Below are 54713 nucleotides of genomic sequence, written 5' to 3' on the forward strand. Positions count from 1 at the left end.
CCGCCACGGCGGGTTAATGCAGCGTTTCTATAAACGGCATTGAGCCTGGAGGCCGGGGAGACGATCTCGGCATCCGAACGGGGCGCGGCGTCGTAGCTGCGCTCGAACAACGAACAGGTGCGTCATGCGCAAGGTCATCAAGAGCGGCTTCTTCTGGCAATTCGTCGGCGGCTTCGCCATCGGCGCGGTCGGCGTCGTCACGCTTCAGCCGGCGAGCGCGCAACCGCCACAGCCGCTGCCCGCCGCCTCGCCGATCGTCCAGGTGCGCTGATCGTGGCGCCCGCACACCTTGGTGGAACGCGGGCGGCTCCCCATCTCGGTACCATGCTGAAAATCCTGATTCCCGTCGCCGGCATCGCCGCCGCCACCCTCGCCTCCACCGGCTTTGCCGCGGCCGAACGCGCCGTGCCCATCCCTGCGGCGCGCAGCGACGTGCCCGCGACCGGCCGCGCCCAGACGGCTGTGTTCGCCGGGGGCTGCTTCTGGGGCATGGAGGCGGTGTTCGAACATGTGAAGGGTGTCCGGTCCGTCACCGCGGGCTATGCCGGCGGCAGCGCCACGTCGGCGAGCTACGAGCAGGTCTCGACCGAGACGACGCGTCATGCCGAGGCGGTGCGGGTTGTCTTCGACCCCGCGCAGGTCAGCTATGCGACGCTGCTGCGCGTCTATTTCTCGATCGCGCACGATCCGACCCAGCTCAACCGGCAGGGGCCCGACAGCGGCACCAGCTATCGCTCGGCGATCTTCCCGCAGGACGCCCGGCAGGCTGCGGTCGCGCGCGCCTATATCGCACAGCTCGGCGCGGCCAGGGCGTTCCCGCGCCCGATCGTGACCCGGATCGAACAGGGCGGCTTCTATCCCGCCGAGGCCTATCACCAGAATTTCTACGACCGGAACCCGACGCACCCCTATATCGTCCATTGGGACAAGCCAAAGGTCGCGGCGTTCAGGGCCGGTTTCCCGACGCTGTATCGCTGATCCGCGATCGACCCCCTCGATCGTGACGGACCCGAACCGGCCCTGATCGGTTATGCGACCCGAACGCATCGATGCGCAGGGGGATTATCGTGATCGACAGACGACGGCTCGAATCGGGCGGGCTGATCGCCTTTCTGGTGCTGGCGACGCTGGGGCTGATGCTGGTGGTGTCGTCCTTCGCCGGCGCGCTGCTGTGGGCGGTGCTCGCGGCGATCCTGTTCCAGTCGCTGTTCCGCTGGCTGCTCGCGCGCTGGCCCGGGCATCGCAACCGGGCCGCGGCGACGACGCTGCTCATCATCCTCGTCGCGGTCATCATCCCGGCGCTGGCGATCGCCGCCATGGTGATCGACCAGACCGCCGGCGTCTATGCCCGCGTGCAAAGCGGCCAGATCGATTTCGCCACCTATTTCCAGCAGATGCACGACGCGTTGCCGCAATGGGTGCAGCGTCCGCTCGACCGCTCCGGGCTCGGCAGCTTCGATCGCGCGCAGGCGCGGATCGCCGAGGGGCTGCGCAACAGCTTCCGCTCGATCGCATCCCAGGCGCTGTCGATCGGGCGCAATGCCGCGGCCTTCCTGCTCGCCTTCGGCGTCGGGCTGTACGTCACCTATTTCCTGCTGCGCGACGGCGAGACGCTGGCGCCGGCGATCCGCGACGCGCTGCCGCTCGAACGCTCGGTCGCCGACCGGCTGCTCGGCAAGTTCGTCGCGGTGGTGCGTGCGACGGTGAAGGGGTCGGTGGTCGTCGGGCTGGTGCAGGGCGCACTGGGCGCGGTCACCTTCTGGATCGTCGGCCTGCCCGCGGCCTTGCTGTGGGGCCTGCTGATGGCGCTGATGTCGCTGCTGCCCGCGGTCGGGCCGGCGATCGTCTGGGTGCCGGTCGCCGCCTATCTGCTGGCGACGGGCGCGGTGTGGCAGGCGATCGTGGTGGTGGTGTCGGGCGTCGCGGTGATCGGCCTTGCCGACAACATCCTGCGGCCGATCCTGGTCGGGCGCGACACCGGCATCCCCGACTGGCTGGTGCTGGTGACGACGCTGGGCGGGATCGAGGTGGCGGGGCTGAGCGGCATCGTCGTCGGCCCGCTGGTCGCCGCGCTGTTCATCGCCGGCTGGCAGATCCTGACCGAACAGCGCCGCGGCCATGCCATCGCCAATCCCGACGCGGCCGACGCGCCGCGCGACGACGGCGGCTGACCGTCACCGCCCCTCCAGCTTCGCCTTCAGGTCCTTCAGCGCGCCGAACGGACCGGCTTCCTCTTCACTGATGACACCCGCCTCGCGCAGCGCGGTGGCGGCGTCCGGGCTGCGCGGAAACGGATCGAGCGCCAGCGCCATCGTCTCCGCCGCCGCCTCGCCCAGGTCGACCGCGCCGCCCTCGATCTCCACGGTGTCGAGTGCGCCGGCGTCGAGCTCGACCTCCTCCTGCTCGTCGAGTCGTTCGACGAACAGCAGGGCGACCGGCTCGTCGATCGTCGCGTCGAGCGGCACGCCGGTGACCGAGCACGCCTGCACCACCGCGCCGGATACGTGACCGCGCACCGCGATGCCGGCCGATTCGCGCCGGACCGCCAGCACCGCCTCCAGCCGATCGACCGCGAGCACGCCGAACCGCGTCGCCAGCGCCGCGCGCTCGGCGGGGTCGGCGGCGATCCGCACCTCGCGCTCGCCCGCGCCGATCGCATCGAGCCGTTCGGGGCGGCTGAATTCGGGGGTCATGCGATCTCTCCCGCGGTCAGCCGGTCGAGTGGCATGCCGGCAAGCCCGGCGTGCAGCGCGGTCAGGGCGGCGGCGACGTGCGCGACCGCCGCCGCGTCGGGCGCGGTGCCGCGATACAGGTTGCGGACCAGAGCCGGGCCGAGGTCGCCCGCGGCGATGCCGTCGCGATAGGCGCCGATCCGGCCGCCCAGCATGCTCATCATCTTGCCGATATGCTTGCCGACGACGATGTCGCCGATCCCCATCTGGCGCAGCTGGCCGTCCATGTCGTCGACGAAGCGCTCGGTCAGGTGCGCCGACAGCGCCGCCGCCGCGGGCTCCGCCTCCAGCCGGATCAGGACCATCGCCAGCACCGCGGCGATCATGTCGAAGCGGCCGTCGACGGTGTCGGGCACCGCGCCGTCGAGGTACCAATGCTCCGCCCGCCCGCGCGTCACCACCGCATTGTAGAGCGGCAGCGCGTCCTCGCGCCGCTCCCCGAACAACCGTCCCCACCAGTCCACGTCGCGTCCTTCACCTGTGCGCGGCGACAGCCGGCGCTTGATGCCCATCCGTCCTTCGCATATCGAGGCGATCGGCGGGCGATGCAATCGACCATGCACGCGGCCGCCGCTGGAGATAGTGATGAGCGTATCCTTTGCCCGTGGCGGCCTGATCCTCGGCCTCGGGCTGACCGTCGCGGCGGGCGCCTGCGCGCCGCTTCGCTCGCACCAGGGCTATATCGTCGACGTCGACCTCGTCAATTCGGTGCAGCCGGGCGTCGATACGCGTCAGTCGGTCGCCGCGGTGCTGGGCCGCCCGACGATCGCGAGCCAGTTCGGTGCCGAGGACTGGTATTATGTCGCGCGCGACAGTCGCAACCTGAACTTCCAGAAGCCCAGGGCCAAGGACCAGATCACGCTGAAGATCAGCTTCGATCCCGCCGGCACGGTCCGGACGATCACGCGCACCGGCGTCGACCAGATCGCCAGCGTCGATCCCTATGGCAAGACGACGCCGACCCTGGGCAAGAAGCGCGGCTTCTTCGAGGACCTGTTCGGCAACATCGGCACGGTCGGTGCCGCGGGTGCCGGTGGACCGGGCGGTGGTGGCGGCGGCGGCGGTCGCGACCAGCCGTAACCCGTACCCGACACTCTGGACTTCCCGTCGCCTGGCGTTGGCCGCGCCGCCTGCTACGCATCGGCGCGGCCGTGCCGTGCTTGGACCGGCACTGATCCCGAAAGGGGAAAGGGATCAGTGACGGCAAACGCGCCGGTCGCCGATTGGTTCGCGGCGTTGCACGGCTGCGCAATATTATTTGCTTCGCCATAACGCCCGGGTGCGGTGCTAGTCGCGCGTGGTTCGTGAACCGCCCTACGTCGGCCCGCAGGCGTTTCCATCATTCCCCTCCAAGCCGTCCTACTGTTCGCATTCCGCGTCCGGGATGACGGGGGGCGTTTGCGTCCGATCCCGGGATCCGATCGCACCGAATCGGACCATGCCATGTCCCCGACGCGACGCGCCCTTTCGATTCGGCAGTCGATCGTGCTGTCATGCGGCGCGGACCGCCGCGGATTGCTGGCGCGCATAGGGACTTGAGCGAAACCCCTTGCGCCAATCGTATCCGAAATGGTCATATCGGTGCGAAGGGGCGGGGGCTCGATGGATGTTCTGACGGGCGCGCTCGATGTGATGGCGCGCGAAACGATGCTGTTCGCCGCCGCCGGGCTGCTGATCGGCGGGCTGGACGATCTGGCGGTCGACCTGTGCTTCCTCGTCCACCGGCTGTTCCACTGGCGTACACCGCCGTTGCGGCTGGAGTCGCTCGCCGCCCCCGTCGTGCCGCGCCCGTTCGCGGTCTTCGTCGCGGCGTGGGACGAACAGGCGGTGATCGGGGCGATGCTGTCGGCAGCGGTCGCGCGGTTCGATCATCCCGACTACCGGCTGTACGTCGGCGTCTATCCCAACGATCCCGGCACGATCGCCGCCGCCGGCGCGGTCGCGGCGACCGACCGGCGCATCCGGATCGTCGTCGGCGAGCGCGACGGGCCGACGACCAAGGCGGATTGCCTGAACACGCTGTGGCACGCGCTGGTCCGTGACGATGCGGCCGACGCTCGGGCGACGGCGGCGGTCGTGCTGCACGATGCCGAGGACATGGTGCATCCCGCCGAACTGACCGTGTTCGACGCGCTGGTCGACGCACGGGCGGTGGTGCAACTGCCGGTGCTGCCGCTGATCCGCCGCGGATCGCTGGTGTCGGGCCATTATGCCGACGAATTCGCCTATGCGCACAGCGTCCAGCAGCCCGTCCGCGCGCTGCTCGGCGCGGCGATGCCGCTCGCCGGCACGGGCTGCGCGATCGCGACGGGACTGCTCGCGGGGATCGCCGAGGAACGCGGCGGCGCGCCGTTCGACGACAGCAGCCTGACCGAGGATTACGAGCTGGGCCTGCACGTCGCCGCGCGTGGCGGCATCGGCCGCTTCGTGCGCGTGCGCGATCCGCGCGACGGCAGCCTCGTGGCGGTGCGTGCCTATTTCCCCGAAACCCTGGTCGCGGCGACGCGGCAAAAGGCGCGATGGATGACCGGGATCGCGCTCGCGGGCTGGGATCGCACGGGGTGGGCGCGGCCGCGCGCCTTCGCCGACCATTGGATGCGGATGCGCGACCGGCGCGCGCCGCTGTCGGTGCTGGTGCTCGCGGTCGCCTATGTCGCGGTGATGCTGTGGCCGCTGGCGCTGGCGGCGCACTGGCTCGGGGGGCGCGCCGACGGGGGCGACCGGCTGGCCGACTGGCTGCTCGCCACGACCACCGCGCTGCTCGGCTGGCGGCTGGCGATGCGGATCGCCTGTACCGGCCACGCCTATGGCTGGCGCGAGGCGGGCTGGTCGCTGCCGCGCTTCTTCGTAGGCAATCTCGTCTCGCTGGTCGCGGCGCCGCGGGCGTTGCATCGCTACTGGCGGCTGCTGCGCGGCGCGCCGCTGGTCTGGGACAAGACGACGCACGTGTTTCCGGACGATGCCATGCCGGCCCCTGCGGCGCCGTTGCCGGCGTGACCGGCGGCCGGCCGCTGCGGTTTCTCGCGCTCCTGCTGTGCGGCTGGGCGGGGGCGCGCGGCGTGGACATCTATCGTCGTGGGATCGCGGTGCCGGCGGCGGTCATGCAGGTGGCGGAGAAACTGGCGTCGGCGATCGGCGTGCCCAGGGCGATGGCGGCCCCGCTGGGCCTGCCGCCACGGTACGCGATCCGCACGGCGGCGACGCGGCCGCGCGTCCGGACGCCCATGCCACCGGCCCCGGTGACCGCCGCGGCGACGGACCAGCGGCCACCGGGCCGCGCGGCGTCGATCGCCGGACCGCCCCCTGTGGACGGGCAGGTCCCGGCACTCGCGCCGGCGGTCCTGCCGCCGCCCCGCACCCCCGCCGGTTCGCGGTGGAGCGGCAGCGCGTGGCTGATCGCGCGCGACGGCAGCACGTTGGGCGCGCCGGGTGGCCAGCTCGGCGCGTCGCAGGCGGGCGTGCGGGTGCTGCATGCGCTCGGCGGCAGCCGGCGGCTGGCCCTCGCGGCACGGCTGTCGGCGCCCCTGTCCGGACGCGGGCGCGAAGCCGCGATCGGCGTCGACTGGCAGCCGACGCGCGCGCCCGTCCACCTCGTCGCCGAACACCGCCTCGCGCTCGACGGGGGGGCGAGCGGACCGATGGTGGGGATCGTCGCGGGCTTTGGCCCGGCGGCGGTGGTGCGCGGGGTGACGATCGAGGCCTATGGCCAGGCCGGGGTGGTCGCCCGCACCGGCGGCGGCGGCTTTGCAGACGGAGCGATGCGCGTCGCGCATCCGCTCGCCACCGTCGGCGGGCTGGCGATCGACATCGGTGCGGGCCTGTGGGGCGGCGCGCAACGCGGCGCGGCGCGGCTCGACGCGGGGCCGTCGCTGGGCGCGGTCGTGTCGCTGGGCGGGCGGCGTGTCCGGCTGGCGGCCGATTGGCGCCAGCGCATCGCGGGCGACGCCCGGCCCGGATCGGGGCCGGCGCTGTCGATCGGCACCGACTTCTGATCGCTTTGGGGGGGGCGGCAGATGGCGTCTCGCGGACGACACGGACGCGTGGCGCGCCGGGCGCCGGCGCGCTCCGATCCATGGCGATCGCCGGCAGGCCCACGCTGTTTCGAGGTCACGCCGCACGCGGGCAGGGTGCGGCTGCGTCGATGGGCAATCCGGCCGCGTCAATCGGATCGGGGCCTGCGCCGACGCGCGAGCCCTGCCGCCCGCATGTCGATCCCGCCTAGTGCGATGCGGACGGCGGGCTATAACGCGGCGTGGACGTCTACCTTCCCATCGCCAACCTGTCGGTCAACGCGCTCGTCATCGTCCTGCTGGGCGGCGGCGTCGGGCTGCTGTCGGGGATGTTCGGGGTCGGCGGCGGCTTCCTGACGACGCCGCTGCTCATCATCTACGGCATCCCGCCGACCGTCGCGGCGGCATCGTCCGCGAGCCAGGTGACGGGTGCCAGCGTGTCGGGGGTGGTCGCGCATTTCGCCCGCAACGGCGTCGATACCAAGATGGGCGGCGTGCTGGTGGCGGGCGGTATCCTCGGCAGTTTCGCGGGCGCCTGGATCTTTCGCCTGCTCCAGGCGAGCGGCCAGATCGATACGGTGATCGGCATCGTCTACGTCGTCATGCTGGGGTCGATCGGCACGCTGATGGCGCGCGAATCGATCGGCGCGATCGGGGTCGCGCGCGGGCGGCGGGCCCCCCGGCCACGCAAGCGCCGCCATCATCCGCTGGTCGCGGCGCTGCCGCTGCGCACGCGCTTCTACGCCTCGGGGCTCTACATCTCGCCGCTGGCGCCGCTGTTGCTGGGCTTCGGCACCGGCATCCTCACGATCCTGCTCGGCATCGGCGGCGGCTTCATCCTCGTGCCGGCGATGATCTACCTGCTCGGCATGGCGACCAGCGTCGTCGTCGGTACCTCGCTGTTCCAGACGCTGTTCGTCACCGCGATCGCGACGATGGTGCATGCGACCACGACCAAGGCGGTGGACATCGTCCTCGCCGGCCTGCTCCTCGTTGGATCGGTGATCGGCGCGCAACTCGGCGCGCGCTTCGCCACCAAGGTGAAGCCCGAATATCTGCGCCTGGCGCTCGCGGTCATGGTGCTGCTGGTCGGGCTGCGCATCCTGCTCGGGCTCGTCTGGCGGCCGGAAGACATCTTTACGGTCGAACTGACGTGAGGCGCACGCTGCCGCTGCTGCTGGCGCCGCTGCTGATGGGGCAGGCGCCCAAGCCCGTGCTGGTCCCCGACGTGTCGCAGCGCAATATCGAGATCGCCTACAGCTTCACCGGCGCCGAACTGCTGCTGTTCGGCGCGATCCTCTACCCCGGCGGGCGGCTGCCGCGCGGCGAGGCACCGACCGACATCGTCGTGGTGGTGAAGGGGCCGACGCAGCCCGTACTGGTGCGCGAAAAGCAGAAGGTCGCCGGCATCTGGATCAACGCCGAGCACCAGCGCTACAGCTCGGCACCCAGCTTCTACGCGCTGGCCTCGTCGCGGCCGATCGATCGGATCGTCGACGAGCGGACGCGCGCGATCTACGAACTGGGTCTCGGCAGCCTGCAACTCTCGCCCGGATCGAGCGCGACCAGTTCGGTCGAGCATCGCTTCCAGCAGGGCCTCGTCGCGCTGCGCCGCCGTGCCGGCCTGTACCTGGAGGCGCCGCGTGCGGTCGAGATCACCGACGGCGTCCTCTACCGCGCGCGGCTGACGATCCCCGCGCGCGTCCCCGTCGGCCGGTTCACCGCCGAAACCTTCCTGATCCGCGACGGCCGCGTGCTCGCGGCGGCGGTGCGCGACATCGACATCCGCAAGTCGGGGTTCGAACGCTTCGTGGCGCGCGCCGCGGACCGCGAATCGGTCGCCTACGGATTGGTTGCGGTCGCGCTGTCGATCGGGCTGGGCCTGTCGGCGGGCTGGATCGCGCGGCGTATCTGACTCACCCTATCTTAACCGCTCGACCGTACGTCCTGAAGCCGAATGGACGAGGATAGACCGTGATGACCGAGATGCCGGGGCCGGGCGCGTTCGCAGGTGCCGTGCCGCTCGCCATGGCCGCGATGGGCGGTCCGGGCGGTGGAGCGACGCCGATCGGTTGCGTCCTCGCCGTCGCGGGCGGCAGCAGCCGCGTGCTGTTCGATCGCAATGCCCTGGACCTCGTCGCGCAGGATGCCGATCCCGTGATCGCCAGCGCCGGCCAGGTCGGCGGACAGATCAAGATGCGCGTCGGCGGATCGTGGCTGGTCGCCAATATCCGCAGCCTGACGCTCCAGGACAACGGCGGCGACTGGGTCGCGGCGGAGATCGACTTCCTGGGCGAGGGCGACGAGGAGCGGCTGACCGGCAAGCTCTACAACTTCCGGCGCGGCGTCACCCGGTATCCGATCCCCGGCTGCGACGTCTTTCCGGTGGCGACGATCGACCTGAAGCAGATCTACTCCGCCGCCGACCAGCCGCATATCCAGATCGGCACGGTGTATCCGACGCGCGACGTGCGCGCGTCGCTGTACGTCGATGCGATGCTGGGCAAGCATTTCGCGCTGGTCGGGTCGACCGGCACCGGCAAGTCGACGTCCGCGGCGCTGATCCTGCACCGGATCTGCGAACTGGCGCCGCAGGGCCATATCGTCATGATCGATCCGCACGGCGAATATGCCGCCGCATTTCGCGGCAACGGCGCGATCTACGACGTCAACAACCTCCAGATGCCCTACTGGCTGATGAACTTCGAGGAGCATTGCGAGGTCTTCGTGACCAGCAGCGGCTCCGATCGCCAGATGGACGCCGACATCCTCGCCAAATGCCTGTTGATGGCGCGCGCCAAGAACCGGCTGGGGCAGGAGATCGCGAAGCTGACGGTCGATGCGCCGATCCCCTATCTGCTCAGCGACCTCACCAACCTCATCAGCCTCGAAATGGGCAAGATGGATCGCGCCGGCGACACCGCGCCCTATCTGCGCCTCAAGACCAAAATCGACGAGATCAAGGCCGATCCGCGCTACGGCTTCATGTTCTCGGGCATGCTCGTCGCCGACACGATGGCGGATTTCCTCGCGCGCGTGTTCCGCATGCCGGGCGACGGGCGACCGATCTCGATCGTCGACGTCTCGGGCGTGCCGTCGGAGATCACCTCGGTCGTCGTCGCAGTGCTGAGCCGGATGACGTTCGACTTCGCAATCTGGTCGCGCAACGAACCACAGCGGCCGATCCTGCTCGTCTGCGAGGAAGCGCATCGCTACATCCCGAGCAGTGCGAAGGGCGAAGGGCGCAGCGCGTCGGTGGGGCGGATTCTCAGCCGGATCGCCAAGGAAGGCCGCAAATACGGCGTCAGCCTGGGCCTCATCACGCAGCGGCCGTCCGATCTCGAGGAAGGCGTGCTGTCGCAGTGCGGCACGATCATCGCGATGCGACTCAACAACGAACGCGACCAGGCGTTCGTCCGAGCGGCGATGCCGGAAGGCGCGCGCGGGTTCCTCGATTCGATCCCCGCTTTGCGCAACCGCGAATGCATCATCTGCGGCGAAGGCGTCGCTGTGCCGATCCGCGTGAGCTTCGACGGGCTCGACGAAAACAAGCGCCCGGCGTCGGGCGATCCGCTGTTCTCGCAATTGTGGCGCGACGCCGGCGGCGAGGATTCGATCATCCAGCGTACGATCATGCGCTGGCGCGCGCAGGGGCGCTGAGCAGGACGGCGGGCCGGAACGCAGGCTGGCGTCGACCCCGATGGCGGGGCGGCGGCGGGGTCAGCCGCCTTGGCCGACCTTCACCGCCAGCAGGCCGGCGACGCGTGCCCTGAACCGGCGCAGCGCCTCGCCGGACAGCGCCTGCATGCTCGCGAAGCTGATCGCGCGCGGGTTGATCGTCTGGCCGTTGCGCCACACCTCCCAATGCAGATGCGGTCCGGTCGACAGGCCGGTCGACCCGACATAGCCGATCACCTGTCCTTGACGGACATGCTCGCCGCGCGCGACCGCGATGCGACTCATGTGGCCGTAACCGCTGGCGAGGCCGCCGCCGTGAACCAGCTTGACGAAATTGCCATAGCCGCCCGAACGCCCGGCGCCCTGCACCACGCCGTCGAGCGCGGCGTAGATCGGCGAGCCATAGGGGGCGCCGATGTCCAGCCCCTTGTGCATCTTGAGATAGCCGAGCAGCGGGTGCATCCGGTAGCCGAAGGACGAGGTGATCCGTCCCGCGACGGGCATGCCCATGAAGCCGCGCCGTTCGCTCTGCCCCTTGGCGTCGAACCAGGCCGGTTTGCCTTCGTCCTGCCAGCGAACCAGTTGAACCTTGCGTCGCCCCTGGTCGATGCCCGCGAACAGCAGGTCGCCGAGCCGCGTCTCGCCGGTCGCGGCGCGTTGCTGTTCGACGATCAGGTCGAAGCTGTCGGCGGCGCCGACGTCACGCCCGATCGACAGCCGGGTGGCGAGTGCCTTGATATAGCTTTCGACGACGCGCGCAGGCGCGCCCGCGGCCCGCGCCGAGCGGTAGAGGCTGGAGCCGACGAGGCCCTGGATGCGCAGCGGCGTCGCATCGATCGCGATTGGCCGGCGCGTCATGACGAGGCCGGCGCCGGCGCGGTCGAGGCTGACCGCGAGGTCGAAGCGCGCGCGCAGCGCCAGTTTCTCGAGCGGCCGCGCCACCGTCCTGGCCGGGCGGCGGCCGAGCGTCAGCGCGATGCGCGTGCCCGGCTGGATATCGCCCAGCGGCACGGTCTGCGCGATCAGCGCGGCGGCGGCCCGGGCATCGCCGCGGCCGACGCCGGCGCGCATCAGCACATGGTCGAGGTCGTCGCCCTCGCCCAGCGTCGCCGCAAGATCGACGATCGGGCGTTCGGGCGCTTCGGCGAGCGGCGCGACGAGGTCGTTCGCCGCCATGCGGCGGCCGGTGTCGCCGCCCCAGGCGAGCGGCGCGATACCCTGGCCGCGCACCTCCTCGAAGGCGGCGCCGGAAAGGGGCGAGGGGGTGGCGCCGACGAGCGGACGCATCGTCGGGCCGAGTGCCCAGGCGGTGCCGCACAGCGCGGTGAAGGTGGCGAGGCCGCGCCACCAGTCGCGGCTGCCGATCTGCGCGCCGAGGTCGGGCGCCCAGTCGATGCCCGCGGCGGCACTGCGCAGCCAGTCGAGGCGGCCGGGGTCGGGTGTCGCGACCGACACGCGGCCGAACGCGCGGTTGCCGACGCTGCGGGCGGCGCCGCCGCCGGCCAGTTCCAGTCCATGATCGTTGCGCAGGAACACGCGGGCGGCGCCTCATCGGTTGCTCGCCGTCTTCCCCCCGGCGCTGGTCGAAGCGTTGTGGGGGCGAAAGTCTAAAGTCAAATTAACCGCAGCGGCTGGCAGGCCGGGCTGCGACGGATCGTTTCGCAGGCGCGGCGGTCGGGGCATTCCTCGCGAAGGCGCGACGAAAAGAAGGATCGGGTTCACGCGGAGGCGCGGAGAGCCGCGCTCCGGGCCGCAGGCCCTTTCCCGGCCGGACGTCGGTGACGGGCAAGCGGCTGGGCCGTTCGCAGTTCCTCCGCGCCTCCGCGCCTCCGCGTGAACCCAATCACCTTGGCATCTGCGTGAACCAGCCCGACCGCCCTGCCGCAACGTTGATTCACCTCATTGCGCGCAAGGCCGCCAGCCCCGATGTTGGCGGGATGAAACCGGCGGTCACCGCGGTCCTCGGGCCCACCAACACCGGCAAGACGCATCTGGCGGTCGAGCGGATGTGCGCGCATTCCAGCGGCGTCATGGGGTTTCCGCTGCGGCTGCTCGCGCGCGAGGTCTACGACCGCGTCGTCAGGCTGAAGGGGGCGGATCAGGTCGCGCTGGTCACGGGCGAGGAAAAGATCGTTCCCCCCAACGCCCGCTGGCACCTGTGCACGGTCGAATCGATGCCCGAGCACGACACCGCGTTCGTCGCGCTGGACGAGGCGCAGCTGGGCACCGATGCGGAGCGCGGGCACGTCTTCACCGACCGGCTGCTGCGGCGGCGCGGGCGCGAGGAGACGATGATCCTGGGCTCCGAAGCGCTGCGGCCGATGATCCGCGACCTGGTGCCGGAGGCCGAGATCATCGGCCGCCCGCGCTTTTCCAGGCTGACTTACGCCGGCGCGAAGAAGATCAGCCGGCTGCCCAAGCGGTCCGCGATCGTCGCGTTCAGCGCCGAGGAGGTCTATGCGGTCGCCGAGATGCTGCGGCGGCTGCGCGGCGGCGCGGCGGTGGTGATGGGTGCGCTGTCGCCGCGCACCCGCAACGCGCAGGTCGCGATGTTCCAGGCGGGCGAGGTCGATTATCTCGTCGCGACCGATGCGATCGGCATGGGCCTCAACATGGACGTCGCGCACGTCGCCTTCGCCGGGCTGCACAAGTTCGACGGTCGCCGCACCCGGCGCCTGACGGTGGCGGAGATGGCGCAGATCGCCGGGCGGGCCGGGCGGCACCAGCGCGACGGCACGTTCGGCGGCATCGTCGAGGAAGGGCCGGGGGCGTTCACCCCCGAAGAGGTGTTCGCGATCGAGGAGCATCGCTTTCCGCGGATCGAGCACCTCTATTGGCGCAACGGCGAACCCGACATGGCGGGCGTCGACGCGCTGATCGCCAGCCTGGAGCGGCGACCCGAGCCCGGCGTGCTGCTGCCGGCGCCGCAATCGACCGACCTCGCCGTGCTGAAGCGGCTGGCGGAGGAACCCTGGGTCCGCGACCGCGTCCGCACGCCCGCGATGGTCAGGCGGCTGTGGGCGGCGTGCGGCCTGCCCGATTTCCGCAAGCTGGGCCTCGATCCGCACACCCGCTTCGTCTCGCGCGTCTTCGGCTATCTGTCCGAAGGGCGCGGGGTGGTGCCCAACCAGTGGTTCGCGGACGAGGTGGCGCGGCTCGATACGGTCGCGGGCGATGTCGAGACGATCGCGGGACGCATCGCCGCGATCCGCAGCTGGGCCTATATCGCGCAGCGGCCCGACTGGCTCGCCGATCCGGCGGCGGGGGCGGAGCGGACCCGGGGCATCGAGGAACGCCTGTCGGACGGACTGCACGCCAGCCTGACGCAGCGCTTCGTCGACAAGCGGACGACCGCGCTCATCCGCCAGATCGGCGCCGATTCGTCGCTGTTGCCGGTCGTGATCGGCGCGGAGGGCGAAGTGCTGGTCGAGGATCACCCGATCGGGCGGCTCGACGGGTTTCGCTTCACCGTCGATCCGGCGGCGCGTGCGGGCGACCGCCGGCTGCTGCTCGCCGCGGCCGAGAAGCGGCTGGCCGGCGAACGCTCGCGCCGCGCCGACGCGCTGGTCGCGGCGGAGGATGCCGGCGTCTCGCTCGACGGTGCGGCGATCGTCTGGGCCGGGCATCCGGTGGCACATCTGACGCCGGGCCCGTCGCTGGCGCGCCCGCAGATCCGGCTCGACCGCGCGCTCGACTGTCTGACCCGGCCGCAAAGGGATGCGGTGCAGGCGCGGCTGGTGCGCTGGCTGGCGGCGGCGATGGCGCGGCACCTGCCCGCGATCGCCGCGCTGGCGGAGGCGGCGCGCGATCCGCAGGCGACGCCCGCGCTGCGCGTGGTCGCGGGCGAGCTGGAGGCGGCGGGCGGCCTGATCGCGCGGCTGGCGGTCCGTGAACCGCTCGACGCGCTCGATCCGGACGAACGCAAGCGGCTGCGGCGGATGGGCATCGTCATCGGCGCGCTCGACCTGTTCGACCCGCGCCTGCTCAAACCCGGCGCGGCACGGTGGCGGCGGGCGCTGCTGGCGGTACGCGGGGACGCGCCCGACCTGCCGCGCGAGGGGGCGAGCGTGCTGCCGCGCGGCGCGGCGGGGGCGCGGCTCGCCACCGGTTTCCGGCCGCTGGGTGCGCAGGCGGTGCGCGTCGATCTGGTGGAACGGATCGCGCGCGCGGCGCATGACGCGCGACAGGGGCGCAAGCCGTTCGCGCCCGACCCGGCGCTGGCGACATCGATGGGGGTCGAGCCGGCGACGTTCGAACGGCTGATGGCCGAACTGGGGTTCCGCACCGTCCGCCACGCCCCGCCCGGCGATGCGCCGGCGACGCCCGCCTGGGTCTGGCACGGCCGCCGCCCGCCGCGGCGCGAGGAGCGGCCGGTACCGCCGCCGACGGGTGCCTTCGCGGCGCTGGCGGGCTGGAACCGCCATGGCTGAAGCGGGCGCGAGCATGCGGCTCGACCGCTTCCTGTGGTTCGCCCGGCTGGCGAAGACGCGGACGCTGGCACAGGCGCTGGCCTGCGACGGGCGGCTGCGCATCGACGGGCGTGCCGTCGATCGCAGCGCGGCACCGGTGCGGATCGGCAACATCCTGACCTTTGCGGTGCACGATCGCGTCCGCGTGCTGCGGATCGAGACGCTGCCGGTGCGTCGCGGCCCCGCCCCGGAGGCGCAGGCCTGCTACCAGGAACTGACTGCAAACGTATCGCAACCGTCCGCGATCGATTGACGCGGGCGGGAACGCGGCATAGCAGCCTCGCGTTCAGGCCCGGATCCGGTCGGAGCCGACGCCAACGATCAAGGCCGCTAAGGAACCCCAATGACCTACGTCGTCACCGATGCCTGCATCCGCTGCAAGTATATGGACTGCGTAGAGGTGTGTCCGGTCGACTGTTTCTACGAGGGCGAGAACATGCTCGTCATCAACCCCAGCGAGTGCATCGATTGCGGCGTGTGCGAGCCCGAATGCCCGGCCGAGGCGATCCTGCCCGATACCGAGAGCGGGCTGGAACAGTGGCTGGAACTCAACACCACCTTCTCCGCGCAATGGCCGAACGTGACGCGCAAGCTGGACCAGACGCCGCCGGACGCGGATGCTATGAAGGGTGTCGAGGGCAAGTACGACCAGTTCTTCTCGCCCGAACCCGGGGCCGGCGACTGACCGTGCGATAACGGACCAAAGCGCAAGTGAGCCAGCATAGCTGTCTCATGTGGGCTGGTAATTTTGTTACGAGTGTGTTAAAAGGGTCCATGACGGGCATGATGACTCATGCCTGCTCAGGAGACGCTCGTACCAACCATCCTCGCACGGCCCGATCGGCGGTCTTCCGTCACGGCCCGCCCCCATGCGAGCGATGCGACCTTAGAAAGGCCCGTTCATGGCTGCCAAGGCATTGTCCTTCGATGTCGGTGATTACGTTGTTTACCCGAAGCATGGCGTCGGCCGTGTGATCGAACTGCAGAAGCAGGAGATCGCCGGTACCAGCCTGGAGCTGTACGTGCTGCGTTTCGAGAAGGAGCGCATGACGCTCCGTGTCCCCACGAACAAGGCCGAATCGGTCGGCATGCGCAAGCTGTCGTCGGACAAGACGATGCGCGAGGCGATGGAGACGCTGAAGGGCAAGCCCAAGGTCAAGCGCACCATGTGGTCGCGCCGTGCGCAGGAATATGAGGCGAAGATCAATTCGGGCGACCTGGCGTCGATCGCCGAGGTGGTCCGCGACCTGTTCCGCGCCGACGACCAGCCCGAGCAGAGCTATTCGGAGCGCCAGATCTTCGAGGCGGCGTGCAGCCGCCTGGCGCGCGAGCTCGCCGCGATGGAAGAGGTCGACGAGCCCAAGGCGCAGGAAAAGATCCTCGACATCCTCCGCGCCGCCGCGGCGATCTACAACAAGGAAAAGGTGCCGGTATAAGTTCGGCACCGGCATCCGGCGATGCGAAAGGGCGGTCCCGCAGGGGGCCGCCTTTTTTGCGTTTACAAGTGTAGGCGTCGCGACGTAGCATCCGGCTGACACAGCCAAGGATGTTCCGCATGAAGCCCGTCGCCCTCGTCCTCCTTCCCCTCGTCGCCGCGGCCGCGCTGGCGAGCGCCGCCACCGCCGGCGAGCGCGATCGCGGTCCCGGCCTGCCGGGCCAGCGGCAGGGCAATGCGCTGGTCTATGCCGTCCGCGGCTTCGACGCGGTCAGCCTTGGCGGCAGCGCCCGGATGATCGTGCGCGCCGGCCCGCAATTCGCGGTCAGCGCCGAAGGGCCGGCGGAGGCGTTCGCCAATTTTCGCGTCGTGCAGGAAGGGCGGACGCTCAAGGTCGGCCAGCGCTATGAGGGGCGCCGGTGGATTCCGGCGGACGCCAAGCTGATCGTCCGCGTAACGCTGCCTGCGCTGGCGGCCGCGAGCGTCGGCGGATCGGGCAGCATCGATATCGACCGTGCGGGCGGCGAACGCTTCGCGGGTTCGGTCGGAGGGTCCGGCGACCTCCGGATCGCGCGCCTCGACGTGCGCGCTGCGGACCTCAGCATCGGCGGCTCGGGCGGGATCGCCGCCACGGGCCGTGTCGGCGCGCTCGACGCGAAGGTCGGCGGCTCGGGCAGCATCGACGCGGCGGGGCTGCGCGCGGACCGTGCGTCGGTCGCCATCGGTGGATCCGGCAGCGTCCGCGCCGCGGTCGCCGGCCCCGCCGACGTATCGGTGGCGGGCAGCGGGAACGTCGACCTGGGGCCGCAGGCCCGCTGCCGCGTCAGCAAGGCCGGCAGCGGCCGGGTTCGCTGCGGCGGCTGACCGACCGGCTTGCCATGCCCCTCGGTTGTGTATTATATAGGCAATACACAACCGAGGGGTGAATGCCATGCGCACTGTCGCGATCATGATGCTGGGGGCGGCGAGCCTGTCCGCCTGTTCGATCGGCCATGACGACGGGCCGGGCGTGACGCCGACGGGCACCGGCACGGCGCGCACCTATGCGATCGACGGTTTTTCGAAGATCGACCTCGGCGGCAGCGAAGACGTCGACGTGCGCGCCGGCACCGGCTTTTCGGTTCGTGCAGAGGGGCCCTCCGACGAACTTGACCGCCTGCGGATCGCCAGGGACGGCGACACGCTGGAGATCGGGCGCAAGCGCGCGTTCCTGGCGTGGGGCAGGAGCGCGAAGGTCAAGATCTTCGTCACGCTGCCGCAGCTGACCGAGGCCAACATCGCCGGATCGGGAACGATGGCGGTCGATCGCGTCGAGGGCGGCCGGTTCGACGGCAATATCGCCGGGTCGGGCGACCTCAACATCGCCGCGCTCGCCACCGACACGGCCGAGGTGTCGATCGCGGGGTCGGGCAGCGTGCGCGCCGGCGGCGCGGTGAAACGGCTGGAGGTCAGCATCGCCGGATCCGGCAGCCTCGATGCGGCCGGCCTGCGCGTGGAGCAGGCCGCCGTGTCGGTGGCGGGGTCCGGGGACGTGCGCGCGGCGGTGAGCGGCCAGGCGAAGGTCGACCTGATGGGGTCGGGCGACGTCGATCTGGGCGCCCAGGCGGTGTGCAAGGTATCGAAGATGGGGTCGGGATCGGTCCGCTGCGGCCGCTAGCGGGGCCGACGGCGCCGCTTGCCCCCCGGCCGTGCCGGTGCGAATGTCCGGCGCCATGCTCCGCCCCCTGATCGCGCTCCTCCTGTTCGTCCCCGCTGCGGCGGCCGCCGACGAACGCCACGTCACCCTCGGCAGCTTCGACGCGCTGCGCGTCAACGGTGCGTTCGAGGTGACGGTGACCACTGGCGGATCGCCCGGTGCGCAGGTGATCGCCGACCGCGACGCGATCGGCGACATCGACCTGCATGCGGAGGGAACGACGCTGACCGTGCGCCGTAGCGTGGCCGGCCGCTGGGGCGAGCGACCGCGGACGGCGGCAGCGACGCCGGTGCGCATCGTGCTGACCACGCCCCGCCTCGGCAGCGTGACGGTGATCGGCGGCAGCCGCGTCGCGGTGTCGCGGCTGACGGGGGCCCGGATCGACCTGTCGGCGACGGGGACCGGCTCGATCGTGGCGGGGGCGGTGCAGGGCGACCGGGTCAACGTCCAGCTGATCGGCGAGGGCCGGGTCGCGCTCGCCGGCCGGGTGCCGACCGCGCGCCTGCTGGCCAACGGCGCCGGCACGATCGACGCGGCGCAGCTCGACGCCGGCGACCTGACCGTGCATCTCGACGGGCAGGGGACGATTTCCGCGCGCGCCCGCTTCACCGCGCAGGTGTCGAGCACCGGCCTGGGGACGGTCACGGTGGCGGGCCGGCCGAAATGCCGCGTCACCGCCGCCGCGGGCGCACCGGTGACGTGCGGGACCGGCGACTAGGGATTGGCGAGGCGGACCGAGTCCGGACGCGCCGGCGCCCGGCGGACGGCAAGCGATCCGACCCCGCGACCCTGTCCGCCGTCAGATCAGCGCCAGTTCCGCCAGCCGGCCGACGAGAGCGGGCGGCATCGCCGCCAGTCCGTCCGCCGCGCCGCCGAGGTCCGGGGGCGCGTCCGCCGCCTCCAGATAGCGCCAGCCCTGATGCGCGCGCTTGGGGCGCGCCTGGACCAGCACGAGCGCGGGGTCGATATGGATCGCCACCCGGCCGCCCTCCGCCTCGCCGAAGCCGAGGATCGGCGAGCGGGCGATCAGCTGATGTTTCAGGATCCAGAACAGCGACCCGCCGCCATCGGCCACCGCGGCGCCGGCGATCTCCTCGTGCCGCTTGGGCAGATAGCGCGTGGTCAGGAACACCGGGCCGTCCGCGATGCGCGCCGCCAGCCGCTCGGCGAGATGGTCTACGCTCGTCGCGCCGAACGCCACTTTGGTCAGGTGAAGCATGGACCTGGCATGTGGGTCGCGCCGCCGCGTGCCGCAAGGTTCGGCTAGGTGCCGAGCCCCCAGAGGGTCGCGAGGCCGAGGAATGAAAAGAAGCCCATCACGTCGGTCATCGTCGTCACGAACACCGCGGAGGATACCGCGGGGTCGATGTTGAGCCGGTCGAGCGTCACCGGCACCAGTACGCCGCCGAGGCCGGCGACGAGGTTGTTGGTCACCATCGCCAGCGCGATGACCAGCGACAGGTCGGCATTGTGGTAGAAGACCCAGGTGCCGAGCCCGATCAGCACCGCGAGGCTGAGGCCGTTCGCCAGCGCGATGCGGAATTCGCGCAGGATCATCCGCGCGGTGTTCGAACTGGTCAGCTGGTTGGTGGCGAGCGCGCGCACGACGACGGCGAGCGTCTGCGTGCCGGCGTTGCCGCCCATGCCCGACACGATCGGCATCAGGACCGCGAGCAGCGCGAACCGCGCGATCGTCCCCTCGAACGCGCCGACCACCGATGCGGCGAGCATCGCGGTGCCGAGGTTGACGACCAGCCACGACAGGCGCGTGCGCACCGTCAGCCGGATCGGTTCGTTGATGTCGCCTTCGCCCGCGCCCGACAGGCGCAGCACGTCCTCGCCCGCCTCCTGCTGGATGATGTGGACGATGTCGTCGACCGTAATCATGCCGACGAGGCGGTTGGCGGCATCGACCACCGCGGCGCTGATGAGCGCGTATTTCTGAAAGCGCAGCGCGACCTCTTCCTGGTCCATATCGACCGGGATCAGCGTCTGTTCGCGCTGCATCACGTCGGCGATCGCGATGTTGCCGGGGGTGCGCAGGATCCACGACAACTGGCAGGTGCCGACCGGATGATGGCCGGCATCGACGACGAAGATCTCCCAGAAGTCGGTCGTCAGTTCCTCGTGGTGGCGCAGGAAGTCGATCGCATCGCCGACGGTCCAATGCTCGGGCACCGCGATCAGCTCGCGCTGCATCAGGCGGCCGGCGGATTCCTCGGGATAGGACAGCGCCTCCTCGATCGCGGCGCGATCGTCGGGGTCGAGCGCGCGCAGCACCGCGCGCTGCTCCGCCTCGTCCATGTCCTCGATGATCGCGACCGCGTCGTCGGTGTCGAGTTCGGAGGCGAGGTCGGCGACCTCGGTCGGGGTCAGCGCGTCGATCAGGTCCTCGCGGACGTAATCGTTCATCTCCGCGAAGACGTCGGCGTCGAGCAGGTCCTTCAGCGCCTTCGCCAGCGCGCCGCGATCCTCGTGCGGGGTCAGTTCGAACAGGTCGGCGATGTCGGCGGGATGCAGCGGCTCGACCAGCGCGCGGGCGGCCTCGTCGTCGCCGTCGCGGACCGCGTCGCGGACGGCGTCGACGAATTCGGGACGCAGCCGGTCGTCCTCGTCCAGCTCGTCCTGCTCGGGTGCGGGGGCTTCGTGAAGCTCGGTCTCGCTCACTTGCTGCCTCCTGCCATGCCGGGTGTGGGGTGGTGTGGGCGGGCTCTACCGCGCTGCGGCACGAATGGCCACCCTCGTGCATTTGCCCTTCGGCCCGACCGACACTAACTGCGGATCAACCATCAAAGGACAAATCAATGGCGGATACCTTCAACACCCTGACGCTGACGCTGGACGACGGCGACGTCACCATCAAGCTGCGTCCCGACCTGGCGCCCGAGCATGTCGCCCGCATCGGGGAGCTCGCCAACGAGGGCTTCTACGACGGCGTGCCCTTCCACCGCGTGATCCCGGGCTTCATGGCGCAGGGCGGCGACGGCGGCCGGGGCGATGGCACCGGCGGGTCGAGCAAGCCCAACCTGAAGCAGGAATTTTCCAAGGAGCCGCACGTGCGCGGCGTGTGTTCGATGGCACGGACCAGCGATCCCAACTCGGCGAACAGCCAGTTCTTCATCGTCTTCGACGACGCGCGCTTCCTCGACAACCAATATACGGTGTGGGGCGAGGTGACGTCGGGCATGGAGCTGATCGATGCGCTGCCCAAGGGCGAGCCGCCGCGCGCGCCGGGCAAGATCGTCAAGGCGAAGGCGGAGTAAGACCGCCACGACCGGGTGGGCGCCGCCTCTGTCGAGGCGACGCCCGTCGGGTCGACTGACGATCGCGGATACGCGGGATGGTGCCCCGCGGACCGGTCGGCGACGATCAGCTGGCCGTCATGTTCGACGAAACGTTGTTGAACGTTTGCGACAGCTTGGTACCCAGCCCTTGCATGGCGGCAATGGCAGCGACCGAAATGAGCGCGGCGATCAGTCCGTATTCGATCGCGGTCGCGCCGCGGATGTTCTTTGCGATGGTGCGGATGTGCATCAGCATGTTATGTCCTCCCGTGTGACAACTGCGATCTACGGGACGGATCCCTGCCAATGTCTTAAACAGGTCCATAACAGACTAACTTTGTGGCGCGGATGGGCGCGACCGATTGATTCGACGGCTAAAGAATCTCGATCGTCCGGATCAGCCAGTCGTGGAACATACGCACCGGACGCTGTTGCAGCGCGCGGGGACGGCAGACGAACCAATAGCTGTAGGGGCTCTCGACCTCGATATCGAAGAGCCGGACGAGCCGTGGGTCGCGTGCATCCTGGAAATGGCTTTCGTGCATGAAGGCGACGCCCAGTCCCTGCGCCGCCGCCTCCAGCATCAGCGCGCCCGAATCGAAATAGTCGATCGCCAGCGGCTCGACGTCGTCCACCCCGGCCGATTCGCGCCACGCGGTGAAGGTGTCGGGCATCTCGCGGTGGATCAGCGCCGTCAGTTCCGCCAGCTGTGCGGGGCGCGTCACCGGATCGGGCCCGTCGAGCAGCGTTTTCGCGCCGATGACATAGACCGAATTGCGATCGAGCCGCTTGGCGTACAGCGTCGGATCGATCTCGCGCGACAGCGCGATGACCGCGTCGAGGCCTTCACCCAGCCGCGCGACGCCATGGCCCGCGGTGTCGATGTCGAGGTGCAGTTCGGGATGCGCCGCGCGCAACTCGCCCAGCCGGGGAAACAGCCGCTGCGAGGCGAACAGCGGCAGGATGCCGAGCCGCAGCCGCAGCACCTCGACGGTGCCGGTCATCGCCTCCACCGCATCGGACAGGCTGTCGAGCACCGGCGCGATCTGCGCGAGCAGCCGTTCGCCGTCCGAGTTGAGTACCATCGCCTGATGCCGCCGCTCGAACAGCGGCCGGTCGATGAAGCGTTCCAGCGATTGCACACGGCGGCTGAGCGCGGGCGCGGACAGCGCGAGCTCGGTTGCGGCGGCCTTGACCGATCCCAGCCGCGCGACCTGCACGAAGGCCTCGATCGCGCCGAGCGGCGGCAGTCTGCGCATGACGATCCTCCTCCCTCTGCCCGGTCAGGCGATTGCAACTTCTGCAATCGTATCGCATCTTTTCGCACTTGCAACATAAAGCTGCCGGCGACAAAAAGGGCGTGCCTTTCAGGCATCCTCTCCTAAAACTTTCACGGGCCGGCGCTTTTGCGCTGGCCCTTTTTTTGTCTCCCGGCGCTTCTGCGCCGGCCCTTTTTCCATCTCCCGGCGCTGCTCCGCCGGCCCGTTTTTTGTCCCGGCTCCGATGGCGACCACTCTCGCACAGCTGGAACCGGCTTCCTATCTCGCGCGCTTCGAAGGTTCTTCGAGGAACGGATTTTGATGGCCGACAGCGATACCCCCACCCGCAAGATCCAGGTGGCGAACAGCCGTCCGGAGGATTCCGGCCGCGGCCTCGCGCACCTGCCGCGCAGCCTGATGGCGGCGCTGGGCGTGGGCGAGGGCGACGTGATCGAGATCGTCGGCAAACAGTCGACCCCCGCCCGCTGCGTCGGTCCCTATCCCGAGGACGAGGGGATCGAGGTGCTGCGCATCGACGGCCTGCAACGCGCCAACGCCGGCGTCGGCGCGGGCGATTTCGTCGAGGTCCGCGCGGTCGAATCGAAGCCCGCGACGCGCGTCGTCTTCGCGCCGGCGCAGGCGAACCTGCGGCTGCAGGGGCAACCGCAGGCGTTGAAGCGCACCTTCTTCGGGCGGCCGCTCTGCCAGGGCGACGTCGTCGCGACCGCCGGGCACCAGCGCGTCGGCAATATGCCGCCGGGCATCCAGCAGTTCATGAACGCCCCCGCCTATGCGTTGCAGGAGATCCGGCTGGTCGTCGTCTCGGCGAGCCCCAAGGGCATCGTCCATATCGACGAGAATACCGAGATCGAGCTGCGCCCCGAATATGAGGAGCCGACGCAGCGCCGCGCCGACGTAACCTATGACGACATCGGCGGCATGGGCCAGACGATCGACCAGCTGCGCGAGATGGTCGAATTGCCGCTGCGCTACCCCGAACTGTTCCAGCGGCTGGGCGTCGATCCGCCCAAGGGGCTGCTGCTCTACGGCCCGCCGGGCACCGGCAAGACCCGGCTGGCGCGCGCGGTCGCCAACGAATCCGACGCGTCCTTCTTCCTCATCAACGGTCCCGAGATCATGGGATCGGCCTATGGCGAATCGGAAGGCCGCCTGCGCGAGATCTTCGAGGAGGCGGCGAAGTCGGCGCCCTCGATCGTTTTCATCGACGAGATCGATTCGATCGCCCCCAAGCGCGGCAACGTGCAGGGCGAGGCGGAAAAGCGCGTCGTCGCGCAGCTGCTGACGCTGATGGACGGGCTCGAATCGCGCGCCAACCTGGTCGTGATCGCCGCGACCAACCGGCCGGAGGCGATCGACGAGGCGCTGCGCCGGCCGGGCCGCTTCGATCGCGAGATCGTCGTCGGCGTGCCCGACGAGCGCGGGCGGCGCGAAATCCTGGGCATCCACACCCGCGGGATGCCGCTGGGCGACCATGTCGACCTCGCCGAGCTGGCGCGCACGACCTATGGGTTCGTCGGCGCCGACCTCGCCGCGCTGACCCGCGAGGCGGCGATCGAGGCGGTGCGGCGGATCATGCCGCAGCTCAATCTCGAGGAGCGGACGGTACCGCCCGAGGTGCTCGACACGCTGTCGGTGACGCGCGAGGATTTCCTGGGTGCGCTAAAGCGCGTCCAGCCGAGCGCGATGCGCGAGGTGATGGTCGAGGCGCCCCGCGTCCGCTGGGAGGATGTCGGCGGGCTCGACGCGGCGCAGACCCGGCTCAAGGAAGGCGTCGAGCTGCCGCTGAAGGATCCGGACGCCTTCCGCCGGCTGGGGATTCGCCCGGCGAAGGGGTTCCTGCTCTACGGACCGCCCGGCACCGGCAAGACGCTGCTGGCGAAGGCGGTGGCGCGCGAGGCGGAGGCGAATTTCATCGCGACCAAATCGTCCGACCTGCTGAGCAAATGGTATGGCGAGAGCGAGCAGCAGATCACGCGGCTGTTCCAGCGGGCGCGGCAGGTCGCGCCCTGCGTGATCTTCATCGACGAACTCGACAGCCTGGTGCCCGCGCGCGGATCGGGCGCCGGCGAGCCGCAAGTGACCGAGCGCGTGGTCAACACGATCCTGGCGGAGATGGACGGGCTGGAAGAATTGCAGTCGGTCGTCGTGATCGGCGCGACCAACCGCCCGAACCTGATCGACCCGGCGCTGCTGCGGCCGGGCCGGTTCGACGAACTGGTCTATGTCGGCGTGCCCGACGAGGCCGGTCGGCGGCGCATCCTCGCGATCCAGACGCAGAAGATGCCGCTGGACGCGGACGTCGACCTCGACGTGGTCGCGCGGCGCACCGACCGGTTCACCGGGGCGGACCTGGAGGACGTGGTGCGGCGGGCGGGCCTCACCGCGCTGCGCCGGTCGTTGCAGTCCGCGGTGGTGACGATGGCGGATTTCGAGACGGCGCTCACCGAATCGCGTGCGAGCGTGACGCCGGAGATGGAGAAGGATTACGAGCAGATCGCCGCGCGGCTGAAGCAGGACGCGGCGGCGATCCAGCCGATCGGCTTCATCTCGCCTGGACAGTTGCAGAGCCGCGGCGGCAAGGCGGACGTATAGGCGCGGTCGGAGAGCGGCGGCGCTTGCCGGCGCAATCCGTCAGCGCTCCCGTTCCGGGCGGGATCCGGGCGTCCGCCGGTCGTGGCGGGGCGCGTCCGGCATTCCTCCCGGACGCGGATAGGGAAGGCCGCGCTTCAGGCGTGGCGGACGCGGTGTTGCGGGACCGCATCGCTCGCCAAGCCCGCTCCGGATCGCGTTACCCCCGCTCGCGCAGGGCGATCCAGGCATAGGCGAACAAGATCGTCAGCGCCGCGGCGGCGGCCAGATAGGGGAGCGGCCTGGCGATTTCGTACAGGCCGACGCCGATCGAGGGGCCGAGCACGAAGCTGGCGCCGTTGACGCTGGTGACCTTGCCCGCCACCGACCCCTGCGCCGCGGCGCCGACCGCGAGGCTGGATCCCGCGGTGAACCCCGGCCGGGTAAAGCCGAAGCCGAGGTTGGCCAGCGCATAGGCGGTGGCGATGCCGTACAGCGACGTCGCGAGCCCGGTCAGCGCCACGCCCGCCGCCGCGAGGACGAGCCCGACCAGCACCAGCCGGCGCGGGCTTAGGCCGAGCAGCGGGATCACGCCCCATTGCACCAGCAGCGCAGCGCCTGCGCCCATCATCAGCACGATCCCGGTCGGTTCCAGCGCCAGCGCGGGCGCGATGGCCAGCCGGTCGATGACGAGGAACCCGATCGCCTGGCTCGTCATCGCCTGCGCATGGCCCATCACCAGCCCGGCGATCATCCAGGCGCGGACGCGCGGGTCGAGATACCCGACATGCTCGACGTGCGGCTGCGTCGCGGCGGTGACGCTGGCACCGGTCGGGGCGCCGCCGATCGACGGATAGGCGGACGAGGCGCCGTGTTCGGGATGCGGCGCGGTCCGGTCGTCGGGCAGCATCAGCCGCACCGTGGTCCACACCGCCACGCCGAACAGCGCGAAGACGAAGGCGGGTCCGGCAAGACCGATCTCGATTCCGCGCACGCTGCCGAGCAGCAGGTAGGGCGCCACCGCCGGGCCGAGGATGGTCCCGAGCCCGAATGCGCTCGCCAGCAGGGTCAGCGCCCGGGTGCGATCCTCGCGGCTCGTTTCGCCGGCAACGAGCGCCTGCACGGCGGGCGGTGCGGCGGACCCGAAGGCGCCGTAGATCAGTCGCCCGGCGATGAAGAGGCCGAACGCCGCGGTGCCGCCGATCCAGCCGTTGATGCCGGCGGCCAGGAACACGCCGCACAGCCCGAGCGACACCGCGAACCCGCCCAGGCCGAGCAGGATCATCGAACGGCGCCCGCGCGTGTCGGACCGGCTGGCCCAGACGGGGGCTGCGATCACCCACAGCAGCGCCGACACCGAAAAGGCCGCCGCCACCGCCCGGTCCGCCACCCCGAGCGATCGGCCGAGCGCCGGCAGGATCGATTGCAGCGCGGTGTTGCCCGCGGCGATCGTCAGCATCACGAGGAACATCAGCGCGAAGCGGCGGTCGATGCCGGCGCCGGGACGGGGGCGGGGGCCCCGTCGCGTGGCGGCATCCCGATCGGCGGCGATGCCGCTCACGCGGCGGTCCAGTCGTAGGCGCGGGTGACGGTGCAGACGATCGCGCGATAGCCGTCGTACCACCGGCCGCGGCCCGCATCGCGGATCGCGCGATGCTCGGGATCGTCGCGCCAGGCGGTGGCTGCGGCCTCGTCCGCCCAATAGCTGACGGTGATGCCCAGCCCGTCTTCGCCCCGCGCGCCGTCGACGCCGCGATAGCCCGGCTGGCGCGCGGCGCGCGCATCCATCGCCGCGGCGGCGGCGGCATAGCCCGCCTCGTCGCGGCCGTTGCGCTGCGATACGAAGATCACCGCGACCTCGCCGACCCGTCGCTCGTGCATCCCATCGTCTCCCTCCGCCGCCCTTCCTAGGCGTGCCGTTCCGCAGGGCAAGCGGGCCGTGCCGCGACGAACCGTCTTGCTTTACGCAACCGCACGTCTTGAAAGACGTTCGGGAAACGTGGCACGGGGAAGTCACCCGCGTGTTCGCGCGGAACGATCACGCGAGAACGACAGGATTCCGATGCCCAGTTCGACCACCGCCGCCCGGCGCCGTACCCGTCCCGCCGGCGTGCCGAGTCCGGTCGCGATGTTCTTCCAGGGGTTCCTGAAGCATCCGGTGATGGTGGGATCGATCATTCCCTCGTCCGACAAGCTGATCCGCAAGATGCTGAGCCCGGTCGACTGGGGCGCGTGCAAGCTGTTCGTCGAATACGGGCCCGGCGTCGGCACCTTCTGCCGCCCGATCCTCGAACGGATGGCGCCCGACGCGACGCTGATCGCGATCGACACCAACGGCGATTTCATCCGCTATCTCGACCATACGATCACCGATTCGCGCTTCGTCGCGGTCGAGGGGTCGGCGGCCGACGTCGAGCGGATCGTGCGCGAACACGGCCACGACCATGCCGATTATGTCCTGTCGGGCCTGCCCTTCTCCACCCTGCCCGCCGGCGTGGGGCCGGCGATCGCATCGGCGACGCATCGCGTCATCCGTCCGGGCGGCGCTTTTCTCGTCTACCAGTTCTCGCCGAAGGTGAAGGACTTCCTGACCCCGCACTTCCAGACGATCGACCACGACATGGAATGGTGGAACGTGCCGCCGGCGCAATTGTACTGGGCCTGGAAGGACTGAGGACCCAAGATCAGAACGGGACAGTTTCTGTCGGTCGCCCTGCGATCCGGTCTTTCAATCGATCGCATACTAGGGTAGCGCGTCCGTTATGGACGCACCGAAGCTCTCGTCGGCCTTGTTTCTGCATGATGCAGCGATTCGGCGCGGCATGGAGCTGATGATCTTCGCGCAGTCCCGCTTCGTGCGCAGTGCCGACGAAAAGCTGGCGGAGATCGGGCTGGGGCGCGCCCATCATCGCGCGATGTATTTCATCGGTCGCAAGCCCGACATCACGGTCGGCGAATTGCTGACGCTGCTCGGCGTCACCAAACAATCGCTCGGCCGGGTGATGAAGGATCTGGTCGACCGCGAACTGGTGCAGATGCGCCACGGCGATCTCGACCGCCGCCATCGCCTGCTGCGGCTGACCGATGCCGGCGTGGTGCTGGAAACGTCGTTGTACGAAGAGCAGCGCGAGAAGATGGCGAAGGCCTATTCGTGCGCGGGGCAGGATGCGGTCGCGGGCTATTGGACCGTATTGGAGGCGCTGATCCCCGAAGCGGCGCGCGTCCACGTCGATGCGCTGGGGCGATAGCGCGCCGCGTTAACCGCTTGCCGGCGCGGCCGGTGCCGCTAGCATAGGTCATCCTTCCTGCCGGAGACACCCATGCGCCATTCCGTCCTGCTCCTGACCACCATCGCCATGCTGTCGGGAGGCGTGCAGGCGCAGGAACGGCAAAAGGCGCCGGCCCGGCCGTCGGGCGGCGATGCCGCGGGCCAGACGACGCCGACGGGCGACATCCCCGCGCAGTTCAGGCTGGTCGATACCGCCAACGATTATATCAAGCGCGAGGTCATGGTCCCGATGCGCGACGGGACGAAGCTGTACACCGTCATCGTCATCCCCAAGGGCGCGACCAACGCCCCGATCGTGCTGACCCGCACGCCCTACAACGCCAAGGCGCGCGCCAGCCGCAGTACCAGCGCGTCGATGCTCGCGACGCTGCCGCTCGCCGACGAGGCGTTCGTGCGCGGCGGCTACATCCGCGTCTATCAGGACGTGCGCGGCAAATACGGGTCGGAGGGCGATTATGTCGTGACCCGGCCGGTGATCGGGCCGCTCAATCCGACGAAGGTCGACCACGTCACCGACGCCTATGACACGATCGACTGGCTGGTGAACAAGGCGAACCTGCCCCAGTCGAACGGCCGCGTCGGCATGATCGGATCGTCCTACGAAGGGTTCACGGTCGTCATGGCGCTGCTCGCGCCGCATCCCGCGCTGAAGGTCGCGGCGCCCGAATCGCCGATGATCGACGGCTGGATGGGCGACGACTGGTTCCATTATGGCGCCTTCCGCCTCGCCAATATCGCATGGCTGGGGGGACAGACCGGTTACAAGGGCGGCGGCACCGTGCCGCCGACCGGCGGCTGGGACGATTACGACAATTTCCGCGAGGTCGGATCGGCGGGCGACTGGGCGAAGAAGTCGGGCTACGACCAACTGCCCTATTGGACGCGGATGTCGCAGCACCCGGCCTATGATGCGTTCTGGCAGGGGCAGGCGCTCGACACGATGCTCGCCGCCAATCCCTCCAACGTGCCGACGATCTGGGAACAGGGATTGTGGGACCAGGAGGATATGTACGGCGCGATCACCAGCTGGGAAGCGCTCAAGGCGAAGGGCAAGATCGGCAACAATTTCCTGGTGATGGGGCCGTGGCGGCACAGCCAGGTCAACCGCGAGGGGCGCAGCCTGGGGCCGTTCCAGTGGAACGGCGACACCGCCGCCCAATTCCGCGAACAGATGGTGCTGCCGCTGTTCGACCAGTATCTGAAGGACGGGCCGGCCGCGAACCTGCCCGCCGCGGCGATCTACAACACCGGCGAGAACCATTGGGATCGCCTCGCCAACTGGCCGCTCGCCTGCGAGACCGGCTGCGCGGCGTCGTTGAAGCCGATCTACCTCCAGGCGGACGGCGGGCTCGGCTTCGCCAAGGGTGCGGCGGGCGGCGACAGCTACGTCTCGGATCCCGCCAAGCCGGTGCCGCACCTGCCGCGGCCGGTCAATTTCAACGACGGCCGCTGGGGCGACTGGCTGGTCAGCGACCAGCGCCACGCCGACGGCCGGCCCGACGTGATGACCTATACGACGCCGGTGCTCACCGCGCCGATGCGCGTGTCGGGCGCGCCGATCGCCGATATCTATGCCGCGACGACCGGCACCGACGGCGATTTCGTGGTGAAGGTGATCGATGTCTTCCCGGCCGAGAATGCGACCGATCCCAAGATGGGCGGATACCAGCTGCCGATCAGCCTCGACATCTTCCGCGGCCGCTATCGCGACAGCTTCGCGAAGCCGTCCGCGATCCCCGCCGGCAAGGTGCAGCATTACAAATTCCGCCTGCCGACGGTGAACCACGTCTTCCAGCCGGGGCACCGGGTGATGGTGCAGGTGCAGTCGAGCCTGTTCCCGCTCTATGACCGCAATCCGCAAACCTATGTGCCCAACATCTTCTTCGCCAGGCCGGGGGATTATCGCAAGGCGACGGTAACGCTGCGCCGCGGCGGCGCGACGCCCAGCGCGGTGCTGCTGCCGGTGGTGCCGGTGGCGCAGCCGCAGGCCCGGTAACCGTCCCGGTAACCGGCCCGGTGACCGTCCCGGTGACCGGCGCCGTCAGTCCGCGGCGCGGGGCAGGGTGACGACGAAGGTCGTGGCCGGTGCCGCGACCCGGTCGATCGTGCCGCCCCCCGCCTCCAGCAGCGATCGCGCGATCGACAGGCCGAGGCCCGTGCCGCCCTCGGCGCGGCGGGTGGTGAAGAAGGGTTCGAACAGGCGGGCGGCGTCGGCGGGCGCGATGCCGGGGCCGTCGTCGGCAACGTGGAGGACGACCGCGGCGCCGATCGTGCCGGTGACCTGCACCCGGCCGGCCCCGGCCTGGCGCGCATTGTCGAACAGCGTCGCCAGCGCGGTCTCGATCGTCGCGGCGGGCAAAGCGACCGGCGGCGGCGTCGCGGCCCACGTCACGGCGATCGCCAGCCCTTCGCCGCGCCATGCGTCGGCGGTGCGGGCGACGACCGGCGCCGGATCGGTCGCATCGTCGGCGGGCGCCGCCATGTCCGCCCGCGCCAGCTCGAGCAGCCGCGTGACGAGCAGCGCCAGCCGGCCGGCGTCGGCGTCGGCATTGGCGAGGAAGCGGCGGCGGTCCGCCGCGGCCATGTCGGGATGGTCCTGCATCAGCTCGATCGCGCCGCGGATGCCGGCCAGCGGCGTCTTGAATTCGTGGCTGACCGCATAAGCGAAATCGCGCAGGTAGCGGGACCGGTGGTCGATCGCGGCGGTCATCGCCGCGAAATCGGCGTAGAGGCCCTGGATCTCGACCGCGGCGGTCGGCGGCACCTCGGGGACGCTGCCGCGGCCGCTCGCGACCGCCCGCGTTGCCTGGCCCAGCCGTTCGATCGGCCGCGTCACCCCGCGCGAGATCACGCCGCTCAGCACGACGAGCAACGCGAAGATCGCGGCGATGCCAATCGCGATCTTGCCGCGATCCTCGTACAATCCGCGGAACAGGGCGCGCGCGGATCGCGACAGCAGCAGCACGCCGACGACGCGCCCGCCGACGACGATCGGCCGGGCGTGGTGGACGCGGATCGCGGCGGCGCGCGACAGCCATTCGAAGCGATAGACCGCCCGATAGGCGCCGTTGCGGCGCAGCACCGTCTGCGGTCGGCCGTGCAACGCCGCCGCGACCTCGGGCAGGGCGGCATAGCTGCCACCGGTCGCGCCCGTCCCGACGATCGTGCCGCGCGCATCGAGCAGCCGGATCCCCGCCAGCGTCGTCATCCGCGTCGCGCGCAGGATCGGCGCCAGCCGCGGCGCGGCGGCGACGGCATCGGGTGCCACGGCCTGCGCCCGCGCCGGCGCCGGCCGCTCGGGCAGGATCGGCGTCAGGCTGAGGTCGACGCCGTCGTCCGGCGGCACCGGCTGCCGTGGATAAAGCGCGCCGCCGGTCGCGCCCGGCCATTGCGCCGCGGTTGCGGCAGCGAGCGCGGCCCCTTGCGCGACCAGCTCCGCCTCGGTCTGGCGGACGAGCGTGTTTTCATAGACGCGCAGGAACACCGCGCCGAACCCCGGCAGCGCCGCGACGAGGAACAGCGTCGCGAACAGGATCGTGCGTAACCGCAGCCGCGGCCAGTGCCGCCGCACCCAGGGTCGCAGGGCGGCGATCATCCCTCGCCGCAGGCGCCCAGGCGATAGCCGATGCCGGGTCGCGTCTCGATCAGGTCGCCGCCGCCGGCAGCGGCGAACTTGTGGCGCAGGTTGCGGATGTGGCTGTCGATCGTCCGGTCGGTGATCGCGAAACCGGGACCGTGCAGCCGGTCGATGATCGCGTCCCGGCTGAACACCTTGGCCGGCATCGACGCGAGCAGCCGCAGGATCGAGAATTCGGTGACGGTCAGCCCCACCTCCGCCCCGCCCCACAGCGCGCGCCAGCCGTCGAGGTCGAGCCGCAGCCGGCCGTGCTCGAGCCCGCGGCCATCCTCGATCGCGGGCGGGCGCGCGGCGGTGCGGCGCAGGATCGCCATCACCCGCGCCACCACCTCGCGCGGGGAAAACGGCTTTGTGACGTAATCGTCCGCGCCCAGCTCGATGCCGAGCACGCGATCGATCTCGTCGTCCCGGCTCGACAGGAACAGGATCGGCACGTCGCCGTCCGCGCGCAGCCGGCGGCAGACCTCCAGCCCGTCCATCCGCGGCATGTTGATGTCGAGGATGACGAGACTGGGGCGATGCGCGCCGGCGAGCGCCAGCCCCGCCTCGCCATCGCCCGCCTCGATCGTGTCGAGTCCGGCCTTTTGCAGCGCGAAGACGAGCAGCTGGCGGATATGGGGGTCGTCGTCGACGATCAGGACGGTGCGCGGCATCGGACACAGGATCATCGTTGCGCTCCGTTCGTCAACCGCGTTGCGGGCGGGGGGACGATGCGGCCGTCGCAGCCGCGACCATCGGGCGCCGGGCGCAGCCGCTGCGGCTCGGCGCCGACCATCGCGCCCGCCTGGCCGAGGCGGCGGGCATCGCGCGCCGTCCAGCCGCGCCAGTCGCGCTGCGTTTCGAGCATGCCCGCCTGCGTCTGCCAGCGCAGGAAGGCGATGCGGTCGCGAACTGTCGCGTCCTTCGCATGGCGTTCGAGCCGCGCCAGTGCCACCAGCCCCTGCGGCCCGAGTCGGGCCAGATAGCACAGGTCGAGCGGCGGCCCCGCCCGGCCCTGCGCCAGCGCGACGTGCACATTCCATGCCGCGGCGCTCGCGCCGAGGTCGACGATGCTCGCCCCGCCGAGCACCAGCGCGGCGCTAAGCGCGTTGGCGTTGACGAGCCACGCCGCCGATCGCGCGCGCAGCAGACGCCAGAGGATCAGTGCGAGGCCGATCCCCACCAGCGCCATCCACGCCATCGCCGCGAGGCGCAGCGTCGTCAGCGAATAGGCCGCGACGTAATCGACCAGCCGCAGCGCGCTGGAGGCGACGAGCAGCAGGTTCTGCGCGATCCAGACGGTGACCAGCCGGCGGATCGCGGGGCTCGCCGCGGCGGCGCTGCCGGGGCGCAGCGTCGCGAGCACGAACACGCCGGCGAGCAGCGCGGTGACGATCAGCGCATAGGCGCCGCGATGCGCATAGTCCGCCATCGTGACCCCGGCGGGCAGCCCCGCGCCGCTCCACAGGAAAGCGAGGTCGAGCACGTTCTGCACCGCGAAGATCGCGTTGAACGTCGCCAGCGACAGCACCAGCGTCGTCGTCCCCGGCATGATGCGTATGACCGGATCGAGCGCGTCACCCGGCGTGGCGACGGGCAGGCGCGGGCGCAGCGTCGCCCAGATGGCGGTGAACACGATCCCGCCGATCGCGACCCGCCAGATCGTCGTGCCGAGATCGGGCAGCACCATCGTCGCAAGCGCGCGATCGATCAGCGGGTTGGCACTGGCGAACAGCGTCAGGAACAGGCCGCCGCCGACCACCGGCAGCACCAGCATCGCGGCGATCGCGCGCGGCCCCGCGGTTTCGCCATGCTTCCGGCGCCGCGCGGCGCCGGCCCAGGCAAGGTCGCGCCACAGCCGCGGCACCGCGGACAGCGCATGCCGGACCAGCCGCGGCACCCAGCGCAGCGCATGGTCGAAACTGCGGTGCGGCAGCAGCGTCGCCAGCGAGAGCGCGATCGCGAACAGCAGCAGCGCAAGCGGGTTGGGATCGTCGACCAGCACCATGGCATAGCCCGCCGCCGCCAGCGCCGCGATCCGCGACGGCCCGTGCCGCAGCACGACCGGCCGGGTCGATACCAGCGCCACGATCGCGGCCAGCGCCAGCAGCCCGAGCACGCTGCCGATCGCGCTGTCGGGATCAAAGATCGTTTCCGCGATCCCCACCACCCCTGCCGCCGCCGCGACCTTTGCGGCGAGCGGCATCGCCGTGCCCGTTCGTGTCATGTCCCTGCCTCCATGTCCGGAAGCGTCGGTGATGACGTGGCGTGATCGAGTGGTGGCGGCATCCCCCGCCCGGACGTGGCGGGTATTCGGTGCAGATCCGGTGCAGCCTATCCCTCGCGCGCAGCGCGGCGGGCCGATCCGTCGCGCAGCGCCCAGCGGAGCACCGATCCGATGCCGGCCATCCCCGCCCGCACCGCCGGCCGGGCGACCGCGGGCCGGTCGAGCCCGTGCATGCGCGCCGCCCACGCCGGCAGCAGGTCGATCCCGCCCTCCATCAGCACCGTCTGCGCCGGCGCCATCGCACGGCTCGACGGCGGCTGGCGCAGCAGCGCGCGCGCGACCTCGCGGGTGCGGTGATCGGCGCGCAGGCGCGGCCGGATCGCGGCCAGATAGGCGTCGACCGCTGCGACCGATTTCGGCACCGCGGTGGCGCCGAGCCGTTCGGCCACCACCGCATATTCGGCGAGGTAGCGGTCCTGTTCCGCCACCGGATAGGCGGGGTCGCGATAGCGGCGATGCGCGGCGAGGAAGCTCGCGACCTCGGCGACATGGACCCAGGTCAGCAGCTCGGGATCGTTGGCACTGTATGGCGTGCCGTCGGGCAGCGTGCCGGCGACGCGATCGTGGATCGTGCGCACCCGGTCGATCAGCGATTCGGCGGTGGCGGTCGCGCCATAGGTCGTGCCCGAGATGAATTGCGCCGTCCGCCGCAGCCGGCCGAGCATGTCGCGGTGGAAGCTGGAATGGTCCCACACGCCGGCAAGCGCGCCGGGGTGCAGCATCTGGAGCAGCAGCGCCGCGACTCCGCCCGCCATCATCGCGGTGAAATCGCCGTGAACGACCCAAGCGGCCGATCCCGGCCCGAACAGCCCGTCGTCGCCCGGCGGCCGCGTGAGGTCGACCGTGCCGTCGCCGAATCCGACCAGCCGATGCACCTGTCCCTGGATCGTGTCGCGAAGATCGCCCATGCTGCCAATCTCGTATAGGTCGGTATGGAACCACCGAGGGGAGACGAAGGATGCGCCTGGCAGTATCGATGATCGCGGCAGCGGCGATGACCACCGCGGTGCTGGCGCAGGACAGGGCGGCGCCGGCGGGCCCGGCGATCACCCGGGCGCTCGCCGATCCCGACCGCGCCGACCAGGCCGGCGACGACACCCGGCGCGCGGCGGCGGCCGTGCTCGCCTTTTCGGGGGTGAAGCCGGGCGACACGGTGGTCGATTACCTGCCGGGCAGCGGCTATTGGACGCGCATCTTCACCGGCATCGTCGGCGCGAAGGGCAAGGTCTATGCGCTGTGGCCCGCCGCGGGCGCGAAATACGCCGAAAAGAGCCTGCCGGCGTTGCAGGCGCGGGGCCTCGCCAACGTGACGGCACAGGTGCAACCGACCAACCTGCCGACCGCGCCTGCGCCGGTCGACCTGTTCTGGACGGTGCAGAACTATCACGACATTCCCAACAAGGGCGCGGGCGAACCGGCGCTGCGCGCGTTCGACGCGGCGGTGTTCAAGCTGCTGAAGAAGGGCGGGACGTATGTCGTGATCGACCATGCGGATGCGCCCGGCACCGGCCTGACGGGCACCGAGACGCGGCACCGCATCGATCCGGCGGCGGTGCGCAGCCAGGTCGAGGCGGCGGGGTTCCGGTTCGCCGGTGCCAGCAAGGTGCTCGCCAATCCGGCGGACGATCACGGCAAGAACGTCTTCGACCCGGCGATCCGTGGCAGGACCGACCAGTTCGTGCTCAAGTTCCGCAAGCCCTAGGCGGCGGGCGCTCCCGAACCGGACCCGCATCCGCGCGCGCGCGTTGGGGCGGGAGATTCGGGAGAAATGCCAATGCCGTCCGTGACCCAGACCCTCGCCGCCGGTGTAGCCGGCGGGTTGATCGCCAGCCTGGCGATGGACCTGTTCCAGAAAGCGGCGGCGCCGGCGTTCGGCCAGGGCGGTAGCAACGACGATCCCGCCACGGTGAAGGCGGCGGACAGCGCCAAGGCGCTGGTCGGTGCGACCCCGGTGACCCAGAAGCATCGCGAAAAGGCGGGCGTGCTGGTCCATTACGCCACCGGCGCGGCGCTCGGCGCGGGCTATGCGCTGGCGGTGCGGCGCTGGCCGGCGGTGGGCACCGGGTTCGGGCTGGCGTTCGGGCTGGCCACCGCGACGGTGCTTGACGATGCGGTGGTGCCCGCGATGGGCTGGGGTCCGTCACCCGTCGACACGCCGCCGGCGACGCATGCCTATGGCCTCGCCAGCCACGCGGTATTCGGTCTGGCACTCGAGGGCACGCGCCGCGCGGCGGCGGCGCTGTAAAGGCCGGCCGTCGCGCGAGCCGTCATCGCGGGCGGCGACCGGCCGGCGCCGCGAAACGCGGTCAGATCGCCGCGCGCAGCGTCGCGCGGACGCCGTGGTCGCGCGGCTCGTATTCGACGATTGTCTGGAGGCTCTGCGCCATCGCCCGAATGAGCTTGGTGCCGAGGCCGGTGCCCTTCGGCGCCGCGGCTTCCGGCATGCCGCAGCCGTCGTCCTCGACCGCGAGCAGGAACAGGTCGGTGCCTTCCAGCGCCAGCATCACCCGGATCTCGCCGCCGGTGCCGGTCGGATAGGCGTATTTGCAGGCATTGGTGACGAGTTCGGTCACGATCACGCCCAGCGACACCGCCTTGTCGGTCGACAGGCGGATCGGTTCGGCGGCGAGGCGCAGCGCGTGCGGTGCGGCGTCGGACGACAGCGTCGCGGCCAGTTCCTCGATCAGCGACCCCAGGTAATCGCGCATGTCGACGCTCTCGACGTCGCTCGCCGAATAGAGGCGGCGATGAACCTGTGCGATCGCGCCGATCCGCCGTTGCGTGTCGTCGAGCGCAGCGCGCGCGGCCGGATCGGCGAGCGCGCCGGCCTGCAACCGCACCATCGCCGACACCAGTTGCAGCGAATTGGCGACGCGGTGGTTCACTTCGCCCAGCAGCGCCTCGAGCCGCGCGTTGCTGGCGCGCAGATCCTCTTCGGCGCGCGCCTTCTCCTGCGCCAGCCGGCTGCGGTCGAGCACCTGACCGAAGCTTGCCGCGAGCAGGTCGAAGAAGTCCTCGCCCACCGTCTTGACGACATAGTCCGCGGCGCCCGCCTTCAGCGCGGCGACCGCGATGCGGCCCTCGTCCGATCCGGTGACATAGACGACCGGCGGCGGCGAGGGCAGCGCGCTCAGCCGTTCCAGCGTCTCCAGCCCGTCCATGCCCGGCATGTAATGGTCGACCGCGACCAGATCGAACGGCTGCGACGCCGCGAGCACGACGCCCTCCGCACCGCTTTCCGCCATCGTCACGCGATAGCCGCGGCGGGTCAGCGCGCGCGCGGCGAGCCGGCGGATGCCGTCGTCGTCGTCGATGTACAGAACGCTCGGTGGGGCGGGGGCGTCGGTCAGGATCAGTGCTCCTCGACCTCGGGCACCTGGATCACCGACAGGAACAGGCCGAGCTGGCGGATCGCCTGTGCGAAGCTTTCGTAATTGACCGGCTTGGTGATGTAGACGTTGCAACCGAGGTCGTAGCAGCGCTGGATCTCGATCTTGTCGTCCGTCGTGGTCAGCACGACGACGGGCGTGCGCTTCAGCGCGCTGCCCTCCGCCTTGATCTGCGCCAGGATGTCGGTGCCGCTCATGTCGGGCAGGTTGAGGTCGAGCAGGACCAGCGCCGGGCCGCTCTTCGCGGGGCCGTCGGCGGCCTCGAACAGATAGTGGAGTGCCTGCGTGCCATCGGTGAAATGCTTGATGTCGTTCAGGATGCCCGCGCGACGGATGTTCTTCTCGATCAGCCGGGCATGGCCCTCGTCGTCCTCGATCATGACGATGCCGACGGATTGATGGGGGGCGTTCATGATGGGCTGTCCTGCACGTCAAAGGCTTTGGGAAGGTTGATGCGGAAGGTCGAACCCCGGCCGAGCGCGCTGTCGACGTCGATCGTCCCGCCGAGACGATAGGCCAGCGCCCGGACGTGCGCCAGCCCGATGCCCTCGCCCGGCTGGTCCTGCTGGCCCGAGCGGCGGAACAGGTCGAAGATGCGCTGGTGGTCGCGCGGATCGATGCCGCGGCCGTTGTCAGCGACCGACAGGATCACGCGGTCGCGCCGCGATTCGCCCGATACGGTGATCGTGCCAGGGCGACCGGGCTGGAGGTATTTCGTCGCATTCTCGATCAGGTTGGACAGGATCTGTTCCAGCGCGACCCGGTCGGTGACGAGGCCCGGGATCGGCCGCTCCACGGCCAGCGTCACGCCGCGGTCGTCGAGCAGGTGGCGGATCGATCCCGCGATCGTCTCGGTCACCGCGGCGGGATCGATCGGTTCGGGGGTGATGACGCGGCGGCCCTCGCGCGACAGCTTCAGGATGGCGTTGATGAGCCGGTCCATCTTCTGGGTCGAGGTGCGGATGAAGCCGATCGCCTCGGGCAGGTCCTCGCGCACCGCGAGCCGCGCGTCCTCCCTGACGATTCCGGGGCATTCCGCCTCCGCCCGGTCGAGCATCTCGGTGAGCGGCGTGGTCGCGGCGGACAGTTCGGCGGTGAAGCCCATCACGTTGACCAGCGGCGAGCGCAGGTCGTGGCTGACGATATAGGCGAAGCGCTGGATCTCTTCGTTCGCACGGCTGAGGTCGGCGGTGCGCTCGCTCACCGTCTCTTCCAGCCGGGCGTTGAAATCGCGCAGCGTGTCGCGCGACTGCGACAGGTCGCGGGTGTAGCGCAGCACGGTCAGCAACGACGCCAGCGCCACGAAGGCGAGCAGCACCGCGGCGATGGCAAGGATCACATAGAAGGCGCGCACGTTCGCCCGTTGCGCGGCGTCGCGCTGTTCGAGCAGCCGCCGCTCGGTGACGGCCATCCCCTCGAACGCGTTGCGGATGACGGCGAGCCGTCGCACGCTCGCCTCGCCGCGGAACAGCGCGGTCGCGGCCTCGATCCGGCCGGCGTCGATCAGCGCCATCGTCCGGCCGCGCTGGACGAGCAATGCGGCGATCTCCGTCCGCAGCACGCGCAGCGCGGCCACCTGGCGCGGATTGTCGCGGGTCAGGCGTTGCAGGCGGACCAGCGCGGGGGTCAGCGACGCAGCCCAGCGCCGGTAGGCATCGCGATATTCGACGTTGCCGGTGAGCAGATAGCCGCGCCGCGACGCCTCGCCCTGTTCGATCAGCCGCCGCGCGTTGCTGACCGACAGCTCGACTTCATACGTGTGGTTGACCCAGCGGGTATAATCCGCGTTGCGCGACGTCGCCCAGCCGGCGGCGATGCCGGCGCCGACCAGCGCCAGGAAACCCAGCGCCATGAACGTGACGAGCACCCGCCCGAAGCGGCCTTCCGAAACGACGAACCTGTTGCGCACCGTGGTAATCACATACCGCCTTTAGGCGAGCGGAGGTCGTTACGCCAGCGGTGCGACCTACCGCGGCGGGTCGGTGGCTACAGCAGCAATTCCTGCGGGTTGGCGCGGCCGACTGCGCCGCCGCCGCTGCGCCGGTCCATTTCGGCATTGGCGGTGAAGCGGATGTCGGGATCGCGGTCGGTCAGGAACGCCATCAGGCTTTCGTGGTCCAGTTCGCTCCACGCCTTGCCCCGATGCGGGCCGTAGCGGACGCGGGGGATGAGGCCCGGGTCGCGCGACCAGTCGAGCAATTGCGCCACCCCCGCCTCGTTGAGCTGGTCGCGCAGGTGGTGCGCGGTGACATAGGCGTCGGGAAACGCCCGATGGACGGGCAGGCCGCGACTCTGGTCGAGCCCCTCCGGCTTGCGCCAATAGCGCAGCACCTGATTGGAAAAGCTGGGGGAATCGGGCCACAGCCGCAGCGCGCACTTCCAGGTGCAGATCCAGTCGGCGCCGTGGGTCAGGTTGGGCGTGCAGAATTGCTGCTCGAAATCGGCACGATGCGCGGCGAGCGCGACGCGGCGGGGATAGGGGTCGAGCACCCGGCGGGCGACGTCGTGCCACCAGGGCGCGTCGGCGACGTCCTCGTCGAGGATATGGTGGATCGCCTGCGTGATCGGCGGGATCGTGCGGCCGGGATTGACCAGGATGGCGCCGCCGTCGCCCTCCAGCGCCCAGCGGCCGTCGGGTTTCAGCGCGACGTCCTGCCACCCGATCTCGCACACCCCGTGCGCGGGCGGCGCGCTGCCGGTGGTTTCGAGGTCGACGACGCGGATGATCTGGGGAACGGGGCGCATTGAAGGCTACATGGGCGCGCGGGGCGGAATTTGCCAGCGGCGCGGGCGCTCAGCGGAAGCCGTCCTCCGCATCCACGTCGAGTTCGCGCACGCCGCGGCGCTGGCGGGCGCGATCGACCAGCTTGCGGATGCCCTCGCGCCGTTCGCGTGCCGCGGGCACGTCGCGCAGGACGAAGGTGCCGTTGCCGGTCGTGCGGTCGCTCGACGTGATCGTGATCGTGCCGATGTCGGTCAGCTGGTTGATGAGCGAGAAATCGACGCGGACGTCCTTCACCCGGTACAGCTCGATCTCGTCGATCGACTTCATGATGAGCCCGCGCCGGACGATCAGACGCTGGTCGGTGACGTCATAGGCCGCGGCCATGTTCTGCAGCCAGCGCACCGCGATCACAACCAGCCCGACGCCGATCGCGCAGGACAGGATCGTCAGCCAGCCGGTGAAGCTGCCGAGCAGCCAGCGGTTGGTGCTCGACCGGAAGCTGTCCACCTGGCGTTCGGCGCTATAGGTCCCGGTCATGCCCGAAATCCTATCGGGCGCCGCCTGCCTGTCAATCACGCGCGATGCCCGACAGCGCCAGCTCGGCATCGACCTCCGCCAGCAACGCGTCGAGGTCCGCCGGGCTGCCGGCCTCGGCGCGCGCGGTCAGCACGTCCTGCGTGTTCGAGGCGCGCAGCAGCCACCACCCCTGCGGCGTCCGGACCCGCACGCCGTCGATCGCGGTCACCGCCACCCCGCGCGCGACCAGCCGGTCGCGGACCTCGTCGATCACCGCGAACTTGCGCGCCGGATCGACCGGAAAGCGCAGGTCGGGGGTGTTGACCAAAGGCGGCATCGCATCGTGCAGCGCGGTCAGCGAGCGGCCCGATCGGTGGACGACGCCGATCAGCTGCACCGCGGCGTGCAGCGCGTCGTCGAAGCCGTACCAGCCGTGGCCGAAGAAGATGTGCCCGCTCAATTCCCCCGCGATCGGCGCATCGTGCGCGATCATCGCCTCCTTCATCAGGCTGTGTCCGGTCGCGCCCATCACCGGGTTGCCGCCGAGCGCGGCGATCCGGTCGAAGACATATTGCGACGACTTGACGTCGGCGACCACCGTCGCGCCGGGCAGCGCCGCCAGCACCGGCTCGATCAGCAGCGCGAGCAGCTGGTCGCCCCACAGCACCCGGCCCGCGCCGTCGACCACGCCGATCCGGTCGCCGTCGCCATCGAAGGCGATGCCGAAATCCAGCCCCTCGTCGCGGACCAGCGCCTTGAGGTCGGCGAGGTTGGCCTCGTCGGTCGGATCGGGGTGATGATTGGGAAAGCGCCCGTCGACCTCGGCGTAGAGCAGATGGTGCTCGCCGGGCAGCTGCGCGACCAGCCGCGCGACCGCGGGACCCGCGGCGCCGTTGCCGCAATCCCAGCCGATCCGGAAGGCGCCGCCGCCATAGCCCTGGCGCAACCGCGCGACATAGGCGTCGCCCACGTCGACGTCGCGCACCGCGCCCGTGCCCTCGGTCCAGTCGCCCGCCGCCGCGATGCGGGCGAGGTCGACGATGTCGGCGCCGTAGAACGAGCGGTGGCCCAGCACCATCTTGAAGCCGTTGTCGTCGCGGGGATTGTGGCTGCCGGTGACGTGGATGCCGGCATCCACCGGCAGCGTCGCCTCGCCGAAATAGAGCATCGGCGTCGGGCCGATCCCGATCCGCAGCACGTCGACGCCGCCCGCCGCGAGGCCCGCGACCAGCGCCGCCTCCAGTTCGGGCGAGGACAGTCGCCCGTCGCGCCCGACCGCGACCCGGCGGCCGCCGGCGCGGAGGACGCGGGTGGCGAAGCTGCGGCCGATCGCCACCGCATCGTCGGGTCCTAGGGACCGGCCGACGGTGCCGCGGATGTCGTATTCGCGCAGAATCCCCGGCGCCAGCACGTGCGCCATCAGCCGCGCCGCAGCGTCGCCAGCAACAGGTCGCGCGCGGCGTTGATCTCGGTGCTGCGCTCCGCGGAGCCGCCGCGGTCGGGATGGACGTCGGCGAGCAGGCGGCGGTGCGCCGAGCGGATCTCGCCCTCGTCCGCGCCCGCCGCGACGCCCAGCACGCGGCGCGCGCGCTGCGTGTCGCTCAGCGGCGGGCGCTTCGGCGCGGGCTTCAGGTAGCGCCATGCGAGCCAGATCAGCCCGATGGCGAGCAGCCATTTCATCACGCGGCGAACAGCGGCATGGCGGGTTCGGGCAATTGCAGCGCGCTCATCATCTCGCGCAGTTCCTGGCGCGAGGCGACGTGGCCCAGCCCCATCGCGCCGAATTCCTTGGAATCGATCATGGTCAGGCCCGACGGGAACAGCTCGCGATAGATCACGCGTTCGCCGAGTCCCGGAATGATCCGGAACCCGACGCGCTTCGCCAGCTGTCCGAGCGCATCCGACACGCGGCGCATGTTGCGCGCCTCGATATGCTGCAACCGGTTGCGCAGCACGACCCAGTCGATCTGCGTGCCGTCGGCGCGCGCGCGCTGCTTGCGCGCATCCCAGATCAGCTCGGAATAGAAGCTGGGGCGGGTGACGTTGAACGTCTCCGGATCCACCTGTCCGATCAGGTCGAAGTCGACGAAGCTGTCGTTCATCGGCGTCACCAGCGTATTGGACAGCGCCGCCGCGGTGCGCGCGAAATAATCGTCGCGGCCGGGCGTATCGACGATCAGGAAGTCCGCCCCCTCGCTCAGCCGCTGCCACTTGTCCTCGAACACGCTTTCGGTGGTGCCGTCGTGCGTGTCGTGGACGGGCATCGGCAGGTCGCTGCCGGTGCGCCGTATCGTCGCGGCGCGGTTGTCGAGATAGCGGCCGACGGTGCGCTGGCGGTGATCGAGGTCGAAGCAGGCGACCTTCGCCCCCTTGGCGGCGAGCGCGATCGCGACGTGGACCGCCGTCGTCGACTTGCCGGTGCCGCCCTTTTCGTTGGCGAAGACGATCACGTGTGGCCCTTCGGGCACGGTTCGTTCCTTATCGAATGGTCGCGGGTTGCCCGCTCTCTCCCCGCTTCATAGAAGCCGCGCGCTCATTGCACGAGGGGGTATCGGTGCGGCACGTTCGAGACTTGCAGGCGTTGCGCGACGCCGTCGCCGAATTCCGGGCCGATGGTGCGGCAATCGCGCTTGTGCCGACGATGGGTGCGCTGCACGCCGGGCACATGGCGCTGGTCGAGGCGGCGCGCCGGCCGGGCACCCGGGTGATCGCGTCGATCTTCGTCAACCCGAAGCAATTCGGCCCGGGCGAGGACCTCGACCGCTATCCACGCCGCGAGGCGGCCGACGCGCGGCTGCTCGCGGAGCACGGCTGCGACCTCCTGTGGATGCCCCCGGTCGAGACGATGTATCCGGCGGGCTTTGCCACCAGCATCGGCGTGTCCGGGGTGAGCGAGAGCTTCGACGGCGCGGCGCGGCCCGGGCATTTCGACGGCGTCGCCACCGTCGTCACCAAATTGTTCAACCAGACCGGCGCCGACGTCGCCTATTTCGGCGAAAAGGACTTTCAGCAGCTGGCGGTGATCCGCCGCGTCGTCGCCGATCTCGACATGGGGATCGAGATCGTCGGCGTGCCGACGCAGCGCGACGACGACGGGCTCGCGCTGTCGTCGCGCAACATCTACCTCGATGCGGAGCAGCGCGCGCGCGCGGTGGCGCTGCCCCGCGCGCTGGGGGTGGCGGCGCGGGCGATCGCGCGGGGCGACGATGCCGATGCCGTGCTGGCGGAGGCGCGCGCGACATTGATCGCGGCGGGGTTCGCGGTCGATTACGTCGACCTCGCCGATGCCGGGACGCTGGCGCCGGCCCCCGCGGCGGGGCGCCCGCGCCGGCTGCTCGCCGCGGCGCGGATGGGTACGACACGGTTGATAGACAATATCGCAATCGAGGCCAATTCTTGACCGATACGGTTTGAATTCCGTTAACCATTTCGAAGTAAGACTCGGGCCAATGTACCCCCATGATAGACAGGGGTTACCGATGGGCCAGAGTTTCAAGAGTGCGCAGTTTCTTCTAGACAGCCGGATCGAGGATGCGATGCGCGGGCGACCGGAAGCGTTGTTCGACCTCGGCATCTGCTACCAGACCGGAACCGCCGGCGCGGCGATCGATCTGGTCGAGGCGCATAAATGGTTCAACCTCGCCGCCGTTGCCGGGCTGTCCGAAGCCGCCGACGCCCGCGCCGAGGTCGCCGAGGACATGACCGCGCGCGAGATCGCCGAGGCGCAGCGCCAGGCGCGGGCCTGGCTGGGCATGACGCAGCGCCGCGCGGCGTAACGTAGCGTAGCACGGGGAGATCCGACCGGGTCGTCGGCACGAGCGGGGGCCGGGACGTGTGAACACGGTCGCCGCAAACCCGCGCAATCCAGATCGCGCCGACGCCATCGACCCCGCGTGAGGCGCGGCACCGGCCCCGTCCCGCACCGGTGTCATCCCCGCGCAGGCGGGGATCCATACGCACCGGTGTCGCGAGGAGGCCGGACCGTCAGCGCAAAGGGGTTCCCGCCCTCGCGGGAATGACCCGGGCCGGGCGCCAGCGACGCTGCTATTCCGACGCCGCCTTCGTCCTGGCGGGTGCCTTCTTCGCCGCAGGCTTCTTGGCTGCCGCAGCCTTCCCCGCCGTCACCTTGGCAGCCGGCTTCTTCGCCGCCGCCTTCTTGGCCGGTGCCTTCTTCTTGCCCTTGGCGGGGGCCGCCGCGGCGCGGTCGTCGATCAGCTGCGCCGCCTCCTCGAGCGTCAGCGCCTCGGGCGTGATCGACTTGGGCAGCGTCGCGTTGGTCTCGCCATCGGTGACATAGGGGCCGTAGCGCCCCTCCATCAGCCGGATCTCCAGCTCGGTGCGCGGATGCTTGCCGAGTTCCTTCAGCGGCGCGCGCGCCGCGCCGCGCGCGGGCCGTCCGCCGCCCGCCGCCGCTTCGGCCAGCTTCACCACCGCCGCATTCATCCCCGTCTCGAACACGTCGGCGGTCGATTGCAGCCGCGCATATTTGCCGGCGTGCGCCAGATACGGGCCATAGCGCCCGATCGATGCCGTGATCGGTTCGCCCGTTTCCGGGTGGTTGCCGACGGTGCGCGGCAGGCTGAGCAGCTTGAGCGCCCATTCGAGGTCGAGTTCGCCGGGCAGGTCCTTGGGGATCGAGGCGCGCTTCGCCTCCTTGCCCTCGCCGAGCTGGATGTACGGGCCGAACCGCCCCGACTTGCGCTCCACCTCGAGGCCCGTCGCCGGGTCCTTGCCCAGCCCTTCGGGACCGCTGTCCTCGCCCGCCTCGCCGCCCGGCTGGGCGAAGCGGCGGGTGTATTTGCACTCCGGATAGTTGGAGCAGGCGATGAACGCGCCGAACTTGCCGCCGCGCAGCGCCAGCTTGCCCGCCTCGCACTTGGGGCACAGCCGGGGATCGCTGCCGTCCGCCTTGTCGGGGAAGAGGTAGGGCGCGAGGAAGATGTCCAGTTCCGCCGTGATCGCCGACGGCTGCTGCTCCATGACCTCGCTGGTGCGGGGCTTGAAGTCGCGCCAGAACGCCTCGAGCACCGCCTGCCATTGCGCGCGGCCGCCGGACACGTCGTCCAGCTCCTCCTCCAGCTCCGCGGTATAGTCGAAGCCGACGTATTTCTCGAAGAAGCGTTCGAGGAACGCCGTCACCAGCCGGCCCGATTCCTCGGCGAAGAAGCGGTTCTTCTCGACGCGGACATAGGCGCGGTCCTTCAGCGTCTTGATGATCGAGGCATAGGTCGACGGGCGGCCGATCCCCAGTTCCTCCATCCGCTTGACGAGGCTCGCTTCGGAAAAGCGCGGCGGCGGCTGGGTGAAATGCTGTTCGGCATCGACCGCCTTCTTCGCCGGGGCATCGCCCTCGCGCAGGCGGGGCAGGCGACGCGCCTCCTCGTCCTGCGTGTCGTCGCTGCCTTCCTCGTAGAGCGCGAGGAAACCCGGGAAGAGCACGACCTGGCCGGTGGCGCGCAGCACGTGGCGGCCGGTCCCGTCGGCCATCTCGATCGTGGTGCGCTCCATCCGCGCCGACGCCATCTGGCTCGCCAGCGCGCGCTTCCAGATCAGGTCGTACAGACGGCCGTGGTCGCCCGATCCGGCGCGGTCCTTGCCGAAGTCGGTCGGCCGGATCGCCTCGTGCGCCTCCTGCGCGTTCTTCGCCTTGGTCTGGTACTGGCGGGGGCTGTCGGGGACGTAGCCGCCGTCGTAGCGGTTGGCGATCGCCGCCCGCGCCGCGCTGATCGCGCTGCCGTCCATCTGGACGCCGTCGGTCCGCATATAGGTGATCGCGCCGTCCTCGTAGAGGCCCTGCGCGATCCGCATCGTGTGATCCGCCGAAAAGCCGAGCTTGCGCGCCGCCTCCTGCTGCAGGGTCGAGGTGGTGAACGGCGGCGGCGGGTTGCGCGTCGCGGGCTTGGTCTCGACGCTCTGGACCGAGAAGCGGCCGTCCTCGACCGCGGTCTTCGCCTTCAGCGCATCGCCCTGCGTGCCGATCGACAGCCGGTCGAGCTTCTTGCCGTCCCATTGGACGAGGCGCGCGAGGAACGGCGTGCCGTCCTGTTCCATCTGCGCGGTGACCGACCAATATTCCTGCGCGGTGAAGGCGTCGATCTCGCGCTCGCGGCCGACGATCAGGCGCAGCGCGACCGACTGGACGCGCCCCGCCGACTTGGCGCCGGGCAGCTTGCGCCACAGCACCGGCGACAGCGTGAAGCCGACCAGATAGTCGAGCGCCCGCCGCGCGCGATAGGCGTCGATCAGGTCGGTATCGAGTTCGCGCGGCGCCTTCATCGCCGCAAGGATCGCGGGCTTGGTGATCGCGTTGAACGTCACCCGCTGCACGTCCTTGGGCAGCGCCTTGCGATTGCGCAGCACCTCCTGCACGTGCCAGCTGATCGCCTCGCCCTCGCGATCGGGATCGGTCGCCAGGATCAGGCGGTCGGCGGTCTTCGACAGATCGGCGATCGCCTTCAGCTGCTTGGACTTGTCGGCGTAATTCTCCCATTCCATCGCAAAGCCGTCGTCGGGATTCACCGATCCGTCGCGCGCCGGCAGGTCGCGCACATGGCCGTAGGAGGCGAGGACGCGGAAGTCCGACCCCAGGTACTTTTCGATGGTTTTCGCCTTGGCGGGCGATTCGACGATGACGAGCTGCATGGCGGAGGTTACGGTCCTTACGTGTACGCGCGAGGGTGGAAAGCCGGCGGGGCGGCTGTCAACCGGGACTGTGGGGTCGTGATATGATGTGGGGTGCGACGAACCGGAAGCGCAAGCCGGTCCGCGGCTGCGGGCAGCGTCGGGATCGCGAGCGATGAGCGACGGCGGCGATGGCGCCGGCCGCGACCGGCGGCAGCTGGAACGGCTGACCTTCTTTTCCGATGCGGTGTTCGCGATCGCGATGACGCTGCTGGTCGTGGAGGTAAAGCTGCCCCACCTCGACCATCCCGACGGTACGGCGCTGGCGCAGGCGCTGGCGAACCTCATCCCCAATTACATCGGCTTCCTGGTCAGTTTCCTCGTGCTCGGCCGGTTCTGGCTGGTGCATCACGAGGTGATGGGGCTGCTGCGGGCGGCGGACCGGCGGCTGACGACGGTCAACCTGCTGTTGCTGCTCGGGGTCGCGTTCATGCCGTTCCCGACCGCGGTCATCAGCGAATACGTGCAGCTGCGCGTCGGCATCGGCTTCTACACCGGGTGGCTGATCGTGCTCGGCATCCTCAACCGCCAGCTGATCCTGCGCATCGTCGCCGCGCCGGAACTGCTCGACGCCGGGCTGACCGCGGCGGACATGCGCCCGTTCCTGCGGCGCAGCTGGACCGCGATCGCGATCGGGGCCTGCGCCTTCGCGGGCGGCATGGTGACCTGGGTCGCGGCGCTCGTCGTGCTGACGGTGGGCAGCCCGATCATCACGATGGTGATCGGCCGCTATGCCGCGCGCCCCGTCGCGGCGGCCGGATGAACGGTCAGACCGACAGGGCGACGCGGCCGCCGGCATGGCGCTCCAGCCGGCCGCCGAGTTCCAGCTCCAGCAGCACCGTCTGCACGATCGCGGGGGCGACGTGGCTCTGGCGGATCAGTTCGTCGACGGTGACCGGCACGGGGCCCAGCAGAGCGGTCACCCGCGTCCGGTCGGCATCGCTCGCATCGGCGGGCGGCGGCGCGGCATAGCCCGACAGCGGCGCGCGGACGCCGCGGGGGTCGATCGGGCGCAGTTGCTCGATCACGTCCGCGGCGCTCTGGACCAAAGTGGCGCCGTCGCGGATCAGCAGGTTGCACCCTTGCGCGCGAGGATCGAGCGGGCTGCCGGGCACGGCCATGACCTCTCGCCCCGCCTCGGCCGCCAGCCGCGCGGTGATGAGCGATCCCGATCGCGGCGCCGCCTCCACGACCAACGTGCCCAGCGCGAGGCCGGCGATGATCCGGTTGCGCGAGGGGAAGTGGCGCGCGAGCGGCGGCGTGCCGGGGGGTTGTTCGGCGATCAGCAGCCCCTCGGCCGCCACCTGTTCCTGCAAGGCGGCGTTTTCGGGCGGAAAGACGACGTCGATGCCGCTGGCGATGACGCCGATCGTGCGCGGCATCGCGCCGGTATGCGCCGCGGTATCGATGCCGCGGGCGAGGCCGGAAACGACCGTCACCCCCTCCGCCGCGAGCGCATGGCCCAGCATGCGCGCAAAGCGGCAGGCCGCGGCCGATGCGTTGCGCGCGCCGACGATGCCGACGCACATCGCGCCTGCCAAAGCGATGTCGCCGCGCACGATCAGCGCCGGCGGTGCCGAATCGAGCTCCGCGAGCAGCGGCGGATAGTCGGCATCGTCGAGGAAGATGTGGCGGGCGCCCAGGCGGTCGACGGTCGCGATCTCCCGCGCGATCGCGGCCGCGTCGGCCAGCGGCGGTGCGGTGCCGCCGCCACGTCGCGCGAGCGTCGGCAGCATGTCGATCGCCGCCGCCGCGCTGCCGAAGCGGGCGATCAGCTGGCGATAGGTGACCGGGCCGATGCCCGCGGTCCGCAGCAGGCGGAGCCGCGTCGCATCGCGGTCAGCCATGCGGGCGGGCGTCCGGATCGGTTCCGCCGTCCGCTGCGCCCGTATTGCGCCCGCGCCCGATGCGCGGCTCGGTCCCGGCGACCAGCCGTTCCAGATTGTCGCGATGCTTCCACAGCACGATCGCCGCGAGCGCGAGCAGCAGCATGACGAGGTCGAACCGGCCGAACAGCGCGCCGCTGACCGGCGCGCTGACCGCCGCGGCCATGCCCGCCACCGACGAGATGCGCACCAGCGCGAGCAGGCCCAGCCACACGACCGCGTAGACGAGCCCCATCGGCCAGTGGAGCGCGAGGACGATGCCCATCAGCGTGGCGACGCCCTTGCCGCCGCGAAAGCGCAGCCAGACCGGATAGCAATGCCCCAGGAACGCCGCCGCCGCCGCGACCATGCCGTCGCCGGGGCACAGCCAGTCGACGAGCCATACCGCCGCCGCTCCCTTGGCGAGGTCGAGCAGCAGCGTCGCCGCGGCGAGCCCCTTGCGCCCGGTGCGCAGCACGTTGGTGGCGCCGATGTTGCCCGAGCCGATCGTCCGCAGGTCGCCCGCGCTGGCGAAGCGCGTCAGCAATACGCCAAAGGGGATCGAGCCCAGCAGATAGCCGAGCACCAGCGCCACGGTCGGTGCGACCCAGAGTATCTCGGTATGCAAGCCTGCCCCTTCTCGTCCGGCGCCGATATAGCGGCTTTGGTATCTATTCGCCAATGGCCCCCTTCGGGCACGGCGGCTTGCGGTCGCCGGCGCCGGGACTATGGGCTGATGCGATGGACACCGGCCCGATCCTGTTCTTCGATTCCGGGGTGGGCGGCCTGTCGGTCGTCGCGCCGACGCGGGCGCTGCTGCCGCACGCGCCGATCGTCTATGCCGCAGATTCCGCGGGCTTTCCCTATGGCGTCAAGAGCGAGGCGGAGATTGCGGCGCGCGTGCCCGCGCTGCTCGGCCGGCTGGTCGAACGCTATCGCCCGCGGCTGGTGGTGATCGCCTGCAACACGGCATCGACGATCGCGCTGCCCTCGGTGCGCGCGGCGCTCGACGTGCCCGTGGTGGGCACGGTGCCCGCGATCAGGCCCGCCGCGGCGCTGAGTCGCAGCCGGACGATCGGCGTGCTGGGCACTGAGGCGACGGTCCGCCAGGCCTATGTCGACGATCTCGCCGCGCGTTTCGCGGGTGATTGCACCGTGCTGCGCCACGGCTCGGCGGCGCTGGTCGAGCTTGCCGAGGACAAGCTGGCGGGGCAGCCGACCGATCCGGCCCGCTACCGCGCGGTGCTGGCCGGGCTGTTCGACCAGCCCGGCGGCGACGCGATCGACGTCATCGTCAACGCCTGCACGCATTTTCCATTGGTCGAGGCGGAGCTGGCGGCCGCGGCGCCCGCCGGCATCCGCTTCGTCGACGGCGGGCCGGGCATCGCGCGCCGCGTCGCGTTCCTGACGCAGGGACAGGCATGGCCGGCCGGCGAGCCCCGGCACCGCGCGGTGTTCACGCGACTCGGCGAGCGCGAGCGGGCGCTCGCCCCGGCGCTGGCGCGCTACGGCATCGCCACGGTCGAGCCGCTGTAGCGGGGCGGGGTGGGACGATATGTCCACCCCCTCGATCACCGTGATACCTTTTATCCACTGGCAACCCGGTGCGCGCCCCGTTACACGGCCTGTCCATGAGCAGCGACGGCACGGACGAGCGCGTGGACTATACGCGCGTCTTCACCCAGGCGATCGATCGCCTCCATGCCGAGGGCCGGTACCGGGTCTTCATCGACATCCTCCGCAACAAGGGGGCGTTCCCCAACGCGCGCTGCTTCGCCGGGCACAACGGCCCCAAGCCGATCACGGTCTGGTGCTCGAACGACTATCTCGCGATGGGCCAGCACCCCAAGGTCATCGCGGCGATGGAAGAGGCGCTGCACGACGTCGGTGCCGGATCGGGCGGCACGCGCAACATCGGCGGCAACACGCATTACCATATCGATCTGGAGCACGAGCTCGCCGACCTGCACGGCAAGCAATCGGCGTTGCTGTTCACCAGCGGCTACGTCTCGAACGAGGCGACGCTCTCGACGCTCGCCAAGATCCTGCCCGGCTGCATCATCTTTTCGGACGAGCTCAACCACGCCTCGATGATCGCGGGCATCCGCAACGCGGGGTGCGAAAAGCGCATCTTCCGTCACAACGACCTCGCGCATCTCGAGGAGCTGCTCGCCGCCGAGGATCCCTCGGTGCCCAAGCTGATCGCGTTCGAGAGCGTCTATTCGATGGAGGCTGACGTCGCGCCGATCGTCGCGATCTGCGACCTCGCCGACAAATACAATGCGCTCACCTATCTCGACGAGGTTCATGCGGTCGGCATGTACGGCGCGCGTGGCGGCGGCATTTCGGAGCAGGAAGGCGTCGCGCACCGGCTGACGATCATCGAGGGGACGCTGGGCAAGGCGTTCGGCGTCATGGGCGGCTATATCGCCGCGGACCAGACGATCGTCGACGTCATCCGCAGCTACGCGCCGGGCTTCATCTTCACCACCTCGCTGTCGCCGGTGCTGGTCGCCGGCGTGCTCGCGAGCGTCCGCCACCTGAAGGCGTCGAGCGTCGAGCGCGAGGGGCAGCAGGCGTCGGCGACGCTGCTGAAGGCGATGCTGGACGAGGCGGGATTGCCGGTGATGCTGGGCGAGACGCACATCGTGCCGATCCTGGTCGGCGATCCGGTGAAGGCGAAGCGGATCAGCGACATCCTGCTCGCCGAATATGGCGTGTACGTGCAGCCGATCAATTATCCGACCGTGCCGCGCGGCACCGAGCGCCTGCGCTTCACGCCGGGGCCGAGCCACACGCCGGCGATGATGCGCGAGCTGACCCAGGCGCTGGTCGAGATCTGGGGCCGGCTGGAGCTGCGCAAGGCGGCCTGACCGCGCGTCAGGCCATCGACAGGCCGCAGATGATCCCGCACGCGATCGTCAGCACGCCGAGCCCGACCGACAGCGGCACGCGCAGCGCCATCCATCCCGCCGGCGCGATATGGTCCTCGACCAGATGGCGATCGATCAGCAGCGTGGTGACGATCGCCGAGCCCATCAGCACCAGCGCCCAGCCCATCGGCAGCACATGCGCGATCGACAGCAGGATCACGGCGGTGCCGAACAGCGACGGCAGGACGGCGAGCGTCGCGATATGGCCCTGCCGCTGCGTCGCGCGCATCGCGAAGCCCCACCAGATACCGCCGAGGAAGCTCAGGATCAGCGCCGCATAGCCGAACGCGAACATCGGCCCGATGTCGCTGTCGCCGGCGAAGACACAGGTCGCGACCGCCGCGATCTGCGGAAACAGGCCCGCATAGCCCAGGATCAGCGGTGATTCGCCGACGCTGCCGCGGGTGGCGGCGGCGTCAGGCACGACGGTTAGCGGCGGCGTGATGCATGTCGGTATCCCGGGTGCGCAGGTGCACGGGTTCCAAGCGCGCGAAGCGCACATCGCGTTCCGCTCGACTGTGGCATTCTTCGGCATCCCCGGCTAAGGCGCGCGGGACCCGCCTTTCACCGTTCCGGGACATTTGCCGTGCGCATCGCCTTTGCTTCCGATCACGCTGCCGTCGCGCTGAAGGCGCTGCTGGTCGCGCATGCCGTAACGCTCGGTCACGACGTCACCGATCTGGGCCCGGACAGCGACGCGCGGGTCGACTACCCCGATTTCGGCTACAAACTGGCCGATGCGATCGCGGGCGGGGATGCCGATGTCGGCGTCGCGCTGTGCGGATCGGGGATCGGCATCTCGATCGCGGTCAACCGCAACCGCGCCTGCCGCTGCGCGCTGGTGTCGGAGCCGCTGTCGGCGACGCTGGCGAGGGCGCACAACGATGCCAACGTCGTCGCGATGGGCGCGCGGCTGATCGGCCCCGATCTCGCCAAGGCCTGTCTCGAAGCCTTCCTCGCCACCCCGTTCGAGGGCGGCCGTCACCAGCACCGTGTCGACAAACTGTCGGATAAGGACTGACCCCATGAGCACCCAGCCCAACGATTTCAGCGATATCCGCCCCGACGGCTTCTTCAGCCAGGGCCTTGCCGAGGCCGATCCCGCCATCTTCGCCGGGATCGCGCACGAACTGGAACGCGAACAGACGCAGATCGAACTGATCGCGTCCGAGAACATCGTGTCCAAGGCGGTGCTCGAGGCGCAGGGGTCGGTCTTCACCAACAAATATGCCGAGGGCTATCCGGGCAAGCGCTATTATCAGGGCTGCGCGCCGTCCGACGAGGTCGAGACGCTGGCAATCGAGCGCGCCAAGCGGATCTTCGGCTGCGGCTTCGCCAACGTCCAGCCGCATTCGGGCGCGCAGGCGAACGGCGCGGTCATGCTGGCGCTGGTCAAGCCGGGCGAGACGATCCTGGGCATGAGCCTCGATGCGGGTGGCCACCTGACGCACGGCGCGCGCGCGGCGATGTCGGGCAAGTGGTTCAACGCGATCCAATATGGCGTCGATGCCACGACGCACCTGATCGATTACGACCAGGTCGAGGCGCTGGCGGTCGAGCACCGGCCGAAGCTCATCATCGCCGGCGGCAGCGCCTATCCGCGCGTCATCGACTTCGCCCGCTTCCGCGCCATCGCGGACAAGGTCGGCGCCTATTTCATGGTCGACATGGCGCATTTCGCCGGCATCGTCGCGGCGGGACTGCACCCGACGCCGTTCGGCCATGCGCATGTCGTCACCACGACGACGCACAAGACGCTGCGCGGTCCGCGCGGCGGCATGATCCTCACCGACGACGAGGCGCTGGCGAAGAAGTTCAATTCCGCGGTGTTCCCGGGATTGCAGGGCGGCCCGCTGATGCACGTCATCGCCGCCAAGGCGGTCGCGTTCGGCGAGGCGTTGCAGCCGGGCTACAAGAGCTACATCGCCGCAGTGGTGGAGAACGCCAAGGTGCTCGCCGCGACGTTGAAGGAGCGCGGGTCCGACGTCGTGTCGGGCGGCACCGACACGCATCTGGCGCTGATCGACCTCACCCCGCTGGGCGTCACCGGCCGCGATGCGGACGAGGCGCTGGAGCGCGCCGGCATCACCTGCAACAAGAACGGCATTCCCAACGATCCGCTGCCCCCGGTCAAGACCAGCGGCATCCGGGTGGGATCGCCCGCCGGCACCACCCGCGGCTTCGGCCCGGCCGAGTTCCGCGAGATCGGCCATATGGTCGCCGACGTGCTCGACGGCCTCGCCAAGAAGGGCGAGCACGG

The 54713-nt window shown here is 70.4% G+C and carries 55 protein-coding genes (1 of these 55 running past the window's edge); 30 read left to right on the forward strand and 25 right to left on the reverse strand.

Translation table 11 applies throughout. The features are described from left to right. Positions 1-124 precede the first annotated feature (124 nt). The 3 genes from LPN01_RS14005 (at position 125) to LPN01_RS14015 (ending at position 2171) form a co-directional block, all read left to right on the forward strand. Positions 125-271 carry a hypothetical protein gene (locus LPN01_RS14005; RefSeq protein WP_262829038.1) on the forward strand — a complete coding sequence of 49 codons (147 nt, stop codon included), beginning with the start codon at positions 125-127 and terminating at the stop codon, positions 269-271. A gap of 53 nt (positions 272-324) precedes the next feature. After that, entirely contained in the window at positions 325-978 is a 654-nt protein-coding gene (gene msrA, locus LPN01_RS14010) for a peptide-methionine (S)-S-oxide reductase MsrA (RefSeq protein ID WP_262829039.1), read from the forward strand. 89 nt (positions 979-1067) lie between these two features. Beyond that, complete coding sequence (locus LPN01_RS14015) at positions 1068-2171, forward strand: AI-2E family transporter (protein ID WP_262829040.1); 1104 nt, start codon at positions 1068-1070, stop codon at positions 2169-2171. A 3-nt stretch (positions 2172-2174) separates the two neighbouring features. On the opposite strand, the gene LPN01_RS14020 is transcribed toward LPN01_RS14015, so the two are convergent. Next, positions 2175-2693 (reverse strand): YceD family protein, encoded by a 519-nt coding sequence (locus tag LPN01_RS14020; protein ID WP_262829041.1) that lies wholly within the window; start codon positions 2691-2693, stop codon positions 2175-2177. Next, positions 2690-3244: a ubiquinol-cytochrome C chaperone family protein gene (locus tag LPN01_RS14025; RefSeq protein ID WP_410482831.1), complete on the reverse strand. Its 555-nt coding sequence runs from the start codon at positions 3242-3244 to the stop codon at positions 2690-2692. The genes LPN01_RS14020 and LPN01_RS14025 overlap by 4 nt, the downstream gene beginning before the upstream one ends. Before the next feature lie 73 nt (positions 3245-3317). Between LPN01_RS14025 and LPN01_RS14030 the strand changes: the two genes are divergently transcribed. The 6 genes from LPN01_RS14030 (at position 3318) to LPN01_RS14055 (ending at position 10402) form a co-directional block, all read left to right on the forward strand. After that, positions 3318-3812, forward strand: coding sequence for an outer membrane protein assembly factor BamE (locus tag LPN01_RS14030; protein WP_262829042.1), 495 nt, complete (start codon positions 3318-3320; stop codon positions 3810-3812). Between the two features lie 522 nt (positions 3813-4334). Next, positions 4335-5729, forward strand: a complete 1395-nt coding sequence (locus tag LPN01_RS14035) for a glycosyl transferase family protein (protein WP_262829043.1) — start codon at positions 4335-4337, stop codon at positions 5727-5729. Further along, complete coding sequence (locus tag LPN01_RS14040; RefSeq protein ID WP_262829044.1) at positions 5726-6724, forward strand: hypothetical protein; 999 nt, start codon at positions 5726-5728, stop codon at positions 6722-6724. Before LPN01_RS14035 ends, LPN01_RS14040 begins: the two co-directional genes overlap by 4 nt. A 260-nt stretch (positions 6725-6984) precedes the next feature. Then, entirely contained in the window at positions 6985-7899 is a 915-nt protein-coding gene (locus LPN01_RS14045; protein ID WP_262829045.1) for a sulfite exporter TauE/SafE family protein, read from the forward strand. Positions 7900-7934: 35 nt separating this feature from the next. Further along, positions 7935-8657 (forward strand): TIGR02186 family protein, encoded by a 723-nt coding sequence (locus LPN01_RS14050; RefSeq protein ID WP_262829110.1) that lies wholly within the window; start codon positions 7935-7937, stop codon positions 8655-8657. Positions 8658-8719: 62 nt separating this feature from the next. Beyond that, positions 8720-10402 carry an ATP-binding protein gene (locus tag LPN01_RS14055; RefSeq protein ID WP_262829046.1) on the forward strand — a complete coding sequence of 561 codons (1683 nt, stop codon included), beginning with the start codon at positions 8720-8722 and terminating at the stop codon, positions 10400-10402. 60 nt (positions 10403-10462) lie between these two features. On the opposite strand, the gene LPN01_RS14060 is transcribed toward LPN01_RS14055, so the two are convergent. Continuing rightward, positions 10463-11956, reverse strand: a complete 1494-nt coding sequence (locus LPN01_RS14060; protein ID WP_262829047.1) for a M23 family metallopeptidase — start codon at positions 11954-11956, stop codon at positions 10463-10465. A gap of 401 nt (positions 11957-12357) precedes the next feature. Between LPN01_RS14060 and LPN01_RS14065 the strand changes: the two genes are divergently transcribed. The 7 genes from LPN01_RS14065 to LPN01_RS14095 all read left to right on the forward strand — a co-directional run bounded on the left by LPN01_RS14065 (position 12358) and on the right by LPN01_RS14095 (position 18738). After that, positions 12358-14850 (forward strand): helicase-related protein, encoded by a 2493-nt coding sequence (locus LPN01_RS14065; protein WP_262829048.1) that lies wholly within the window; start codon positions 12358-12360, stop codon positions 14848-14850. Next, positions 14843-15142 carry an RNA-binding S4 domain-containing protein gene (locus LPN01_RS14070; protein ID WP_262829049.1) on the forward strand — a complete coding sequence of 100 codons (300 nt, stop codon included), beginning with the start codon at positions 14843-14845 and terminating at the stop codon, positions 15140-15142. The genes LPN01_RS14065 and LPN01_RS14070 overlap by 8 nt, the downstream gene beginning before the upstream one ends. 90 nt (positions 15143-15232) lie before the next feature. After that, entirely contained in the window at positions 15233-15574 is a 342-nt protein-coding gene (fdxA, locus tag LPN01_RS14075) for a ferredoxin FdxA (protein WP_262829050.1), read from the forward strand. 217 nt (positions 15575-15791) lie between these two features. Further along, complete coding sequence (locus tag LPN01_RS14080) at positions 15792-16325, forward strand: CarD family transcriptional regulator (protein ID WP_262829051.1); 534 nt, start codon at positions 15792-15794, stop codon at positions 16323-16325. A 119-nt stretch (positions 16326-16444) separates the two neighbouring features. Then, positions 16445-17188: a head GIN domain-containing protein gene (locus LPN01_RS14085; protein ID WP_262829052.1), complete on the forward strand. Its 744-nt coding sequence runs from the start codon at positions 16445-16447 to the stop codon at positions 17186-17188. A gap of 67 nt (positions 17189-17255) precedes the next feature. Beyond that, entirely contained in the window at positions 17256-17981 is a 726-nt protein-coding gene (locus tag LPN01_RS14090; RefSeq protein ID WP_262829053.1) for a head GIN domain-containing protein, read from the forward strand. Positions 17982-18036: 55 nt separating this feature from the next. Continuing rightward, positions 18037-18738, forward strand: coding sequence for a DUF2807 domain-containing protein (locus LPN01_RS14095; protein WP_262829054.1), 702 nt, complete (start codon positions 18037-18039; stop codon positions 18736-18738). A gap of 81 nt (positions 18739-18819) precedes the next feature. Here LPN01_RS14095 and LPN01_RS14100 read toward each other — a convergent pair whose 3' ends face one another. Further along, positions 18820-19239 (reverse strand): DUF1489 family protein, encoded by a 420-nt coding sequence (locus tag LPN01_RS14100; protein WP_262829055.1) that lies wholly within the window; start codon positions 19237-19239, stop codon positions 18820-18822. A 44-nt stretch (positions 19240-19283) separates the two neighbouring features. Continuing rightward, positions 19284-20687 (reverse strand): magnesium transporter, encoded by a 1404-nt coding sequence (gene mgtE / locus LPN01_RS14105; protein ID WP_262829056.1) that lies wholly within the window; start codon positions 20685-20687, stop codon positions 19284-19286. A gap of 137 nt (positions 20688-20824) precedes the next feature. On the opposite strand from mgtE, the gene LPN01_RS14110 reads away from it, so the two are divergent. Further along, a complete protein-coding gene (locus LPN01_RS14110; protein WP_262829057.1) occupies positions 20825-21283 on the forward strand; it encodes a peptidylprolyl isomerase in 459 nt (152 codons plus the stop codon). A gap of 106 nt (positions 21284-21389) precedes the next feature. Here LPN01_RS14110 and LPN01_RS14115 read toward each other — a convergent pair whose 3' ends face one another. Both LPN01_RS14115 and LPN01_RS14120 read right to left on the reverse strand, forming a co-directional pair. Beyond that, positions 21390-21557, reverse strand: coding sequence for a Flp family type IVb pilin (locus tag LPN01_RS14115; RefSeq protein WP_262829111.1), 168 nt, complete (start codon positions 21555-21557; stop codon positions 21390-21392). Between the two features lie 121 nt (positions 21558-21678). Next, complete coding sequence (locus LPN01_RS14120; protein WP_262829058.1) at positions 21679-22563, reverse strand: LysR substrate-binding domain-containing protein; 885 nt, start codon at positions 22561-22563, stop codon at positions 21679-21681. A gap of 321 nt (positions 22564-22884) precedes the next feature. Here LPN01_RS14120 and LPN01_RS14125 point away from each other — a divergent pair, with 321 nt between their 5' ends. Next, positions 22885-25176, forward strand: a complete 2292-nt coding sequence (locus LPN01_RS14125) for a CDC48 family AAA ATPase (RefSeq protein WP_262829059.1) — start codon at positions 22885-22887, stop codon at positions 25174-25176. A 196-nt stretch (positions 25177-25372) separates the two neighbouring features. On the opposite strand, the gene LPN01_RS14130 is transcribed toward LPN01_RS14125, so the two are convergent. Next, positions 25373-26623: an MFS transporter gene (locus LPN01_RS14130; RefSeq protein ID WP_262829112.1), complete on the reverse strand. Its 1251-nt coding sequence runs from the start codon at positions 26621-26623 to the stop codon at positions 25373-25375. Between the two features lie 86 nt (positions 26624-26709). After that, complete coding sequence (locus LPN01_RS14135) at positions 26710-27033, reverse strand: antibiotic biosynthesis monooxygenase family protein (protein ID WP_262829060.1); 324 nt, start codon at positions 27031-27033, stop codon at positions 26710-26712. A gap of 181 nt (positions 27034-27214) precedes the next feature. Here LPN01_RS14135 and LPN01_RS14140 point away from each other — a divergent pair, with 181 nt between their 5' ends. From LPN01_RS14140 to LPN01_RS14150, 3 genes are all read left to right on the forward strand, one after another. Further along, positions 27215-27826: a class I SAM-dependent methyltransferase gene (locus LPN01_RS14140; RefSeq protein WP_262829061.1), complete on the forward strand. Its 612-nt coding sequence runs from the start codon at positions 27215-27217 to the stop codon at positions 27824-27826. A gap of 88 nt (positions 27827-27914) precedes the next feature. Continuing rightward, complete coding sequence (locus tag LPN01_RS14145; RefSeq protein WP_262829062.1) at positions 27915-28400, forward strand: MarR family winged helix-turn-helix transcriptional regulator; 486 nt, start codon at positions 27915-27917, stop codon at positions 28398-28400. A 72-nt stretch (positions 28401-28472) separates the two neighbouring features. Then, complete coding sequence (locus tag LPN01_RS14150) at positions 28473-30437, forward strand: CocE/NonD family hydrolase (RefSeq protein WP_262829063.1); 1965 nt, start codon at positions 28473-28475, stop codon at positions 30435-30437. Positions 30438-30482: 45 nt separating this feature from the next. Here LPN01_RS14150 and LPN01_RS14155 read toward each other — a convergent pair whose 3' ends face one another. The 4 genes from LPN01_RS14155 to LPN01_RS14170 all read right to left on the reverse strand — a co-directional run bounded on the left by LPN01_RS14155 (position 30483) and on the right by LPN01_RS14170 (position 35252). Then, positions 30483-32036, reverse strand: coding sequence for a sensor histidine kinase (locus LPN01_RS14155; RefSeq protein WP_262829064.1), 1554 nt, complete (start codon positions 32034-32036; stop codon positions 30483-30485). Continuing rightward, complete coding sequence (locus LPN01_RS14160) at positions 32033-32746, reverse strand: response regulator transcription factor (RefSeq protein WP_262829065.1); 714 nt, start codon at positions 32744-32746, stop codon at positions 32033-32035. The genes LPN01_RS14155 and LPN01_RS14160 overlap by 4 nt, the downstream gene beginning before the upstream one ends. After that, positions 32743-34284 (reverse strand): DUF4173 domain-containing protein, encoded by a 1542-nt coding sequence (locus LPN01_RS14165; RefSeq protein ID WP_262829066.1) that lies wholly within the window; start codon positions 34282-34284, stop codon positions 32743-32745. The genes LPN01_RS14160 and LPN01_RS14165 overlap by 4 nt, the downstream gene beginning before the upstream one ends. A 107-nt stretch (positions 34285-34391) precedes the next feature. Continuing rightward, complete coding sequence (locus tag LPN01_RS14170; protein WP_262829067.1) at positions 34392-35252, reverse strand: oxygenase MpaB family protein; 861 nt, start codon at positions 35250-35252, stop codon at positions 34392-34394. A 50-nt stretch (positions 35253-35302) separates the two neighbouring features. Here LPN01_RS14170 and LPN01_RS14175 point away from each other — a divergent pair, with 50 nt between their 5' ends. Then, positions 35303-36046 (forward strand): class I SAM-dependent methyltransferase, encoded by a 744-nt coding sequence (locus LPN01_RS14175; protein WP_262829068.1) that lies wholly within the window; start codon positions 35303-35305, stop codon positions 36044-36046. Positions 36047-36118: 72 nt separating this feature from the next. Further along, entirely contained in the window at positions 36119-36589 is a 471-nt protein-coding gene (locus LPN01_RS14180) for a DUF1440 domain-containing protein (protein ID WP_262829069.1), read from the forward strand. 61 nt (positions 36590-36650) lie between these two features. On the opposite strand, the gene LPN01_RS14185 is transcribed toward LPN01_RS14180, so the two are convergent. The 8 genes from LPN01_RS14185 to LPN01_RS14220 form a co-directional block, all read right to left on the reverse strand. Beyond that, positions 36651-37694 carry a sensor histidine kinase gene (locus LPN01_RS14185; protein ID WP_262829113.1) on the reverse strand — a complete coding sequence of 348 codons (1044 nt, stop codon included), beginning with the start codon at positions 37692-37694 and terminating at the stop codon, positions 36651-36653. Between the two features lie 2 nt (positions 37695-37696). After that, complete coding sequence (locus tag LPN01_RS14190; protein WP_262829070.1) at positions 37697-38146, reverse strand: response regulator; 450 nt, start codon at positions 38144-38146, stop codon at positions 37697-37699. Beyond that, positions 38143-39654: a sensor histidine kinase gene (locus LPN01_RS14195; protein ID WP_262829071.1), complete on the reverse strand. Its 1512-nt coding sequence runs from the start codon at positions 39652-39654 to the stop codon at positions 38143-38145. Before LPN01_RS14195 ends, LPN01_RS14190 begins: the two co-directional genes overlap by 4 nt. Positions 39655-39719: 65 nt before the next feature. Continuing rightward, entirely contained in the window at positions 39720-40478 is a 759-nt protein-coding gene (locus LPN01_RS14200; RefSeq protein WP_262829072.1) for an exonuclease domain-containing protein, read from the reverse strand. A gap of 49 nt (positions 40479-40527) precedes the next feature. Further along, positions 40528-40995: a PH domain-containing protein gene (locus tag LPN01_RS14205; RefSeq protein WP_262829073.1), complete on the reverse strand. Its 468-nt coding sequence runs from the start codon at positions 40993-40995 to the stop codon at positions 40528-40530. Positions 40996-41026: 31 nt separating this feature from the next. Next, positions 41027-42394, reverse strand: coding sequence for a phosphoglucomutase/phosphomannomutase PgmG (gene pgmG, locus LPN01_RS14210; RefSeq protein ID WP_262829074.1), 1368 nt, complete (start codon positions 42392-42394; stop codon positions 41027-41029). Continuing rightward, positions 42394-42654, reverse strand: a complete 261-nt coding sequence (locus LPN01_RS14215) for a J domain-containing protein (protein ID WP_262829075.1) — start codon at positions 42652-42654, stop codon at positions 42394-42396. The genes pgmG and LPN01_RS14215 overlap by 1 nt, the downstream gene beginning before the upstream one ends. Beyond that, positions 42654-43442, reverse strand: a complete 789-nt coding sequence (locus tag LPN01_RS14220) for a division plane positioning ATPase MipZ (RefSeq protein WP_262829076.1) — start codon at positions 43440-43442, stop codon at positions 42654-42656. Before LPN01_RS14220 ends, LPN01_RS14215 begins: the two co-directional genes overlap by 1 nt. 86 nt (positions 43443-43528) lie before the next feature. On the opposite strand from LPN01_RS14220, the gene panC reads away from it, so the two are divergent. Together panC and LPN01_RS14230 are read left to right on the forward strand one after the other, a co-directional pair. Next, on the forward strand, positions 43529-44374 hold the full coding sequence (panC, locus tag LPN01_RS14225; RefSeq protein ID WP_262829077.1) for a pantoate--beta-alanine ligase: 846 nt from the start codon (positions 43529-43531) through the stop codon (positions 44372-44374). A 79-nt stretch (positions 44375-44453) separates the two neighbouring features. Continuing rightward, positions 44454-44750, forward strand: coding sequence for a hypothetical protein (locus LPN01_RS14230; protein ID WP_262829078.1), 297 nt, complete (start codon positions 44454-44456; stop codon positions 44748-44750). A gap of 268 nt (positions 44751-45018) precedes the next feature. Here LPN01_RS14230 and topA read toward each other — a convergent pair whose 3' ends face one another. After that, complete coding sequence (gene topA / locus LPN01_RS14235) at positions 45019-47616, reverse strand: type I DNA topoisomerase (RefSeq protein ID WP_262829079.1); 2598 nt, start codon at positions 47614-47616, stop codon at positions 45019-45021. Positions 47617-47770: 154 nt separating this feature from the next. Here topA and LPN01_RS14240 point away from each other — a divergent pair, with 154 nt between their 5' ends. Continuing rightward, the gene (locus LPN01_RS14240) at positions 47771-48418 is read left to right on the forward strand and encodes a TMEM175 family protein (protein ID WP_262829080.1); all 648 of its coding nucleotides are present in this window, start codon (positions 47771-47773) and stop codon (positions 48416-48418) included. Between the two features lie 4 nt (positions 48419-48422). On the opposite strand, the gene dprA is transcribed toward LPN01_RS14240, so the two are convergent. After that, a complete protein-coding gene (gene dprA, locus LPN01_RS14245; RefSeq protein WP_262829081.1) occupies positions 48423-49502 on the reverse strand; it encodes a DNA-processing protein DprA in 1080 nt (359 codons plus the stop codon). Then, positions 49495-50148: a glycerol-3-phosphate 1-O-acyltransferase PlsY gene (gene plsY / locus LPN01_RS14250; RefSeq protein WP_262829082.1), complete on the reverse strand. Its 654-nt coding sequence runs from the start codon at positions 50146-50148 to the stop codon at positions 49495-49497. The genes dprA and plsY overlap by 8 nt, the downstream gene beginning before the upstream one ends. A 113-nt stretch (positions 50149-50261) precedes the next feature. On the opposite strand from plsY, the gene murI reads away from it, so the two are divergent. Both murI and hemA read left to right on the forward strand, forming a co-directional pair. Next, complete coding sequence (gene murI / locus LPN01_RS14255) at positions 50262-51056, forward strand: glutamate racemase (RefSeq protein ID WP_262829083.1); 795 nt, start codon at positions 50262-50264, stop codon at positions 51054-51056. Positions 51057-51151: 95 nt separating this feature from the next. Beyond that, positions 51152-52393: a 5-aminolevulinate synthase gene (gene hemA, locus LPN01_RS14260; RefSeq protein ID WP_316748362.1), complete on the forward strand. Its 1242-nt coding sequence runs from the start codon at positions 51152-51154 to the stop codon at positions 52391-52393. Positions 52394-52400: 7 nt separating this feature from the next. Here the strand turns inward: hemA and LPN01_RS14265 are convergent, their stop codons facing one another. After that, complete coding sequence (locus tag LPN01_RS14265; protein ID WP_262829084.1) at positions 52401-52877, reverse strand: DUF3429 domain-containing protein; 477 nt, start codon at positions 52875-52877, stop codon at positions 52401-52403. Positions 52878-53039: 162 nt separating this feature from the next. Between LPN01_RS14265 and rpiB the strand changes: the two genes are divergently transcribed. Beyond that, positions 53040-53474 (forward strand): ribose 5-phosphate isomerase B, encoded by a 435-nt coding sequence (gene rpiB / locus LPN01_RS14270; protein ID WP_262829085.1) that lies wholly within the window; start codon positions 53040-53042, stop codon positions 53472-53474. Between the two features lie 4 nt (positions 53475-53478). Beyond that, a protein-coding gene (glyA, locus tag LPN01_RS14275) for a serine hydroxymethyltransferase (RefSeq protein WP_262829086.1) crosses the window boundary here: on the forward strand, positions 53479-54713 show its 5' portion. It continues 76 nt past the right edge of the window; the window shows 1235 of its 1311 coding nt (coding positions 1-1235); its start codon is at positions 53479-53481; its stop codon lies off the right edge, out of view.

Source organism: Sphingomonas sp. A2-49, assembly GCF_025548555.1.
Classification (GTDB): Bacteria; Pseudomonadota; Alphaproteobacteria; order Sphingomonadales; family Sphingomonadaceae; genus Sphingomonas.

What these genes read in the sequence shown, in the direction of transcription:
- LPN01_RS14005 (WP_262829038.1), top strand. Translation starts at nt 125, where the DNA reads ATGCGCAAGGTCATCAAGAGCGGCTTCTTCTGGCAATTCGTCGGCGGC.
- msrA (WP_262829039.1), top strand. Translation starts at nt 325, where the DNA reads ATGCTGAAAATCCTGATTCCCGTCGCCGGCATCGCCGCCGCCACCCTC.
- LPN01_RS14020 (WP_262829041.1), bottom strand. Translation starts at nt 2,693, where the DNA reads ATGACCCCCGAATTCAGCCGCCCCGAACGGCTCGATGCGATCGGCGCG.
- LPN01_RS14025 (WP_410482831.1), bottom strand. Translation starts at nt 3,244, where the DNA reads ATGGGCATCAAGCGCCGGCTGTCGCCGCGCACAGGTGAAGGACGCGAC.
- LPN01_RS14030 (WP_262829042.1), top strand. Translation starts at nt 3,318, where the DNA reads ATGAGCGTATCCTTTGCCCGTGGCGGCCTGATCCTCGGCCTCGGGCTG.
- LPN01_RS14035 (WP_262829043.1), top strand. Translation starts at nt 4,335, where the DNA reads ATGGATGTTCTGACGGGCGCGCTCGATGTGATGGCGCGCGAAACGATG.
- LPN01_RS14050 (WP_262829110.1), top strand. Translation starts at nt 7,935, where the DNA reads ATGGGGCAGGCGCCCAAGCCCGTGCTGGTCCCCGACGTGTCGCAGCGC.
- LPN01_RS14055 (WP_262829046.1), top strand. Translation starts at nt 8,720, where the DNA reads ATGACCGAGATGCCGGGGCCGGGCGCGTTCGCAGGTGCCGTGCCGCTC.
- LPN01_RS14065 (WP_262829048.1), top strand. Translation starts at nt 12,358, where the DNA reads ATGAAACCGGCGGTCACCGCGGTCCTCGGGCCCACCAACACCGGCAAG.
- LPN01_RS14070 (WP_262829049.1), top strand. Translation starts at nt 14,843, where the DNA reads ATGGCTGAAGCGGGCGCGAGCATGCGGCTCGACCGCTTCCTGTGGTTC.
- fdxA (WP_262829050.1), top strand. Translation starts at nt 15,233, where the DNA reads ATGACCTACGTCGTCACCGATGCCTGCATCCGCTGCAAGTATATGGAC.
- LPN01_RS14080 (WP_262829051.1), top strand. Translation starts at nt 15,792, where the DNA reads ATGGCTGCCAAGGCATTGTCCTTCGATGTCGGTGATTACGTTGTTTAC.
- LPN01_RS14085 (WP_262829052.1), top strand. Translation starts at nt 16,445, where the DNA reads ATGAAGCCCGTCGCCCTCGTCCTCCTTCCCCTCGTCGCCGCGGCCGCG.
- LPN01_RS14090 (WP_262829053.1), top strand. Translation starts at nt 17,256, where the DNA reads ATGCGCACTGTCGCGATCATGATGCTGGGGGCGGCGAGCCTGTCCGCC.
- LPN01_RS14095 (WP_262829054.1), top strand. Translation starts at nt 18,037, where the DNA reads ATGCTCCGCCCCCTGATCGCGCTCCTCCTGTTCGTCCCCGCTGCGGCG.
- LPN01_RS14100 (WP_262829055.1), bottom strand. Translation starts at nt 19,239, where the DNA reads ATGCTTCACCTGACCAAAGTGGCGTTCGGCGCGACGAGCGTAGACCAT.
- LPN01_RS14110 (WP_262829057.1), top strand. Translation starts at nt 20,825, where the DNA reads ATGGCGGATACCTTCAACACCCTGACGCTGACGCTGGACGACGGCGAC.
- LPN01_RS14120 (WP_262829058.1), bottom strand. Translation starts at nt 22,563, where the DNA reads ATGCGCAGACTGCCGCCGCTCGGCGCGATCGAGGCCTTCGTGCAGGTC.
- LPN01_RS14125 (WP_262829059.1), top strand. Translation starts at nt 22,885, where the DNA reads ATGGCCGACAGCGATACCCCCACCCGCAAGATCCAGGTGGCGAACAGC.
- LPN01_RS14130 (WP_262829112.1), bottom strand. Translation starts at nt 26,623, where the DNA reads ATGTTCCTCGTGATGCTGACGATCGCCGCGGGCAACACCGCGCTGCAA.
- LPN01_RS14135 (WP_262829060.1), bottom strand. Translation starts at nt 27,033, where the DNA reads ATGCACGAGCGACGGGTCGGCGAGGTCGCGGTGATCTTCGTATCGCAG.
- LPN01_RS14140 (WP_262829061.1), top strand. Translation starts at nt 27,215, where the DNA reads ATGCCCAGTTCGACCACCGCCGCCCGGCGCCGTACCCGTCCCGCCGGC.
- LPN01_RS14145 (WP_262829062.1), top strand. Translation starts at nt 27,915, where the DNA reads ATGGACGCACCGAAGCTCTCGTCGGCCTTGTTTCTGCATGATGCAGCG.
- LPN01_RS14150 (WP_262829063.1), top strand. Translation starts at nt 28,473, where the DNA reads ATGCGCCATTCCGTCCTGCTCCTGACCACCATCGCCATGCTGTCGGGA.
- LPN01_RS14155 (WP_262829064.1), bottom strand. Translation starts at nt 32,036, where the DNA reads ATGATCGCCGCCCTGCGACCCTGGGTGCGGCGGCACTGGCCGCGGCTG.
- LPN01_RS14160 (WP_262829065.1), bottom strand. Translation starts at nt 32,746, where the DNA reads ATGATCCTGTGTCCGATGCCGCGCACCGTCCTGATCGTCGACGACGAC.
- LPN01_RS14165 (WP_262829066.1), bottom strand. Translation starts at nt 34,284, where the DNA reads ATGACACGAACGGGCACGGCGATGCCGCTCGCCGCAAAGGTCGCGGCG.
- LPN01_RS14170 (WP_262829067.1), bottom strand. Translation starts at nt 35,252, where the DNA reads ATGGGCGATCTTCGCGACACGATCCAGGGACAGGTGCATCGGCTGGTC.
- LPN01_RS14175 (WP_262829068.1), top strand. Translation starts at nt 35,303, where the DNA reads ATGCGCCTGGCAGTATCGATGATCGCGGCAGCGGCGATGACCACCGCG.
- LPN01_RS14180 (WP_262829069.1), top strand. Translation starts at nt 36,119, where the DNA reads ATGCCGTCCGTGACCCAGACCCTCGCCGCCGGTGTAGCCGGCGGGTTG.
- LPN01_RS14190 (WP_262829070.1), bottom strand. Translation starts at nt 38,146, where the DNA reads ATGAACGCCCCCCATCAATCCGTCGGCATCGTCATGATCGAGGACGAC.
- LPN01_RS14200 (WP_262829072.1), bottom strand. Translation starts at nt 40,478, where the DNA reads ATGCGCCCCGTTCCCCAGATCATCCGCGTCGTCGACCTCGAAACCACC.
- LPN01_RS14205 (WP_262829073.1), bottom strand. Translation starts at nt 40,995, where the DNA reads ATGACCGGGACCTATAGCGCCGAACGCCAGGTGGACAGCTTCCGGTCG.
- pgmG (WP_262829074.1), bottom strand. Translation starts at nt 42,394, where the DNA reads ATGGCGCACGTGCTGGCGCCGGGGATTCTGCGCGAATACGACATCCGC.
- LPN01_RS14215 (WP_262829075.1), bottom strand. Translation starts at nt 42,654, where the DNA reads ATGAAATGGCTGCTCGCCATCGGGCTGATCTGGCTCGCATGGCGCTAC.
- LPN01_RS14230 (WP_262829078.1), top strand. Translation starts at nt 44,454, where the DNA reads ATGGGCCAGAGTTTCAAGAGTGCGCAGTTTCTTCTAGACAGCCGGATC.
- topA (WP_262829079.1), bottom strand. Translation starts at nt 47,616, where the DNA reads ATGCAGCTCGTCATCGTCGAATCGCCCGCCAAGGCGAAAACCATCGAA.
- LPN01_RS14240 (WP_262829080.1), top strand. Translation starts at nt 47,771, where the DNA reads ATGAGCGACGGCGGCGATGGCGCCGGCCGCGACCGGCGGCAGCTGGAA.
- dprA (WP_262829081.1), bottom strand. Translation starts at nt 49,502, where the DNA reads ATGGCTGACCGCGATGCGACGCGGCTCCGCCTGCTGCGGACCGCGGGC.
- murI (WP_262829083.1), top strand. Translation starts at nt 50,262, where the DNA reads ATGGACACCGGCCCGATCCTGTTCTTCGATTCCGGGGTGGGCGGCCTG.
- hemA (WP_316748362.1), top strand. Translation starts at nt 51,152, where the DNA reads ATGAGCAGCGACGGCACGGACGAGCGCGTGGACTATACGCGCGTCTTC.